This window comes from Teichococcus aestuarii (assembly GCF_003116135.1).
Classification (GTDB): Bacteria; Pseudomonadota; Alphaproteobacteria; order Acetobacterales; family Acetobacteraceae; genus Pseudoroseomonas; species Pseudoroseomonas aestuarii.
Map to the genome: position 1 here is coordinate 56,115 of NZ_PDOA01000013.1, position 47,943 is coordinate 104,057.

General features: G+C 69.3%; 42 protein-coding genes and 3 pseudogenes (1 of these 45 cut by a window edge). 15 read left to right on the forward strand and 30 right to left on the reverse strand.

Annotated elements, in window-relative coordinates; genetic code table 11:
• Positions 1 to 622: the 5' end (the start) of an efflux RND transporter permease subunit gene (locus CR165_RS17290; protein ID WP_109518191.1), read on the reverse strand. Its footprint begins 2,555 nt before the window's first position; the window shows 622 of its 3,177 coding nt (coding positions 1-622); the start codon lies at positions 620 to 622; its stop codon lies beyond the left edge, outside the window.
• A gap of 179 nt (positions 623 to 801) precedes the next feature.
• Positions 802 to 1,917 carry an efflux RND transporter periplasmic adaptor subunit gene (locus tag CR165_RS17295; RefSeq protein ID WP_109518192.1) on the reverse strand — a complete coding sequence of 372 codons (1,116 nt, stop codon included), beginning with the start codon at positions 1,915 to 1,917 and terminating at the stop codon, positions 802 to 804.
• 145 nt (positions 1,918 to 2,062) lie between these two features.
• On the opposite strand from CR165_RS17295, the gene CR165_RS17300 reads away from it, so the two are divergent.
• Complete coding sequence (locus CR165_RS17300; protein ID WP_245906526.1) at positions 2,063 to 2,686, forward strand: TetR/AcrR family transcriptional regulator; 624 nt, start codon at positions 2,063 to 2,065, stop codon at positions 2,684 to 2,686.
• A gap of 54 nt (positions 2,687 to 2,740) precedes the next feature.
• Here CR165_RS17300 and CR165_RS17305 read toward each other — a convergent pair whose 3' ends face one another.
• From CR165_RS17305 to hppD, 4 genes are all read right to left on the reverse strand, one after another.
• Entirely contained in the window at positions 2,741 to 3,721 is a 981-nt protein-coding gene (locus CR165_RS17305; RefSeq protein WP_109518194.1) for a Bug family tripartite tricarboxylate transporter substrate binding protein, read from the reverse strand.
• 33 nt (positions 3,722 to 3,754) lie between these two features.
• Complete coding sequence (fahA, locus tag CR165_RS17310; RefSeq protein WP_109518195.1) at positions 3,755 to 5,065, reverse strand: fumarylacetoacetase; 1,311 nt, start codon at positions 5,063 to 5,065, stop codon at positions 3,755 to 3,757.
• The gene (gene hmgA / locus CR165_RS17315; RefSeq protein WP_109518196.1) at positions 5,062 to 6,417 is read right to left on the reverse strand and encodes a homogentisate 1,2-dioxygenase; all 1,356 of its coding nucleotides are present in this window, start codon (positions 6,415 to 6,417) and stop codon (positions 5,062 to 5,064) included. The genes fahA and hmgA overlap by 4 nt, the downstream gene beginning before the upstream one ends.
• A gap of 207 nt (positions 6,418 to 6,624) precedes the next feature.
• Positions 6,625 to 7,758, reverse strand: coding sequence for a 4-hydroxyphenylpyruvate dioxygenase (hppD, locus tag CR165_RS17320; protein WP_109518197.1), 1,134 nt, complete (start codon positions 7,756 to 7,758; stop codon positions 6,625 to 6,627).
• Between the two features lie 119 nt (positions 7,759 to 7,877).
• Between hppD and CR165_RS17325 the strand changes: the two genes are divergently transcribed.
• Positions 7,878 to 8,369, forward strand: a complete 492-nt coding sequence (locus CR165_RS17325) for an Lrp/AsnC family transcriptional regulator (protein WP_245906528.1) — start codon at positions 7,878 to 7,880, stop codon at positions 8,367 to 8,369.
• Between the two features lie 63 nt (positions 8,370 to 8,432).
• Here the strand turns inward: CR165_RS17325 and CR165_RS17330 are convergent, their stop codons facing one another.
• Both CR165_RS17330 and CR165_RS17335 read right to left on the reverse strand, forming a co-directional pair.
• Complete coding sequence (locus tag CR165_RS17330; RefSeq protein ID WP_109518199.1) at positions 8,433 to 9,107, reverse strand: RES family NAD+ phosphorylase; 675 nt, start codon at positions 9,105 to 9,107, stop codon at positions 8,433 to 8,435.
• Positions 9,104 to 9,631: an antitoxin Xre/MbcA/ParS toxin-binding domain-containing protein gene (locus CR165_RS17335; RefSeq protein ID WP_109518200.1), complete on the reverse strand. Its 528-nt coding sequence runs from the start codon at positions 9,629 to 9,631 to the stop codon at positions 9,104 to 9,106. The genes CR165_RS17330 and CR165_RS17335 overlap by 4 nt, the downstream gene beginning before the upstream one ends.
• A 153-nt stretch (positions 9,632 to 9,784) precedes the next feature.
• On the opposite strand from CR165_RS17335, the gene CR165_RS17340 reads away from it, so the two are divergent.
• From CR165_RS17340 to CR165_RS17365, 6 genes are all read left to right on the forward strand, one after another.
• Positions 9,785 to 10,546: a FadR/GntR family transcriptional regulator gene (locus tag CR165_RS17340; protein ID WP_109518201.1), complete on the forward strand. Its 762-nt coding sequence runs from the start codon at positions 9,785 to 9,787 to the stop codon at positions 10,544 to 10,546.
• Positions 10,547 to 10,597: 51 nt separating this feature from the next.
• Positions 10,598 to 11,737 (forward strand): mandelate racemase/muconate lactonizing enzyme family protein, encoded by a 1,140-nt coding sequence (locus tag CR165_RS17345; RefSeq protein WP_109518202.1) that lies wholly within the window; start codon positions 10,598 to 10,600, stop codon positions 11,735 to 11,737.
• 3 nt (positions 11,738 to 11,740) lie between these two features.
• Positions 11,741 to 12,733 (forward strand): hydroxyacid dehydrogenase, encoded by a 993-nt coding sequence (locus tag CR165_RS17350; RefSeq protein ID WP_109518203.1) that lies wholly within the window; start codon positions 11,741 to 11,743, stop codon positions 12,731 to 12,733.
• Positions 12,730 to 13,905, forward strand: a complete 1,176-nt coding sequence (locus tag CR165_RS17355; RefSeq protein WP_109518204.1) for a mandelate racemase/muconate lactonizing enzyme family protein — start codon at positions 12,730 to 12,732, stop codon at positions 13,903 to 13,905. The genes CR165_RS17350 and CR165_RS17355 overlap by 4 nt, the downstream gene beginning before the upstream one ends.
• The gene (locus tag CR165_RS17360) at positions 13,902 to 15,041 is read left to right on the forward strand and encodes a mandelate racemase/muconate lactonizing enzyme family protein (protein WP_109518205.1); all 1,140 of its coding nucleotides are present in this window, start codon (positions 13,902 to 13,904) and stop codon (positions 15,039 to 15,041) included. Before CR165_RS17355 ends, CR165_RS17360 begins: the two co-directional genes overlap by 4 nt.
• Before the next feature lie 61 nt (positions 15,042 to 15,102).
• Positions 15,103 to 16,092 (forward strand): Bug family tripartite tricarboxylate transporter substrate binding protein, encoded by a 990-nt coding sequence (locus CR165_RS17365; RefSeq protein ID WP_109518206.1) that lies wholly within the window; start codon positions 15,103 to 15,105, stop codon positions 16,090 to 16,092.
• 90 nt (positions 16,093 to 16,182) lie between these two features.
• On the opposite strand, the gene hpxZ is transcribed toward CR165_RS17365, so the two are convergent.
• The 11 genes from hpxZ to CR165_RS17420 form a co-directional block, all read right to left on the reverse strand.
• A complete protein-coding gene (gene hpxZ, locus CR165_RS17370; protein WP_109518207.1) occupies positions 16,183 to 16,557 on the reverse strand; it encodes an oxalurate catabolism protein HpxZ in 375 nt (124 codons plus the stop codon).
• Between the two features lie 168 nt (positions 16,558 to 16,725).
• Positions 16,726 to 17,412 carry a tetratricopeptide repeat protein gene (locus CR165_RS17375; RefSeq protein WP_109518208.1) on the reverse strand — a complete coding sequence of 229 codons (687 nt, stop codon included), beginning with the start codon at positions 17,410 to 17,412 and terminating at the stop codon, positions 16,726 to 16,728.
• An 8-nt stretch (positions 17,413 to 17,420) separates the two neighbouring features.
• Positions 17,421 to 18,359 (reverse strand): type II secretion system F family protein, encoded by a 939-nt coding sequence (locus CR165_RS17380; protein WP_109518209.1) that lies wholly within the window; start codon positions 18,357 to 18,359, stop codon positions 17,421 to 17,423.
• A 5-nt stretch (positions 18,360 to 18,364) separates the two neighbouring features.
• Positions 18,365 to 19,315, reverse strand: coding sequence for a type II secretion system F family protein (locus CR165_RS17385; protein ID WP_146201933.1), 951 nt, complete (start codon positions 19,313 to 19,315; stop codon positions 18,365 to 18,367).
• Positions 19,315 to 20,661, reverse strand: coding sequence for a CpaF family protein (locus CR165_RS17390; RefSeq protein ID WP_109518239.1), 1,347 nt, complete (start codon positions 20,659 to 20,661; stop codon positions 19,315 to 19,317). Before CR165_RS17390 ends, CR165_RS17385 begins: the two co-directional genes overlap by 1 nt.
• Positions 20,658 to 21,884, reverse strand: coding sequence for an AAA family ATPase (locus tag CR165_RS17395; protein WP_109518211.1), 1,227 nt, complete (start codon positions 21,882 to 21,884; stop codon positions 20,658 to 20,660). Before CR165_RS17395 ends, CR165_RS17390 begins: the two co-directional genes overlap by 4 nt.
• Complete coding sequence (locus tag CR165_RS17400) at positions 21,871 to 22,137, reverse strand: hypothetical protein (protein WP_109518212.1); 267 nt, start codon at positions 22,135 to 22,137, stop codon at positions 21,871 to 21,873. Before CR165_RS17400 ends, CR165_RS17395 begins: the two co-directional genes overlap by 14 nt.
• 8 nt (positions 22,138 to 22,145) lie before the next feature.
• Complete coding sequence (locus tag CR165_RS17405; RefSeq protein WP_109518213.1) at positions 22,146 to 23,660, reverse strand: type II and III secretion system protein family protein; 1,515 nt, start codon at positions 23,658 to 23,660, stop codon at positions 22,146 to 22,148.
• A complete protein-coding gene (gene cpaB, locus CR165_RS17410; protein ID WP_109518214.1) occupies positions 23,657 to 24,505 on the reverse strand; it encodes a Flp pilus assembly protein CpaB in 849 nt (282 codons plus the stop codon). The genes CR165_RS17405 and cpaB overlap by 4 nt, the downstream gene beginning before the upstream one ends.
• 9 nt (positions 24,506 to 24,514) lie before the next feature.
• A complete protein-coding gene (locus CR165_RS17415; RefSeq protein WP_245906530.1) occupies positions 24,515 to 25,012 on the reverse strand; it encodes an A24 family peptidase in 498 nt (165 codons plus the stop codon).
• 90 nt (positions 25,013 to 25,102) lie between these two features.
• Positions 25,103 to 25,306, reverse strand: a complete 204-nt coding sequence (locus CR165_RS17420) for a Flp family type IVb pilin (protein WP_245906532.1) — start codon at positions 25,304 to 25,306, stop codon at positions 25,103 to 25,105.
• A gap of 174 nt (positions 25,307 to 25,480) precedes the next feature.
• Here CR165_RS17420 and CR165_RS17425 point away from each other — a divergent pair, with 174 nt between their 5' ends.
• From CR165_RS17425 to CR165_RS17440, 4 genes and pseudogenes are all read left to right on the forward strand, one after another.
• The gene (locus CR165_RS17425; protein WP_109518216.1) at positions 25,481 to 26,992 is read left to right on the forward strand and encodes a pilus assembly protein TadG-related protein; all 1,512 of its coding nucleotides are present in this window, start codon (positions 25,481 to 25,483) and stop codon (positions 26,990 to 26,992) included.
• Positions 26,989 to 27,435 (forward strand): TadE/TadG family type IV pilus assembly protein, encoded by a 447-nt coding sequence (locus CR165_RS17430; protein WP_109518217.1) that lies wholly within the window; start codon positions 26,989 to 26,991, stop codon positions 27,433 to 27,435. Before CR165_RS17425 ends, CR165_RS17430 begins: the two co-directional genes overlap by 4 nt.
• Positions 27,413 to 27,826 (forward strand): TadE/TadG family type IV pilus assembly protein, encoded by a 414-nt coding sequence (locus CR165_RS17435; RefSeq protein ID WP_109518218.1) that lies wholly within the window; start codon positions 27,413 to 27,415, stop codon positions 27,824 to 27,826. The genes CR165_RS17430 and CR165_RS17435 overlap by 23 nt, the downstream gene beginning before the upstream one ends.
• A 74-nt stretch (positions 27,827 to 27,900) precedes the next feature.
• Positions 27,901 to 28,236, forward strand: a pseudogene (locus tag CR165_RS17440) (integrase core domain-containing protein); the annotation flags it as partial.
• A gap of 15 nt (positions 28,237 to 28,251) precedes the next feature.
• On the opposite strand, the gene CR165_RS17445 reads toward CR165_RS17440, so the two are convergent.
• The 6 genes from CR165_RS17445 to CR165_RS17470 are packed head-to-tail and all read right to left on the reverse strand — an operon-like array spanning position 28,252 to position 39,152.
• Positions 28,252 to 31,293 carry a hybrid sensor histidine kinase/response regulator gene (locus CR165_RS17445; RefSeq protein ID WP_181378216.1) on the reverse strand — a complete coding sequence of 1,014 codons (3,042 nt, stop codon included), beginning with the start codon at positions 31,291 to 31,293 and terminating at the stop codon, positions 28,252 to 28,254.
• Positions 31,294 to 31,349: 56 nt separating this feature from the next.
• Positions 31,350 to 32,303, reverse strand: a complete 954-nt coding sequence (locus tag CR165_RS17450) for an ATP-binding response regulator (RefSeq protein WP_109518220.1) — start codon at positions 32,301 to 32,303, stop codon at positions 31,350 to 31,352.
• A 1-nt stretch (position 32,304) separates the two neighbouring features.
• Complete coding sequence (locus CR165_RS17455) at positions 32,305 to 33,639, reverse strand: HlyD family type I secretion periplasmic adaptor subunit (RefSeq protein WP_109518221.1); 1,335 nt, start codon at positions 33,637 to 33,639, stop codon at positions 32,305 to 32,307.
• Positions 33,636 to 35,873 (reverse strand): peptidase domain-containing ABC transporter, encoded by a 2,238-nt coding sequence (locus CR165_RS17460; protein WP_146201934.1) that lies wholly within the window; start codon positions 35,871 to 35,873, stop codon positions 33,636 to 33,638. Before CR165_RS17460 ends, CR165_RS17455 begins: the two co-directional genes overlap by 4 nt.
• On the reverse strand, positions 35,870 to 37,561 hold the full coding sequence (locus CR165_RS17465; RefSeq protein ID WP_109518223.1) for an ATP-binding cassette domain-containing protein: 1,692 nt from the start codon (positions 37,559 to 37,561) through the stop codon (positions 35,870 to 35,872). Before CR165_RS17465 ends, CR165_RS17460 begins: the two co-directional genes overlap by 4 nt.
• Positions 37,548 to 39,152, reverse strand: coding sequence for a hypothetical protein (locus CR165_RS17470; RefSeq protein WP_146201935.1), 1,605 nt, complete (start codon positions 39,150 to 39,152; stop codon positions 37,548 to 37,550). The genes CR165_RS17465 and CR165_RS17470 overlap by 14 nt, the downstream gene beginning before the upstream one ends.
• A 291-nt stretch (positions 39,153 to 39,443) precedes the next feature.
• Between CR165_RS17470 and CR165_RS17475 the strand changes: the two are divergent.
• The 3 genes and pseudogenes from CR165_RS17475 to CR165_RS17485 all read left to right on the forward strand — a co-directional run.
• Positions 39,444 to 40,176 (forward strand): annotated as a pseudogene (locus CR165_RS17475) (IS5 family transposase); the annotation flags it as partial.
• Between the two features lie 245 nt (positions 40,177 to 40,421).
• Positions 40,422 to 42,077: an alpha-glucosidase family protein gene (locus tag CR165_RS17480; protein ID WP_245906534.1), complete on the forward strand. Its 1,656-nt coding sequence runs from the start codon at positions 40,422 to 40,424 to the stop codon at positions 42,075 to 42,077.
• Complete coding sequence (locus tag CR165_RS17485) at positions 42,074 to 43,774, forward strand: alpha-amylase family glycosyl hydrolase (protein WP_109518225.1); 1,701 nt, start codon at positions 42,074 to 42,076, stop codon at positions 43,772 to 43,774. Before CR165_RS17480 ends, CR165_RS17485 begins: the two co-directional genes overlap by 4 nt.
• A gap of 193 nt (positions 43,775 to 43,967) precedes the next feature.
• Here the strand turns inward: CR165_RS17485 and CR165_RS17490 are convergent, their stop codons facing one another.
• The 5 genes and pseudogenes from CR165_RS17490 to CR165_RS17510 all read right to left on the reverse strand — a co-directional run.
• On the reverse strand, positions 43,968 to 44,387 hold the full coding sequence (locus CR165_RS17490) for a DUF6525 family protein (RefSeq protein ID WP_109518226.1): 420 nt from the start codon (positions 44,385 to 44,387) through the stop codon (positions 43,968 to 43,970).
• Positions 44,388 to 44,696: 309 nt separating this feature from the next.
• Positions 44,697 to 45,701, reverse strand: coding sequence for an aldo/keto reductase (locus CR165_RS17495; protein WP_181378217.1), 1,005 nt, complete (start codon positions 45,699 to 45,701; stop codon positions 44,697 to 44,699).
• A gap of 390 nt (positions 45,702 to 46,091) precedes the next feature.
• Positions 46,092 to 46,574, reverse strand: a complete 483-nt coding sequence (locus CR165_RS17500; protein WP_245906536.1) for a DUF1003 domain-containing protein — start codon at positions 46,572 to 46,574, stop codon at positions 46,092 to 46,094.
• Positions 46,575 to 47,005: 431 nt separating this feature from the next.
• On the reverse strand, positions 47,006 to 47,215 hold the full coding sequence (locus CR165_RS26140; protein WP_109518229.1) for a transposase: 210 nt from the start codon (positions 47,213 to 47,215) through the stop codon (positions 47,006 to 47,008).
• 620 nt (positions 47,216 to 47,835) lie between these two features.
• A pseudogene (locus CR165_RS17510) lies at positions 47,836 to 47,943 on the reverse strand (IS5-like element ISRso1 family transposase); the annotation flags it as partial.

Below are 47,943 nucleotides of genomic sequence, written 5' to 3' on the forward strand. Positions count from 1 at the left end.
CCACCACCTCGCCCGGCGTCAGGCCGCGCGCGGCGACGCGCGCCGGGTCGAGCCAGATGCGCATGGCGTAGTCGCGCGCGCCGAAGATCTGCACGTCGCCGATGCCCTCCAGCCGGGCCAGCCGGTCGCGCACGTTCAGCGTGGCGTAGTTGGAGACGTATTGCTGGTCGCGCGAGCCGTCGGGCGAGAGCATGTGCACGACCATCAGCAGGTCGGGCGAGGCCTTGCGCACCTGCAGGCCGAGGCGGCGCACCTCCTCGGGCAGTCGTGGCTCGGCGACCGCGACGCGGTTCTGCACCAGCACCTGGGCGGCGTCCACGTCGACCCCCTGGCGGAACACCACCGTCACCGTCAGCCGCCCGTCGCCGGTCGATTGCGAGGAGAGGTAGAGCATGCCGTCGGTGCCGTTGATCTCCTGCTCCAGCGGCGTGGCCACCGTGGCGGCGATGACCTCGGCCGAGGCGCCGGGATAGTTGGCGGTGACCGTCACCGTGGGCGGCGCGATCTCGGGATATTCGCTGATCGGCAGGCGGAAGGCGGCGATGGCCCCGATCAGCGTGATGGCGATCGAGATCACCGCGGCGAAGACCGGCCGCGCGATGAAGAAGCGGGCGAAGCGCATGGGGAATGTCCCAAACGAGGAATGGGGAAGGGCAGGGAGAAGGAATTCCCCGTGCGGGGCAGTGCCCCGCACCCCCTTCTTTTTTCTGTCAGGGCCGGCCTCCGTTGTCGGCCGGCGGCAGCCTGTCAGAAAAAAGAAGAGGGGGGCCGGGGGGAGAATTCATTCTCCCCCCGTCTTGGCTACCGTGCGGCCAGCCGAGCCGGTGCCACCTCCGCCGTGACCCTCGCCCCCGGCCGCGCCAGATGCTGCCCGGCGACGATCACCCGGTCCTCGGGCGAGAGGCCCTGGCGCACCACGCGCAGCCCGTCCACCACCGGCCCCAGCGTCACCGGCCGCGCCTGCACCGTGCCGTCCTGCGCCACGGTCAGCACCATGCGGCTGGCCTGGTCGGCGGCGATGGCGGCATCCGGGATCAGCAGCACCTCGCCCTCGCCGGCGCGCAGCCGCAGCCGGGCGAACAGGCCGGGCGCCAGCAGCAGGTCCGCGTTGGCGAGCTGGGCGCGGGCGCGCAGCGTGCCGGAGCGGCCTTCCAGCGCGCTGTCGATGAAGTCGAGCCTGCCTTCGCGCGCCCAGCCCGTCTCGTCGGCCAGCCGCAGCTGCACGGCGGGGCTGGCGCCCGGGCGCGTGACGCCCTGGCGCGCCAGCCGCAGGTAGTCGGCCTCGCTCATGTCGAACACGGCGTAGATGGGGTCGAGCGTCAGGATGGTGGTCAGCAGCGTGCCGCCGGCCTGCACGAGGTTGCCGGCATCCACGCGGCGGTCGGAGGCGCGGCCGGGCTGGGGGGCGCGCACCTCCGTCCAGCTCAGTTCCAGCTCGGCCTGCCGCAGCTGCGCCTGGGCGGCGGCGAGTTGCCCCTCGGCCTCGCGCTGGGCGGCGCGGCGGGTGTCGAGCTGCGCCTGCGGGGCGATGCGGTCGCGCACCAGCGGCGCCGTGCGGTCGATGTCCTGCCGCGCCAGGTCGAGCTTCGCCTGGGCGCGGGCGATCTCGGCCCGCGCCGCCTCGACGGCGATGGCGAAGGGCCGCTGGTCGATGGTGAACAGCAGGTCCCCCTCGCGGACGACCTGCCCATCGCGGAAATGCACCTTCTGCACCTGGCCCGAGATGCGCGGGCGCAGCTCGACGCGGGCCGAGGGCTCGAGCCGGGCGATGTGCTCGTCCCATTCGGTGACCTGGCGGCGGAGCGGCTCGGCGACGGTGACCGCGGGCGGGGCGGGCTGGGCGGCGGCCGCCAGCGGCAGGGCAAGCGCCAGAAGGCCCAGAGCCAGGGGATTGATCTTGCGGAAGGGGGAGGGCATCGCCTATCTCCTGTGTCGGGTGATACCGACCGGTTCGTCACGTATTGATACGAACCGGTCAGTATCATTGCAAGGGGGCATGCAAAGATGCTTTGCCCCGGGCGTTCTTCCCTCCGGTGGTGGGAATGGCGGCAAGGAGGTATCGGTGAGCGATTCGGCGACGACCAAGACCTGCGGTCTGCGCGATCCGCGCCCGGCGGCGAAGCGCGTGCTGGAGGCGGCGAAGGACCTGTTCTACCGGCAGGGAATCCGCGCCACGGGGGTGGAGGAGGTGTGCCGCGTCGCCGGCACCACCAAGATGAGCCTCTACCGCGCCTTCCCCTCGAAGGACGCGCTGGTCGAGGCGATCCTGCACGAGGATTGCGCCGCCGAGGAGCTGTGGTACGGCCCCGTGCTGCGCGGCGAGATGCCGGCGCCGGAGCGGCCGATGGCCTTCCTGCGCGCCGCCGCCGCCGCCCTGCGCAGCCCGGGCTTCCGCGGCTGCCCGATGGCGCTGGCGATCGTCGAGTTCCCCGATGCCTGCCACCCCGCCCGCAAGGTGGCCGACGCCCGCAAGCACACCATGCGCCAACTGCTGCGCGATCTCTGCGCCGGGGCCGGTGCCGCCGACCCGGCGGCGCTGGGGGATTCCATGCTGCTGCTGGTGGAGGGCGCCTTCGCCGCCGTTCCCTATCTGGGTGGCGAGGCGGCGGCACGGGCGCTGGAGCAGACGGGCGAGACGGTGCTGGCGGCCGGGCTGCCACAGGCGGCGGCCGCAGCGTCGGGTTGAGCGGGCCCGCCCCGCCACGCCCGCACGGCCCCGGCGCGGCCGGCCGGCCTCTCCTCAGTCGAGGGTGATGCCGAGGTCGCGGATCAGCGGCACCCAGCTGTCCCGCTCGGCGGCCCAGAGGGCGCGGAACGCCGCCGCGTCGCCCGGCAGCGGCTCCAGCCCGATGCCGCGCAGCCGGCTCTGCACCGCCTCCTCGCGCAGCGCGGCATCCAGCGCGGCGGCCAGGCGCTCCACCACCGCATCCGGCGTGCGCGCCGGCACCACCATCCCCTGCCAGGCGGCGGCCTGGAAGCCGCGCAGCCCGAGCGCCTCGGCCACGGTGGGCACGCCCGGCAGGTCCGGGTGCCGCTCCGCGCCGCACACGGCCAGCGGCCGGGCGCCCTTGCCGCGCAGGAAGTCGCCGCCGGAGGGAAGATCCAGGACCGAGGCCTCGAAACGCCCGGCCAGCAGGTCGTTCATGGCCGGGGCGAGCCCGCGATAGGGGATGTGCGTCAGCGTGATGCCGGTCTCCCGCGCCAGCCGGGCCATGGTCAGGTGGTGCGGCGAGCCGATGCCGGGTGAGCCGTAGTCGATGCCGCCCGGGTCGCGCCGTGCCGCCTCGACCAGCGCGGGGGCATCGCGCAGGCGGCTGTCCTGCTTCACCGCCAGCACGAGGGGGAAGCGCGCCATCAGCCCGACAGGGCGGAAATCCTTTTCCGGATCGTAGGGCAGGCGGCTAAACAGAGCGGGGTTGAAGACCAGCGTGCCATTGTCGGCGCTGAACAGGGTCAGGCCGTCCGGCGCCGCCTTGGCCGCGGCGTCGGCCCCGATATTGGTGGCGGCGCCGGGCCGGTTGTCGATCACCACGGGCTGGCCGAGCGCGCGGGAGAGGGCGGCGCCCAGCACCCGGGCCAGTGTGTCCGTGCCGCCGCCGGCGGGGTAGGCGACGATCCACCGCAGCGGCGCCGCCGGCCAGGCGGGCTGCGCGCCGGCAGCGCGGGCGAAGGGCAGCAGGCCCAGGGAAAGGCCCAGGCGGCGGCGGGTGAGCGAAGGCATGGGCGTTTCCTCTGGAATTGTTGCTGCTTGTGGTCAGGCGGGCAGGATGCGGGCGCGGCACTCCCCGAAGCCGATCGGCGCGGCGCCGGCGCGGCAGGCACGGGCCCGCAGGATGATCTCGTCGCCATCCTCCAGGAAGCGGCGCGTCTCGCCGCCGGGCAGCGCCACCGGAACCCGCCCGCCCTGCGTGCTCTCCAGCAGGCTGCCGAGGCCCTCCGCCTCCGGCGCTGAGAGGGTGCCGGTGCCGAGCAGGTCGCCCGGGTTCAGGTTGCAGCCATTGCTGGTATGGTGCGCCAGCATCTGCGCCACGGTCCAGTACATGTGCCGGCTGCCGGAGCGGGCGAGGCGGTGCGGCGGCAAGCCCTGCTCCCGCATCCGCGGCGTCAGGATCAGCACCTCCAGCGCGATGTCGAGGGCGCCGCCCGCCTGGTCCGCCGCGTCCAGCAGATGCGGCAGGGGGGCGGGGTCGCCCTCCGGGCGCGGCGGCTGCGACATGCGGAACGGCGCCAGCGCCTCCGGCGTCACCACCCAGGCGGAGATGGTGGTGCCGAAGCTCTTCGCCAGGAAGGGGCCGAGCGGCTGGTACTCCCAGGCCTGGATGTCGCGCGCCGACCAGTCGTTCAGCAGGCAGAAGCCGGCAATGTGGGCGCCGGCCCCGGAGACCGGCACCGGCGCGCCAAGCTCGTTGCCGGGGCCGACCCAGACGCCGAGCTCCAGCTCGTAGTCCAGCCGCTCGCACGGGGCGAAGCGGGGCGCGGCGGCGTCGGGCGCCTTCAGCTGGCCGCGCGGCCGCCGCACATCGGTGCCGGAGACGCGCACGGAGGAGGCGCGGCCGTGATAGCCGATCGGCACGTGGCGGTAGTTCGGCAGCAGCGGATTGTCGGGCCGGAAGACGCGCCCGACATTGGTGGCGTGGTGGATGCCGACATAGAAATCCGTGTAGTCGCCGATGCGCGCCGGCAGGTGCAGGGTGCAGTCCGCGGCATCGTGCAGGCAGGGCGCGGCGCGGGGCTGGTCGGCGCTGCCGGCGGCGAGGATCGCCGAGAGCCGCTGGCGCAGCGCCCGGCGCGGGCCGGCGCCGAGGGCGAGGAAGCCGTTCAGCGGCGCCGTGGCGGCGGCCGCGGCGGCGTCGCGCAGGGCGCCCTCGAATAGCCCGGCGCGCAGCGCGGCCGCGAGGTCCAGGATATGGCGGCCGATGGCGACGCCGCCGCGCGGCGCCGCTTCCCCTGGCGGCGCGAAGACGCCGAAGGGGAGGTTCTGGATCGGGAAATCGGCATGGCCGTCGGCGCCCGGCACCCAGCTGCGCAGCGCCGGGTCGTGCGTGGCATCGAGCGTCGCCGTCACGGGCGGGCCGGGTCGAAATGCCGGCGCAGCGCCTGGCCGTATCCGGCATAGTCCTGCTGGAACTGCGGCGCCTCGGCGGCGTAGCGGGTGACGCGCTGCGGGAAGCGCGTCTCGAACATGAAGGCCAGCGTGCCCTCCAGCTTGTGCGGCTTCAGCGCCACGCTGCTGGCGCCCTCGAAGGCGGCCATGTCGGGCCCGTGCGGCAGCATGGTGTTGTGCAGCGAGAAGCCGCCGGGGACGAAGCCGCCGCCGGTCTTGGCGTCGTAGACGCCGTGGATCAGGCCCATGAACTCGCTCATGACGTTCATGTGGTACCAGGGCGGGCGGAAGGTGTCCTCGGCCACCAGCCAGCGGTCGGGGAAGATGACGAAGTCGATGTTGGCGGTGCCCGGCGTCTCGGAGGGCGCGGTCAGCACGGTGAAGATCGACGGGTCCGCATGGTCGAACAGCACCGGCCCCACGGGCGAGTAGCGGCGCAAATCGTATTTGTAGGGCGCGTAGTTGCCGTGCCACGCCACCACGTCGAGCGGCGACTGGCCGATCGGCGCGCGCCAGAACCGGCCGCCCCACTTCACCGTCAGGGTGGAGGGCACCTCGCGGTCCTCATAGGCGGCGACGGGGGTGAGGAAGTCGCGCGGATTGGCCAGGCAGTTGGCGCCGATCGGGCCGCGCTCGGGCAGGGTGAAGGCGCCGCCATAGTTCTCGCAGAGATAGCCGCGCGCCGGCTGCTCCCCCGGCAGTTCCACCCGCAGCTTCACGCCGCGCGGGATGACGGCGATCTCGCCCGGCGCGATGTCGATGATGCCGAACTCCGTCCACAGCCGCAGCGCGCCCTGCTGCGGCACGAACAGCATCTCGGCGTCGGCGTTGTAGAAATACTCGTCCTGCATGGAGCGGGTGGCGAGATAGATGTGGGAGGCCATGCCGCATTGCGTCGCCGCGTCGCCCGCCGTGGTGATGGTGCGCACGCCTTCCAGGAAGGAGAGGCGCTCCGCCGGCAGCGGGATCGGGTCCCAGCGCAGCGGCGCCAGGGGCAGCTCGGTCTCGGCGCAGGGCGCGGTGCGCCACAGCCCCGCCTCGGCCGGTGCGAAGCGCCCCCAATGCGCCACGGTGGGGCGGATGCGGTAGAGCCAGGAGCGCTCGTTGCTGGCGCGCGGCGCCGTGAAGGGCGAGCCGCTGAGCTGCTCGGCATAGAGGCCATAGGCGCAGCGCTGCGGCGAGTTGCGGCCGATGGGCAGGGCGCCGGGCAGCGCCTCCGTCTCGAAGCCGTTGCCGAAGCCGGAGAGATAGGCGGTGCCGGCGCCGGCCGCAGCCTGGCCGGCCGCGCTGCCGGGGCGCGTGGACTGGTTCATGGTCGTTCCTCCTGCCTCCGGGGTCTTCCGCCTGCCGGGGCGCCTCGCCGTACCGGCCCGCCGGCCCGGGGAAGACGGCGCCGGGAAGACCCTATGGCGTCACGGATGCGATGGAAAGCCGGGCGATGAGCCCGGCCAGGGCCTGCCGGAGCGGCGCTGGAAGCCGCAGGCGCTGCGCGCGGATGCTCCGCCGCCCGCCACGGCGCCTCATTTCGCCGCCGCCGGCTCCCGCGCCGCGCCGATCACGCCGCGGCGGATCTGGTCCTCCTCGATGCTTTCGAAGAGCGCGCGGAAATTGCCCTCGCCGAAGCCGTCATCGCCCTTGCGCTCGATGAACTCGAAGAACACCGGCCCGATGACGTTGCCGGAGAAGATCTGCAGCAGCAGGCGGGCCTTCCTGTGCTCCACCACCCCCTCGCCATCGACGAGGATGCCGTTCCGCTTCAGCCGCGCGATGTCCTCGCCATGGCCGGGCAGGCGCGCATCGACGCGCTCGTAATAGGTGTCGGGCGGCGCGGGCATGAAGGCGAGGCCGGCGGCGCGCAGCCCCTCGATCGTGCCGTAGATGTCGCTGCAGCCGCAGGCGATGTGCTGGATGCCCTCGCCCTTGTAGGCGCGCAGATATTCCTCGATCTGGCTCTCCTCGTCCGCGCTCTCGTTCAGCGGGATGCGGATGCGTCCGTCCGGGCTGGTCAGCGCGCGGGAGAACAGGCCCGTGTACTCGCCCTTGATGTCGAAGTAGCGGATCTGCCGGAAGTTGAAGAGCCTGGCGTAGAACTCGTACCAGACGTCCATCCGGCCACGGTGGACGTTGTGGGTCAGGTGGTCGATGTAGAACAGCCCCGCCCCCCGGGGCGCCGGCTCGCGCTCGCCCAGCCATTCGAAGCCGCAATCGTCGTAGACCGAGCCGGCCGCGCCGTAGCGGTCGACGAAGTAGAGCAGGCTGCCGCCGATGCCCCGGATTGCCGGGATATCCAGCGCCAGGCCGCCCTCCGCCGGGTCGGCCGGCGCGGCGCCGAGCGCCAGGGCGCGGCGGTAGGCATGCTGCGCATCCACCACGCGGAAGCCCATGGAGGGCACGCTGGGTCCGTGCGCCGCGGCGAAGCGCGTGGCCTGGCTGCCCGGCTCCTCGTTCAGCAGGTAGTTGACGTCACCCTGGCGGTACAGCGTGACCGCCCTGTCCCGGTGCCGCGCGACGGGCGCGAAGCCCATCTGCCGGAACAGCGCGTGCAGCTTCTCCGGCTCGGGATGGGCGTACTCGACGAAGGCGAAGCCGTCCGTGCCCATCGGGTTGTGGTCGTCGATGGCGGGTGGCGGCGCGTCATGCGGAAAGGGGCCCATGGTACGTTTCTCTCCTCCGGTGCTTCTCCGGAGGCTAGCGCGGCGCCGGCACATGATGTGTGCGAAGCCGGCGCCGATGCGCCTTGCGGCGCATGGATAGCGCATGGAAAAGTCCTCCCATGCACGGAATTCCCACACTGGACGGGTTCGACCTGAAGCTGCTGATGGCGCTTCAGGAGGATGGGCGCCTGACCAACCAGCAGCTGGGCGAGCGGGTCGGGCTTTCCCCCTCGCAATGCTCGCGGCGCCGCTCGGCGCTGGAGGCGGCGGGGCTGATCGCCGGCTACCACGCCGCGCTGGATGAGGAGGCGCTGGGGCTGCGGGTGCTGGCCTTCATCCAGGTCACGCTGGCCGCGCACAATGCGGAGAATTCGCGGCTGTTCCGCATGCTGCTCGAGCGTGTGGAGGAGGTGCAGGAAGCCTACGCCATGACCGGCGACGCCGATTACCTGCTGAAGGCCATCGTGCCGGACCTGAAAGGCCTCTCCCGCCTGGTCAACGAGACGTTGCTGGCGCATGAGAGCGTCGCCCGGGTGCGCTCCTCCATCGTTCTGGAGCGACTGAAGCAGTCGGCGCGGCTGCCGCTGGCGTCCCTCTCCCCCCTGGGCTGAGCGGCGCCGCCCCGCGCGGGCGGCGGCCCGCAGGCGGGGAGGGGGCGGGCCGGGGTGCCGGCCCTACCGGCCGCTCATCCGGTGCAGCAGGATGCGGCGCGAGCCGGCCTCGACCGTCACCTTCCAGTGGTCCGCCTGCGCCACGCCCAGGATGTTCGCCGGCCGGTAGGCCACCACATTCACCCCGCCCGCATGGCGGAGGCTGTCGTAGAGGATGCCGTCGGCGGCCGAGGCGCGGACCTCCTCCCCCAGCACCTGCGAGGCGGCATGGCTGTCTGGGGCATAGATTTCGGCCCGCGCCGCCTGCTCGCCGCGGATGTCGAGATAGGCGCCGGCGAGGTCCGCCGTATAGGCGCGGTAGGCACGGCTGAGGGTGGCGGCGCCGGTGGCCACCGCCTCGCGCCGCAGATGGTGCGCCACCTCCGCCGCCGCGGTGGGCAGCGCGGCGGCGGCATACCAGGCGCCGAGGTCGGGGCCGTTGAACCGCGCGCCGGCGGGCGCGGCGTGCAGGAAGGCGGCCATGACGACGCTCGAATTCGGCCGCCCATAGACCCACTGGCTGCGCGGCAGGCGCAGGATGCGCTCCTGCACCAGCCGGTCATTGGTCCAGCCGGCCAGCTCCATCACCGCCTGCATGTCGGCGGCGGTGGCCACCGTGTCGAACAGGCCGATCGGCGGGAAGCGGGACGGGACCAGCCGGTGGGTCGGTGCCGGGGCCGGTGCGTGGCAGTCGCTCAAGAGATGACCAGATCCGCATCCGTGTAGGGGGTGAAGTCCCGGTCGGCGCCGTTCGGCTCCATGGAGAGGCCGCCGCGCGCCGCATCCAGGAAGCGGCGCACGGCCATCAGCCCGTCCTGCGTGCCGCTGGTCACCAGCTCCAGCGGCGGCCGGCCGCCGAAGAGGGTGGCGCTGTGCGGCCGGCGCAGCCAGGCGACGCCCTCCCGCTCGCTCTCATGCAACACCCCCAGCGCCTGGTGGATGCCGAGGACGGCCGAGATCCGCGCCAGCGTGTCCACGTCGAGCGTGAAGCTGCCGTGCTCGCGCGCGATCCTGGCCCAGCGATGGAAGGTGGAGCGGGCCGGGTAGCCCAGCACCAGCAGGCGCTGCGTCTCGTCCAGCCCCCAGAGATCGGCGATGGCCAGGAAGGTCCGCATGCCCGGCGCGCTGAGCCGCCGGCGGTTCTCCGGCGAGAAGCGGCTCCGGTCCAGGCGCTGCGGAGCGGGCGCCAGGGGCTGCGCGAGGGCGGCGGCAGGCTGGTGCATGGCGGCTCTCCCTGTCCAGATCGGCACAAAATCCATGTTGAGACAGCTTCGGCGATTTGCAAGGGCATTCCGCGCCTGTTCGGCTCTCCGCCCCGCCTGAGCCGGCGAGAGATTGTCTTGCGGAGGCAATCATATTGGTACTACCACTTTGGCATGACCAAAAGTGCCGAAGCCTCTGGCCCTCTTCACCTCACCTCCGCGCCGCCGCCCGATGAGCGGAGCGGCCTGCTGGGGCGCCTGCTGACCTTCATCGCCTACCACCGCCTTCAGCCCGGCGACCGGCTTCCGGCGGAGCGCGACCTCGCCGAGCGCTTCGGCGTCGGCCGCGGCGCGGTGCGGGAGGCGCTGGTGGTGCTGGAGACGCTGCGCATGGTGGAGCGCCGGCCGAATTCCGGCATCTACCTGCGCGCCGTGGAGAAGCAGGGCTCGATCGAGGCCATCGTGCTGCAGGCCGAGCTGGGCATCCCGCTCACCGGGGCCGAGGTGCGCGAGGTGGTGGAGCTGCGCCGCATCCTGGAGATGCAGGCCATGCGCCTCGCCGCCGAGCGGCGCCATGCGGAGGACATCGCGCGGCTCGACGCGATCCTGGCCACGGGCGAGGGCGCCGTCGCCGCCGGGGATGGCGCACGCTTGGCCGATTACGACGCCGCCTTCCACCTCGCCATGGTGGAGGCCACCGGCAACCACGTCTTCCTGCGCGTGGTGCACGCCTTCTACCTGATGTCCCGCAACCGCCGCCGCGCCTACTTCGCCGACGGGCAGCGCGCCCCCCTCTCGCACGCCCAGCACGTGGCGATGCGCGACGCCGTGGCGGCGGGCGACCCGGACCGTGCCGAGGCCGCCATGGGCAGCCACCTGCGCGGCGTCGAGAGCTACTGGCTGGAGCTGCTGGAGCGCCGCACGCGCGAGGAATGACGGCGGCCCGCGCCAAATGGCCGTGCCGTCCCTGGGAGGAAACAAGAACGCATGAAGATCACCGACGTGACCTGCCACGTCCTGCAATCCAAGGTGGAGCAGCCCTTCACCTCGGCGCGCGGCTGGCTCTACACCACCCGCGCCTCCTGCATCGTCGAGATCGCGACCGATGCGGGCATCACCGGCTGGGGCGAATGCTACGGCCCGGCGGCGGTGAACAAGACCATCATCGAGACGCAGTACCGCCAGCGGGTGATCGGCCGCGACCCCTTCGACGTCGAGGTGGTGTGGGAGGACCTCTACAACCGCATCAAGGATTATGGCCTGACCGGCATGACCATCGCCGCGCTGTCGGGCATCGACATCGCGCTGTGGGACATCATCGGCCGCGCCGTGGGCAAGCCCGTGCACAAGCTGATCGGCGGCGCGCACCGGACGGAGGTGCAGGCCTATGCCACCGGCCTCTACTTCATCGACATGGACCGGCTGGTGGAGGAGGCGGTCGAGGAGGCGGAGGAGTATGTCCAGCAGGGCTTCCGCGCCATCAAGATGAAGATCGGCCTCGGCGACCCGAAGCTCGACCTGCGGCGCGTCGCCGCGGTGCGGCAGGCCATCGGCCCCGACGTGAAGCTCGCGGTGGATGCCAACCACTGCTTCACCGTGCCGCAGGCCATCCGCCTCGGCCGCGCCATGGAGGAGCTGGACCTGCTGTGGTTCGAGGAGCCGATCAGCCCCGAGGACCATGACGGCTATGTGGAGGTGACGCGGGCGCTCGACATGGCGGTGGCCGGCGGCGAGAACGACTTCACCCGCTGGGGCTTCCGCGATGTCATCGCGCGCAAGGCGATGGACATCGTGCAGCCGGATGTCTGCGCCGCGGGCGGCATCAGCGAGTGCCGCAAGATCGCCGCCATGGCCTCGGCGCATGGGGTAGAATGCGTGCCGCACGCCTGGGGCTCGGCCATCGGCCTCGCCGCCACGGTGCAGTTCCTGGCAGCATTGCCGGACACGCCGCCCGCCTTCCGCCCGATGCCGCCGATGCTGGAATTCGAGCAGACGCCGAACCCGCTGCGCGACCACCTGGCGAAGAACCCCATCGTGCAGCAGCGCGGCATCGTGCGCGTGCCCGATGGCCCCGGCCTCGGCATCGAGGTCGATCGCGCGGTGCTCGCCCAGTACAAGGTGGCCTGAGCCATGCTCGTCGCCCTGACCGATCCGATCGACCCCGCCGGCGAGGCCGTGCTGCGGGAGGCCGGCCACGAGGTCGCGCTCGCCCCGCCCGGCGGGCTGGACGCCCTGCTGGCCCGCGCCGAGGCCGTGGTGGTGCGCCGCCAGCTCCCCGACGACCTCTGCGCCCGCGCGCCGCGCCTGCTGGCCGCCGTGCGGCAGGGGGTTGGCGTGGACATGATCCCGATCCCCGACTGCACGGCGCATGGCGTGCTGGTGGCCAATGTACCGGGCGCCAACGCCGATTCGGTCGCCGAGTTCGCCATCGGCCAGATGCTCGCCATCGCCCGCCACGCGGAGGCGATGCACGCCGCGCTGCTGTCGGAGGGCTGGGACAAGGCCCGCGCCCGCACCGCCAGCGCCTTCGAGCTGCGCGGCCGTACGCTCGGCATCGTCGGCGTCGGCGCGGTGGGGCGGCGGCTGGCCGAAATCGCCGGCACCGGCTTCCGCATGCGGGTGCTCGGCCACCGGCGCGACCGCGACGCGCTGCCGCCCGGCGTGGACTACGCCTCCCTGGAGACGCTCTTCGCCGAGAGCGACTTCATCGTGCTCGCCTGCCCGTTGACCGAGGCGACACGCGGCCTCGTCTCCGCCGCGCTGCTGGCGCGGATGCGGCCCGGCGCCTGGCTGCTGAACCTGGCGCGCGGCGCCGTGGTGCAGGAGGAGGCGCTGCTGGAGGCGCTGCGCGCGGGCCGCATCGGCGGCGCCGCGCTCGATGTCTATCCGGTGCAGCCGCTCGCGCCTGACCACAAGCTGCGCGCCCTGCCCAACGTGCTGCTGACGCCGCACGCGGCGGGCCTCAGCCGCGAGGCGGTGCTGCGCATGAGCACGGGCGCCGCCGAGGCGGTGGTGCAGATCCTGCGCGGCGGGCGGCCGCGCAGCCTCGTCAACCCCGAAGCCTGGGAGGCCTCGCGCGCGCGGCGCCGGAGCCTCGGCCATGCGGAGGCCGCCACGGCATGAAGATCTCCCGCGTACAGGCCACCTGGTGCCGCGTGCCGATCCCCGAGGAGCGGCGCTTCACCAGCGATTTCGGCCTCGTCTCCACCTTCGATTCCGTCATCGTGCGGATCGACACCGAATGCGGCCTGACCGGCTGGGGCGAGGCCAAGGCGGGGGTGGGCAGCGCCGCCGCCTGCGCCGGCCTCGCCGCCATCATCAACCTCGACTACGCGCCGCTGCTGCTGGGCCAGGACCCGCGCGACATCTCCCGCCTGTGGGACGTGATGTACAACACCCCGCGCGAGGGCTACGCCGTCGCCGGTGGCTACGCGCTGCCGCAGCTCGGCCGGCGCGGCCTCTCCATCGCCGCCATCGCCGGCGTCGACATCGCGCTGTGGGACATCCTCGGCAAGTCGCTGGGCGCGCCGGTCTGGCGGCTGCTCGGCGGGCGGCGGGCGGAGCGGATGCCGGCCTATGCCTCGGGCGGCTGGGCCGACGTCACGAAGATCGGCGCGCAGCTCAAGGGCTATTGCGACAAGGCCGGCTTCCGCGCCGTGAAGATGCGGGTCGGCGTCATGGATGGCTCGCCCGCCCGCTCCGCCGCCCGGGTGCGCGCGGCGCGGGAGGCGCTGGGGCCGGAGATCCGCCTGATGGCCGATGCGCACGGCACCTGGACGGTGGCCGAGGCGCGCGCCTTCTGCCGCATGGTCGAGGATTGCGACCTGTTCTGGTTCGAGGAGCCGTGCAGCGCCGACGACAAGGCCGGCACGGCGGAGGTGCGCCGCTGCTCCACCGTGCCGGTCAGCGCCGGCGAGAGCGAGTTCACCCGCCACGATTTCCGCGAGCTGGCGGAGCTGCGCGCGGTGGACGTGATGCAGCCCGACCTCGCCATTGCCGGCGGCATCACCGAGGGGCTGCGCATCGCCGGCATCGCCGCGGCCTACAACCTCCGCCTCGCGCCGCATCTCTGGTCCGGCGCGCCGGCCTTCGCCGCCGGACTGCACCTCGCCGCCACGCAGAGCGCCGGCTTCATCCTGGAATACTCGCTCGGCCACAACCCGATGCTGCACGAGCTGATCGAGGAGAGCTTTCCGGTGGAGGACGGGCATGTCGCCATCCCCGACCGGCCGGGGCTCGGCATCACCGTGCGGGAATCCTTCCTGCGCGAATACGGCCAGGGGAGCTGCCCATGAAGATCGCGAACATCGAGGCCTTCCCCACCTCCTTCCCGGTGCCGGAGGGGGCGGGCGTCTCGCTCGGCGTCGGCCGCGCCGTGAAGCGGGACGCGGTGGTGGTGAAGGTCACCACCGATGACGGGCTGGTGGGCTGGGGCGAGAGCCACCACGGCCGCGCCCACACCGCCGTCGCCGCCCTGTTGCAGACCACGCTGAAGCGGCTGGTGCTGGGCATGGAGGCCACCGACACGGTGGGCGTCTGGCAGAAGATCTATCGCGGCCAGCTCGCCAGCCACGGCATGGGAGCGGGCTGCGCGCTGGCCATGTCCGGGCTCGACATGGCGCTGTGGGACATCCGCGGCAAGGCGGCGGGGCTGCCGCTCTACAAGCTTCTGGGCGGTGCCGCGCGCGCGGTGCCGGCCTATGCCGGTGGCGTGGCGCTCGGCTACCAGCCGCCGGAGGAACTCGTGGCGGAGGCCGCGCCGCATCTGGAGGCCGGCTACCGCGCGGTGAAGCTGCGCATCGGCGACACCGTGGCGAAGGACATCGCCCGCATGGAGGCGGTGCGGACGGCGTTCGGCGACGGCATCGACATCCTGGCCGATGCCAACACCGCCTACAGCCTCGCCGATGTGCGGCGCGTGATGCCGGCGATGGACGACCTGCAGATGGGCTGGCTGGAGGAGCCCTTCCCGCCGCACGACCGGCACGACTACGCCGTGGCGCGCGGCTACGGCACCACGCCGCTGGCGGCGGGAGAGAATCATTTCACCCGCTTCGAGTTCGCGCCGCTGCTCGAGGATGGCGCCATCGGCATCTGGCAGCCGGACCTCTCGAAATGCGGCGGCATCACCGAGGCGCTGCGCATCGCCGCCATCGCCTCGGCGCACAAGATCGCGGTGCATCCGCACAGCTCGATGACCGGGCTGAACCAGGCGGCCAGCATCCACTTCCTCTGCGCCATCGACAATGCCGGCTACTTCGAGGCCGACGTCTCGCGCGGCAATTTGTTCCGGGATGCGCTGGTCAGCGAGCCCTGGCGCATCGGCGCGGATGGCTGCGTCCGCCCGCCCGAGGCCCCCGGCATCGGCCTCTCGGTCGATGAGGACTGGCTGCGGGCCCATCCCGCCATCGAGGGGCCCGGCTACGTGTGAAGCATTGATCCGGCGCGACCGCCCCGGCACGAGGGCGGCGCGCCCCCAACAGGAGGCGTCCATGACACAGAATTCCCGGCGGAGCCTGCTCCGCCGCCTCGCGCTCGCCGCGCTCGCGGCCTGCGCACCCCTCGCGGCCGGCGCGGCCGAGCCGGCCTTCCCGGCGCGCGAGATCCGGTTCCTCAACCCCTTCGCGCCGGGCGGGACCTCCGACCTCCTCGGCCGCATCCTGGCCGAGCAGCTCACCCGGCAGGTCGGCCAGAACGTGGTCGTGGAGAACAAGACCGGCGCCGGCGGCATCGTCGCCACCCAGGAGCTGGCGCGCAGCGCCCCGGATGGCCACACGATGCTGCTGGCCTCCATGGGCATCCTGACCATCACGCCACAGATGCAGGCCGTGCCCTACGACGTGCGCAAGGACCTGATCCCGGTCGCCAATGTCGCCTCGGTCTACAACATCCTGGTGACCGGGCCGCGCTCCCAGATCCGCTCCTGGCAGGACCTGGCGCGGATCGGCCGGGAGCGGCCGCGCGACCTGAGCTGCGCCACGGTGGGCGCCGGCTCCAGCCAGCAGCTCTCCTGCGTCCTGTTCTCCGCCCTCACCGGGGCGCAGCTCACCCAGGTGCCCTACCGGGGTGGCGCGCCGGCCATCCTCGACATCGCCAGCGGCCGTGTCGACGTGATGTTCGGCAACATGCCGGAATTCCTGGGGCAGATCCGCGATGGCGGGCTGCGCGCCGTGGCCTATGGCGCGCAATCGGCCTCTCCCCTGATGCCGGAGCTGCCGGTGATCTCGAAGGACGGGCTGCCGGGCTTCGTCATCCCCAGCTGGTTCGGCGTGGTGCTGCCGGGCGGCACGCCGCAGCCGATCGTGGACCGGTGGAACACGGAGCTGAACCGCGCCCTGGCCGCGCCGGAGGTGCAGCGCCGCTTCACCGAGAACGGGCTGGAACGCATCGGCGGCTCGCGCGACGACTTCCAGGGCCATATCGAGGCGGCCCGCGCGCGGTGGGGCGCCATCATCCGCGAGCACAACATCCGCCCGGACTGAACGGCCACCGCATCGCCGGGGGCAACGGGGGCCTGGGTGCGCCATCGCCCAGGCCCTGCGCCGCCCCCCGCACCGCGCCCGGCGCCGCCGTCACTCCAGGAAGGACACATGCGCGGCGACGACGCGCCAACCCTCCGGCATTCGCGCCCAGCTCTGGCTCTGCCGCCCGATGCGGGGATTGCCGGGGCGCTGGAATTCCGTGTTGGCCGTGGCGAAGTCGCGGCCATAGGTGGTGATGACGGTCCGGGCCAGCGTGCGCTCCAGCCCCTGGGAGGGGCGCGCGGCGCGGAAGGCGGCGATCGCCGCGTGGCCGTAGAGGTTCTCGGTGGCGCCGTAGCGCAGCGTATGCGGGCTGTTCCAGAAGCTCTCGTCCAGCGCCGCCACGTCGTTGCCCACCAGCGCCGCCTCGTAGCGCTGGAAGGCTGCCGTCACCTCGGCCACCACGTCCGGCATGTTGATGTCCATGAAGCCTGCTCCTGGGCTGTGCCTTGAGATCCGGCTGGGCCGGAGAGGGCCAGTCTGTCCTCCAGAGCCGGAGAGGAAAAGGCGGCCCGGCTGGCACCCCGGAAACCCATCGAGCCGTGGAATCGCGGCAGCATCAAAGCCCAAGAGGCTGGTTCATAGATCCTGGGCCTAGCGCAGCGCCGCCGCCAAGGCGTTCAGGTCCGGCTCTGCCGCTTCCTGCCCCGCCGCTGCACGGGCGATGGCATGGTTCTGCTGTACCCGCTCCGGCGCCCCGGGCCGATCCAGCCGTCCGAAAAGCGCCGCCGCCGTGTTGGCATCCCCCGCCAACAGGGTGGAGAGCGCCAAGTTGTTGGCCGCGGCGATATTCCCCGGCTCGATCGTCTGTACCGTCCGGTAGCTTTGCTGTGCCTCGACGTGCCGGCCCAGCAGGTCCAATGCCACGCCCTGGCCGTTGAGCGACAAGACATCCCCGGGCGCACGCGCCAGCAACTGGCGGTAGCTGGCCAGGGCTGCCTCAGCCTGCCCCAGAGCCAACTGCACCCGGGCGCCGGCTGCCAGCAGAACGGGATCCTGCGGATGGCGGCGGCTCGCTTCCTTCAGCACGTGCAGGGCCTGGTCCGGCTGGCCATACTCCAGCAGGGCATGGGCATAGCGTGCCTGCACCTCGGCCCGGTCCGGCGCCTGGGCCGCGGCGGCGGCATACAGGGAAAGCGCCACATCCTCCTGTCCTGCCTGCTCGGCGACCGCAGCCACCCGCATGCGCGTCGCCACCTCGTCGCGCCGAGCCGAACTGGCGCAGCCGGCGAGCAGCAACGGGCAGAAGAGCAGCAGCAGGCGGCTGATGGTGTGTGGCATGGCGGGACTTAGCCTCCGCTGAAATGAGAAATGATCCGGATGGCGGAGGGGCCGATCAGGACAATGAACAGGCAGGGCAGAATAAAGAGCACGAGCGGCAGAACCAGCAGGGCCGGCAGCCGCGCAGCACGCTCCTCCAGCTTGGTCATGCGCTCCTGCCGCATCTCGGCGGCCAGCACGCGCAGCGCCTGGGCCAGCGGCGTGCCATAGCGCAACGTCTGCGACAGGGTGGCGGAGAGACGCTGGAAGCTTTCCACGCCCGTACGCTCGCCCAGGCGCATCAACGCCTCCCGCCGGTCCGGCAACATGCGCAGCTCCTGGGTCAGCAGAGCCAGCTCCAGGGCGATGGTGGGGTTGGAGAATTCGAGCTCCCGCGCCACACGCTCCACCGCACTGTCCAGGCCAAGGCCGGATTCGGCGCAGACCACCAGCAGGTCCAGCGCATCCGGCAGGCCCCGCTCCAGGGCCGCGACATAGGGGCGGCGCAGCATGGCCACCACCCAGCCCGGCAGCAGGATACCCAGCACCAGGCCCGCGGCCGGCAGCATCCATTGCATCTGCCCCCCGGCGATGCGGCCGATGAACCAGCCCAGAGCCGGCAGCGCCAGCACCGCCACCAGCTTCACGCCCAGGAAGGTGGAAACGGCACGATGCGGGTTGAAGCCGGCCGCGCCCACGGCGCGCTCCAGCTCCGCGATATCCTTGGCCGAGAACAGCGCCGTCTGCCGCAGCAATTCGCCGAGGCGCTGCAAGGCCTTGCCCAGCGGATGCAGCGCGCTGGCGGCGCGGCGGCCATCGGGCGTGGCGGGGCGCGTCACCTGCCGGATACGTCTGGCATAGCCGCGCTCCCGCGCCTCGGCATGCAGCAGCAGCGTGGCGATGACGACGAGCAGCAGCGCGCCGCCGCCCGCGAGGCCCGCCAGGATCAGCGAGGAGGTGCCCGCCATGCCCCTCACTCGCTCGTATTTTTGCGGATGAGCCAGCGGATGGTCAGCAGGCCCATGCCCAGCAAGGTCAGGGCCGCCATCAGCAATGCCTGGCCGGAAGGGGTGGTGAAGAAAATCTCCAGATAGCCAGGCTGCAGGAAGGAAAGGCCAAGCCCGGCCAGGAAGGGCAGGATGGCGAGGATCAGCGCGGACATGCGTGCCTCCGCCGCCAGGGCACGGGCGCGGCTGCGCATGGCCACGCGCTTGCGCACCATGTCCGCCAGCGTATCCAGCGCCGCCGTCAGGCTGCCGCCGGTCTGCGCCTGCAGGCCGATCATGACGGAGAAGAAGGCGTATTCGGACAGCCGCGTGCGCTCGTAGAGGCTCCAGAGCGCCGTCTCGGCGGAACGCCCGATGGCGATCTCACCCACGACGCGTCCGAAAGCCTCCCGCGTGGGAGAGGGCATTTCCCGGGCGATGCTGCGCAGCGCCTCGGTCATCGGCAGCCCGGCGCGCACACCGCGGACGATGACGCCCAGCGCATCCGGCAACTGGCGGAACAACGCATTGGTGTAACGGCGGTGCTGCCAGAGGAAGATGCTGCGGATGGCCAGGACGCCGCTGGCGGCACCGGCCACGCCGCCGGGGCCCGTGCCCAGATAGGCCGAGGCCCGCCAGAAGCCCAGCAGCCCCACCGCCGCCCCCGCCGCCAGCACCACCATCCAGGGGATGGTGTGCTCGGCCGGGTTGTCCGGATGGTAGCTGACCAGGCGGAAGATGCGCCGCAGCATCGGGTTGCCGCCGCGTGGCGCCACGCGGATGCTGGGCATGCGCGGGACGGCCGTGGCCGACGGCGCGGCCACGGCCCGCGCGCCCTGCACGCGGGCCCGCATCCTGTCCTGCGCGCCGCTGCGCAGCAGCACCGTGGCGGCCGCGGCCCACAGAGCCACCGCCATCGCCAGGAGCAGCGCCGGCATCATTCCGGCAGCTCCTGCAACGCGTCCATCCAGCTGCGCTCCAGGCCGTAATAGCGCAGCTTCTCGGAAAAGCCGGGGCGCGTGCGCGGGCTGACATAGCGGCCGAGCAGCCGCCCATTCGCGTCCTCGCCCTCGAAATTGTAGGTGAACACCTCGTTCATGGTGATCACATCGCCTTCCAGCCCGCAGATCTCCGAGATCTGCGACACGCGGCGGACGCCGTCGCGCATGCGCTCCACCTGGATGATGAGATCGACGGCACTGGCGATCTGCGTGCGGATGGCGCGCGGCGGCAGCGACATGCTGCCCATCTGCACCATGTTCTCGATACGCGTCACCGCGTCGCGCGTGGTGTTGGCGTGCACGGTGCAGACCGAGCCGTCATGGCCGGTGTTCATGGCCTGCAGCATGTCGAACGCCTCCGAGCCGCGCACCTCGCCGACGATGATGCGGTCGGGGCGCATGCGCAGGGCGTTCTTCATCAGGTCGCGCTGCGTGATCTCGCCCTTGCCTTCGAGGTTCGGCGGGCGCGTCTCCAGCCGCACCACATGCGGCTGCTGGAGCTGCAGCTCGGCCGCGTCCTCGATGGTGACGATGCGCTCCTCGTGGTCGATCAGCCGGCTCAGCGCGTTCATCATCGTCGTCTTGCCGGAGCCGGTGCCGCCGGAGACGACGATGTTCAGGCGGCAGCGCGCGGCGATCTCCAGCACCCGCGCCACCTGCGGGATCATGCTGCCATTCGCCACCATCACCGAGAAGTCGATCTTCTTCTTGGAGAACTTGCGGATGGAAAGGCAGGGCCCGTCCAGCGCCAGCGGCGGGAACACGACGTTGACGCGGCTGCCATCGGCCAGGCGGCAATCCAGCAGGGGGCTGGATTCGTCGACACGGCGGCCCACCGCGGACGCCATCTTCTGCGCGATGTTCGCCACCTGCGCCGCGTCGCGGAAGCGCACATCGGAGAGGCGCATGCGGCCGCGCACCTCGATGAACACCCTGTCGGGGCCATTGACCATGATGTCGCTGATGCTGTCGTCCTGCAGCAGCGGCTCGAGCGGCCCGTAGCCGATCATGTCATGCGTCAGCTCCTCGGCCAGCCGCGCCTGCTCGCGCGCCGACAGCTCCAGCCGCTGGCGGTCGGCGACCTCGTGCACAAGGGCTTCCAGCTGGGCGCGCAGGGCCGGCGCCGGCAATTCGGCGGCGACGGTGGGATCGATGCGGTCCATCACCTGGCTGCGCAGGCGGAAGAGCGGCGCCTCGCGCGTGGCTTCCCGCGGCACGGCGCCGGGGGCGGGCTCGTTCGCGGGTGCGGGCGGCGCCTCGGCGCGGCGGCCGAAAGTCTTCATCGCCGCCACAGCCGCGCCAGCCGGCGCAGCCCTCCCTCCTCGGCGGCGGCGCCCGCGCCGGAGATCTCACGCGTCAGGGGCGTCAGGGCGCGGCGGAAGCCGGCGCTGTCATGCAAGGCGGGGCGGCCCAGATTCATGGCTTTCGGAACCTGACCAGGAAAATCGGGGATGAGGATGTCGGGCGCGCTCCCCAGCCCTTCCGCGACCAGGGCATTGCCGAGCCCGCCGCGCAGCCCCGCGCGGTTCAGCACCAGCAGGGGAGTGGCGCCACTGGCCAGGGCCGCGACCATGCGGCGGCCGGCCCCGGCGTCGCGGATGCTCGCGACATCCGGCCCCATCACCAGGATGCGGTGCCGCGCCAGGGCGATCACGCGCCGCTCCATCACGCCCGGCGGATGGGGCAGATCGACGACGATGGTGTTGAAACGGGAACGGAGAAGCTCCAGCAGCCGGGTGATGCCGGCCTCCGTGGGGGCGGGGCTGGATTCGAGGGCCTCGTCCGCCGCCACCACGCGGAAGCGGTCGGAGACCGGGATGGAGACGCGGTCGAGGAAAAGCGCATCCACACGGTCCGGCTCCTCGAGCGCCACGCGCAGGCCGGCGCCGGGGCGGGCGCCGAGCGAGAGCGCCGCGCTGCCGCCGCGCAGATGCAGGTCCAGCAGCGCGACATGGCCGCGCGTGGTCTCCGACAGGTGCAGCGCCAGGTTGGTGGCGATGGTGGTGGCGCCGACGCCGCCGCGCAGGCCGCTGACGGCGACGATCTGCCCGCCGCGTGGCGTGGCGGGGCCGTGGCTGCCGCCCGCGGAGAGCAGCTCCGCCAGCGGCGGGCCGAACAGGCGGCTGACATTGTCGCGGGTCAGCGGCTTGTAGATGTATTCCTCGACGCCGAGGTCGCGCGTGATGCCGCGGTAGAAGCTGAGGTCGTTGCGGTCGCCCACCACCAGCACGCGCACATCGGGGCTGCAGACCGTGGCCAGCCGGTCCAGCGCCTCGGCCGCGTCGTCGACGCCGGAGATGTCGACGATCAGCAGGCGCGGGGTTTCCTCCCGCTCCAGCGCGCGGGCGGCCGTGCGGACATTGCCGCGCCGCACCGGCACCGCATCCATCCATTCCGCCAGCCCGCCGCGCAGCGCCGCCTCGTCCGCCTCCTCCGCCAGGAAGGCGAGCAGGACGGGGCGCTCCGCCGCGCCGCCGGTGCCGCGCGCCGTCTCAGCGGCCGACACTGCCCGCTCCCGAGCCGCGGGGGTCCAGCAGCGGATAGGCCTTGCCCTGGCGCAGCCGCTGCACGGCGGCGGCGGCGGTGTCGGCATGGCTATCCGTGGCGCCGATGCCCCGGCGCTCATGCGCGGGGTCGGCCATCATGGCGCGCAGGTTCCGGTCGTTGACGCCGCCGGCCTGCCAGGTGCCAGGGCGGGCGACCGGGTCGGCGCAGCCGGCCAGCAGCAGGGCGGCCGCGAAACCCAGGGGCTTGAGCATGTCAGGGGCTACTCCAGCATGAAGCCGGCATTGGCCGGCCGGCGCAGCACCGGCGGCTGCGCGCCACGGGCGATCTGCCGCCGCTCCAGCACGCGCTCCAGATCCGTCGCCGGGCGGAAGCCGTCCGTCGGCGCCGCCAGCAGCGCGGGGTCGGAGACCGGGCGGACGACATAGGGGGTGACGATGATCACCAGCTCGCTCTCGCTGCGCTGGAACTGGTCGGAGCGGAAGAGCGGGCCGAGGATCGGCAGGTCGCTCAGCCCCGCCAGCCCCTGCTGCACCTGGCTGCTGTTGCGGGTCAGCAGGCCGGCGATGGCGAAGCTCTGGCCGCTGCCCAGCTCCACCGTCGTCTCGGCGCGGCGGACGGTGAGGGCCGGGATCTGCACGGAGCCGCCGACGATCGGCACGCTGATGGCGCCGTTCTGCGACAATTCGCTGACTTCCGGACGGATGCGCAGCGTCATCCGGTCCACCGACAGCACAGTGGGCACGAAGGAGAGGCTGACGCCGAAGGGCTTGAACTCCACCGAGATCTGCCCGGTGTCGCTGGCGGCGACCGGCAGCGGGAACTCGCCGCCCGCCAGGAAGCTGGCCGTCTCGCCGGACTGCGCCGTCAGGTTCGGCTCGGCGAGGATGGTGATCAGCTGGTCGGCCGCGAGCGCGTCGATCACGCCGTTGATGTCGAGGCGCGAGGTGCGGATGCCGCCGGCGATGCGCCCGGCGGCGGCCGCGCTGCTCAGGGCGCCGGCGCCGCTGGCCACCGCGCCGGCGACGCTGCTGGCCGAGGGACCGCTGCGCAGCCCGAAGGCGAAGCTGCCGACGGAGCCGAGCGCCTGCCAGTTCAGGCCCAGCTCCCGGGTGATCTGGCGGGAGATCTCGGCGATGCGGACCCGCACATTCACCTGCGTGCTGCCGCGCACCGCCAGGGCGTTCTCCACCGCCCGCTCCTTGCCGCCGAAGGCGGCGGCCAGGGCCAGGGCGCGGCTGGCCTCGGAGGGGCTGGCCACGCTGCCCTCCAGCACGATGGCCGAGGCGGTGACGCGGAGGCGCAGGCCCTGCAGGCCCGGCACCGCCTCCCGCAGGGCGGCTTCCAGAGCCGCCGCGTTCAGCGGCGCGGCGGCGGGGGTGGCGGGCGCCAGGGGTGTCAGCACCGCCGGGTTGCCGCCGGCCGGCGCGACACTCCCCCGCACGGCGATATCGTATTGCGCCACCAGCGAGCCATCCTCGGCCGTGGCGATCAGGGTGGTGCGCCCCTCCGCCACGCCCATGACGAAGAGGCGCGTGGGCGAGGTGGGCTGCACCCGGGCGATGCGCGGATCGGCGGCGATCACCGTGCTGGCCGGGCGCGGCAGGGTGAGAAGCTGGCCTGTGCCGGCCTCCAGCCGCGCGCTGCCCATCAGCGGCGCCGTCGGGCCGGCCGGCGCCACGGTCGGCAGCGCCGGCTGCACCGGCTGCGCCAGGGCCAACCCTGGCAGGAGCAGCAGGCCGGCCATGCCCAGCAGCCGGGGTGGGAAGCCGGTCATCGGAAGGTCAGGTCCTGTGCCTCGCCGCCCTGGATCACGCGCATGCGGGTGACTGCTCCCTGTTCGGTCTGTGAAAGCGCGCTGGAGACATCGGCGCCGAAGACGGCAGCCCGCGCCGCGGCGGGTTCGGCCACGGCCGCCTCCTCCATGGCGCGGACGGTGATGGCGAGCCGGCCCAGACGGCTGGCCACCGCCACCCGCTCGGCCTCCCGCGTGGAGACTTCCAGCGTCACGGTGCTCGCCACGCTGCGGGTGGCGGATTCGGCGCTGGCACCTTGCGTCATCTTCTGGTCCACGGCGATGACGCGGATATCCGTCAGCACCGTCTCCGCCACCACGCGGCGGTCGAGCGGGGCCTGGGAGGCGTCGAGCTCCTGGGTCAGGATCAGGTCCACCTGGTCGCCGGGCCAGATCAGCCCGGCGGCGCCGGTCACGGCGTCGACGCCCACGGAGATGGCGCGCCGGCCCGGGCGCAGCACGGCGGCGAGGAAGCCGCGGTCGCGCGGGCGCAGCACATCGGCGCGGGAGAGCGGCGCGCCGGCCTCGCGGTACTGGCGCAGCATGGCGCCCTGCAGCTCGGCGCGCTCTTCCGGCGTGTCGCGCAGCGCGTCGCCGGATGCGGCCTCGGGCGGCACCTCACGCACCACCCAGTCGCCTTCCTTCAGCAGCGATCCCGCCAGAAGAGGACGGGCCGCGACCAGCACGCGCAGGCGAGTGGGAGCCGGCGGTTCTGCGGCGGCGGCGGAGGCGGCCGCGATCGGCGCGGGCGGCTGCACCGCTCGCCAGGCAACCAGCCCGAGGCCGGCCGCTGTCAGGAGCAGGAGCAGGACGAGGAAGAGCCGCATCGTCGTGCCCTATATCCTGTGCAGGAGGACCGCCGCGCCGCCCAGGGCGATGGCCAGCCCATAAGGCAACGGTCCCCGCCGGCGGATGCGCCAGGCCTCGACATGGCAGAGGCGCGGCAGGATGCCGCCGGCCGTGGCGGGCCGCGCCAGATGCGCCGGCAGCAGCCAGGAGAGCGCCAGATAGACCAGGGCCAGAACCCCGCCGGCGAGCGCGGTGACCACCAGGAAGTCCCAGACCATGGCCGGGGCCATGCCGAGGGCGAGGGCCGACATCAGCTTCACGTCTCCGCCGCCCAGCGCGCCGCGCGCAAAGAGGAAGAGCAGGAGGGCGAAGAGCACGGCCGCCGTGAGAACCGAGAGGAGCGCCGCCTGGGGGCCCAGGGCCAGCCGGGCGGCGAGGCCGATCAGGGCCGCCAGGATGCTGACCGTGTCGGGAATGGTGCGCGTGGCGATGTCACGCCAGGCAGCGACGGCCAGGAGCGGGAGAAGACAGGCGAAGAGAAGCACCGCCAAATGTCTCCTGCAACCTCTTGGATAAAATGGCCAAGTCGTGGGTACGAGGCGGCGGGCGTGCCGCCGCCTCGCAGAACAAACTCTTTACGAGGGAGGCGTGCCGGTAATCGCCGTGTCAATCTTGCCCCCAAGTCCGGTCAGAAATGTCGAGACGTAATCGCCGAAGGTACCAACCGCAGTTGCGACAGCAACCACGAGCACTGCGGCAATCACGCCATATTCCAGGGCGGTGACCCCCTTGCGATCCGCTTTGAGAGCGGTGAGCAGATAAATCGCCTTACCCATCATGGGATTCGCTCCGTTATCGCACCGCAGCGGGAACAGGATGCCGCGCGACCATCGCGCGATCTCTTTCAATGACTGCCCGCATCGGTAGCAATCGGGAGGTAACATTTGCCTCTTCACAACCTCAAGAGGTATTTCAACGCTTGGTAAAAATCCTGCGAGAATGTTAAGGGGTGTGTGCTGAACATCACAACCCGTTGTGCGAGGCGCAAGCCTGAGCGCAACCCTGAGCAAATAGCGACCCAGCCTCCTTCCATCCTTGAGTGGTCCCGCGCTGTGCCCCTTCGCCTCCCCCTCCTGCTCTCCCGGCTCGGCAGTCCGGCTTCACGCCTGCGGCGGGACCGGCGGGGCGCCACGGTCGTGCTGTTCGCCGTCAGCGCCACGGCGCTGCTCGGTGCGGTCGCGCTGATCACGGATGGCGGGCTGCTCTATCTAACCCAGCGGCGCGTGCAGAGCGCGGCCGACGCGGCCGCCATCGCCGCCGCCTCGGCCGCCGGAACGCGCTCCAGCACCGCCGCCCTGGCGGCCGCGACCGAAGTCGCGACGCTCAACGGCTTCACCACGGATGCCGAAACCACGGTGCAGGCCCGCAATCCGCCTGACAGCGGCCCCTACATGAACAACGGCCAGGCCTATGAGGTGACGATCCGCCGCCGGCAGCCGATGGCACTCGCCGCCACCCTCTTCGGGATGGGCGATAGCGATGTCAGCGCGCGGGCCGTGGCCATGCTGAAAAGCCAGATGCAGGTCTGCCTGCTTGCCCTCAACGGCACCGCCAAGGTTTCCAGCTTCAGCAAGTTCGAGATGCGCGGCTGCGCCATCGGCGCCAATGCCACAGGCAGCAAGGCGGTGCAGATCGATCAAGCCGGCAGCTTCAGCGCCCAGGGCGTCGTGACAGCGGGATTGTGCGACGGCTGCACCAACACGAATGTGAAGCTGACCGATGGCTACCAGGAGCAGATGCCGCCGATCTCCAACCCCTATGCGCCGCTGGACAAGCTGACCCCGCCGGATCCGCCCTGCACCACCAGCTCCACGACCAGCTTCAATTCCACCATGCGTATTCCACGCTACGAGCAAAGCCAGACGGCCTTCTGCAACAAGGCCTATTTCGTGGAGAATGACGGCGTGGTCGTGCTGGACGCCGGGACCTACATCTTCCGCAATGCCTCGCTGACCTTCCGCAGCCTTTCGGAAGTGCGTTGCAATGGCTGCACCTTCATCCTGGTTGGCACCGGGGCGGGCACGACGGCGTCCTTCACCGCCGCCACTCTCAGCCAGTTCCTCTGCGACAACTGCAGCATCGTGCTGCTGGGCAGCCAGCCCGGGCAGGTGACGTTCAGCAGCATCTCCAAGGCCCGCCTCACCGCGCCCGCGACCAACACCTATGACCCCGCGCTGAACGGCATGATCATCATCCGCGCCAATGCCGGCCCCGCAGGCACTAGCAGCAACCCGACGCTGAACCTCAGCAATCTCAGCGCGATCGATCTGCTGGGCGGCATCTATGTGCCGAATGCCTTCACGCGCATCAGCAACATGTCCGCGCCGAACCCCAGCACCTGCCTTCCGGTGGTGGCCGGCACCCTGGAGGTGGGGCAGCTCAGCAACTTCCCCTTCGACGTCAGCGGCTGCCCGGGCCGCAATACCAAGGTGCCGCAGGTGATGGTGCCGAGGATGGTGGAATGAAGGCGATGCGCACCCGCCTCGCGGCCTGCCGCCGGGGCGTCTCGTTGACGGAGTTCGCGCTGATCGCCCCTGTCCTCTGCCTGCTGGTGATGGGCAGCTTCGATGTGGGGAACGCCATCCAGCAGAGCCTGCAACTGGAAGCGGCGGCTCGGGCCGGGGCGCAATATGCCTTCAGCCGCCCGGCCGACAGCGTGGGCATCACCGCCGCCATCCGCGCCAATCTTCCGGGCTGGAGCGATATCAGCGTGCCGGACCCGGCCATGGCCTGCCGCTGCGACGATGGCGCGACCGTGTCCTGCCATGGCGGTGCCTGCGCCATGGGTACGCCTGCCACCTATCTCTCGATCCGCGTCAGCCGGCCCTTCAGTGCCAGCACACCCCTGGCTGCCGCCGTCCTGCCGGCGCAAACCCTGACCGGCCATGTCGAACTCCGTCTTCGCTAGGCTCGGCCGGCGGGGCGCGCTCTCGCTCGAATTCGCCCTCGCCACCTTGCCCTTCATGCTGCTTTTCATGGGCGGTATCGAGATGTCGCGCTACGTCTACACGGTGCAGGCCGTGCACGCCTATGCCGATGCCGTGCTGCGCAGAACGCTGGTCTATGTGGGCGAGGACGCGCAGAAGCGCTGCTTGGCCGATCTCTCGGAGGTCGTCGCCCGCCCGGGTCTGCCCATGGGGCTGGAGCCGGAACAACTGCTGCAGGAGCGGCGAGGCTGCCAGCGCAATGGCAGCATCACCCTGGTCAGCATCGACATCAGCTACCGCTTCACCTTCGCCGTGAATGTCTTCGGCACCGGAGAGGCGCGCATCACCCGCGCGGCGCAGCAAAATCTCTAGCCAAATGCTCCCGGCAGGCGTTCTCCGCTTTAATGCTTGCTGATGATGGTGTCGATGAGTACGGGCCGGCGGGGAGGAAGATCCTCGCCATGCGCCGCCCGGCGCCGGGGCTGATCCATCATGCGGAGCGTGGCAGCCAATATTGCTCCGCTGGTCACTGAGCGGAGCTCCGAGAGCACGGCATCCTGATTTCGATGTCGGGCAAAGGGAATTGCTACGACAACGCCATGGTCGAGACGTTCTTCAAGGCGCTGAGGTCGGAACTCGTCTGGCGCACCATGTTTGAAACACATCAGGATGCCGAGCAGGCCATCGGCCGCCACATTGATGGTCTCTACAGCCCTGTCAGGCGCCACTCCGCGCCCGGCTTCACAAGCCCGGTCCAGTTCGAGAAGATGGCCGCCAGTTGATCCAGCGCCTCTCCGTCAAACCGGAGCAATTCCCTTACCGTCATCCATCAGTTTTTTGATGCCATCCGACGTCGCGGTGAAGACACGCTCCATATGATCACGAATAGCCTGCAGCTCCCTCATCTGTGCCTCTCCACCAAGGCGCGCGCGCTTTTCGAATTCTTCTGCCAGCAGGGCCAATGCACTGGCTCCTAGAATGCGGCTTGAACTCTTGATTGTATGAGCGGGCATAATTGCATCCTCCACTTGAGCCATGGCCAATGCCTTCTTGATGTCTTCGATGTAAGAGGAAGTGTCTTGCAAATAAAATGAAACAAGAGCCTCGAATTTTTTCATCGATGATTTTGTTTTCTGAAATTCCGCCAAGTCAATAACGGGAATCTTGGAACGCGGGAGAGGCGGTTGCTCTGCCGTAGGAGCGGCCATGACTGGCGCTGCCTTCGGCGCCGTAGCCGGAGCGGGATTCTCCGAAGAGCTTTTCAGCAGAGGCGCTTCCATAGTCACCGGAGACTGGGCCTTAGGGGCCGCTGAGGGCCGGAAGCTGGCAGTTGTTGTGCCTGGAAGCTCGGCTGCCAGATCCTGCTCCAATGACCCGGGCAGGGGTGCCTTGACTGTCGCCGTGGGCGAATGCGAGGGAATTTTGACCGCCGCCAGGACACGCTGCTTCTTCGCCGCGGTGGATGTGAAATCCTTCAGCGAGTCTAGAAGCATCTGCAGATCGACCGTGCTGATCGGCTTGCTCAAGAAGGCGTCCATGCCGGCTGCAAGGCATTTCTCACGATCACCCTTCAAGGCGTTTGCTGTCAAAGCAACGATCGGCACGCGGTGAATCTCGCCATCCGCCATCATGCGCCGAAGATGGCCGCTGGCCTCGTAGCCATCCATCACAGGCATCTGGCAGTCCATAAAGATCACGTCGAAACGGCCCTGCAACGCTGCCTCAATCGCCTTCTTGCCATTGGTCGCTCTGGCAACCTCGAAGCCCAAATCCCTGAGGATCTCTTCTCCGAACATCAGATTCACGTTGTTGTCGTCCAGGAGAAGCGCCTTGTATCCCTCGAACGGATGAGCAGGGGAGATGCTGGATGCACCGGCCATGTCCATTCCCTCTGCTTTGGAAATTCCGCTCTGCACGGCGCGTAGTATGGTCTCGTACAATGTGTGTGCGCTGAACGGCTTGATGACCACCTGGGAGAACGCAGCATAGCGTTTGTCGGCCTGCTGCGTACCGAGCACGATAGTCGGCGCGGCAGATAGGGCAGGAAACGCCTGCGCCAGGCGCCTGACTTCCAAAGCTTCCTCGATATGCGGGCCCTGGTCGATCACCAGCGCATCGAAGGGAGCATTTTCGGCCTGGGCCTGCAATGCCCGCTGCAATGTCACCGTGGGTTCGAACCAGACGCATTCGACGCCACGCACCTCAAGCCCTTTACCGATGATGCTCCTCAGCGGCGGGGCACCACAGATGATGGCCAGCCGCAATGCGGGCCCCTTTTCGATCGTGGCGGGCTGCAGTACCTGCACCGGCAGCCGAAAGGTGAAGGTCGATCCCTGGCCGATCGCACTGGTGACGCCGATGCGGCCGCCCATCAGCTCGCAAAGTTCGCGGCAGATGGAGAGGCCGAGCCCGGTTCCCCCATAAAGCCGGGTCGTGCTCGCCTCCGCCTGGGTGAAGCGGGAGAAGAGCTTGGCCATGCTTTGCTCCGAGATGCCGATACCGCTATCCCGGATCGAGACACGGATGAGCGCCTGGCCTGTCTTGTCATCATGAGATTCGACGGCCGCGGAAACGAAGATCTCACCCTGCTTCGTGAACTTGAGCGCGTTCGATATCAGATTCCCGATGATCTGGCGCAGGCGCGTCGGGTCCGCCTGGACGAATTCCGGCAGGTCGGGCTCGATGTCCAGCAGGAGGTCGAGCTCCTTGTCCTGCGCTCCCATAGCGTAGAAGCCGATAATGTCGCTGATCAGCCCAGGCAGATTGACCCGCACGGGGTCGATCGCCATCTGCCCGCTCTCGAGCTTGGAGATATCCAGGATGTCGTTGAGGATGGACAGAAGAACGCCGCCAGACGAGCGGATCTGTCGCACGTAACGAAGCTGTTGCTCGGAAAGCTCCGTCCGCGTCAGGAGTTCCGCCATGCCGAGAACCCCGTTGAGCGGCGTGCGGATCTCATGGCTCATATTGGCCAGGAAGGTCGATTTGGAGTCGTTGGCACTGTTCGCCTTGTCGAGTGCCGCCTGAAGCTCCGCCTCTGCTCGCCGGCGGTCTCTCATGTAATGCACCGAAAGCGCTACGGTGATCGCGCTGATCGCCAGAATGCCGGCGACCATGAAGGCGAGCTTTCCGAAACGCACCGTCCTGTCCCAGTTGGCGAGCACGATCTGGCTGTTGTGCGCCAGCCTTACCGCCTCCTGCGTGGCGTCCCCGGTCCAGTCCGCGGTGCCGCGGCCGGGCAGGAGGAACTCGGTTTGCACCTCGTCCACAGTAAGCCGCGCCGCGGTCAGGCTGCCTTCCCGGAAATCGGCGCTGAGCTCTTCGAGCATCTTGCGCACATCCACCGCCGCATAGACGATGAAGAAATCCCCAGAGCCTCCGCCCAAGCGCATGGCCTGCGCCAGCACGACCTCGTCGCCGTCCATGTTGGGGAACAGCGACGCGAAGGCTTGCGGCCGGATGGCCGTGATCAGCCCCTCATTCTGCAGCAGTTGCGCCGCGAGCCGCTGCGCCTCCACCGGATTGATATCCGGAAGCGTGCCCGGGTTGGTGAAGGAGCGCCGCTGACGCAAGGAATCGCCCCGTATCAGCCCGAGATCGATGATGTAAGGCGAGAGGCGCGACGCGACACGCAGCTTGGCCGCGACTTCCTCTTCCCGGCGCGCGGAGATGAAGGCCGCCAGGTCCTTCACCCGGACCAGAACGGTGTCGGCCTGCGCCATCACCAGGCGGCTCAGCATTCGTCTCTCGCCGAGGAATAGCCGGTTCTGCTCGCGGATGAAGGTCACCGAGTACCAGCCGACCAGCATCGCAGTGAGACCGCAGATCACCAGCATCATCGGGACCGTGCGAAGCTTTCCGGTCCGCCCGCGGCGCCACTCCGCCATCGCATGCCTTACCATTTGACATCTCGCTCCTGGGCGATGAAGCCGATCGCCTTGTTGCCGGTCTTGTCAAAGCTCAGCCGGTCGAAGGCGAAGTTCGCGGCGCGCGAGATGCCACGCCCGCAGCTGGCAGCGGCCCGGCTGGGATCCGCTGTCAGGTAGGGCCGCCAATCGAATCCGGGTCCATTGTCGGCGACGCTGATGTAGATGCCATCCTGGCGGCGGATCGCGGCCGCCTCCACCCAGCTTTCGGCGAAGCGCGCCTCCTGCGACCGCTCGGCCAGCGCCTGCTGCCATTGGCCCTGCATCATCAGGCGCGCCTTCTCCTGGAAGCCGAAGCGCAGGACGCCATGCTCAACCGCGTTCTGAACCAATTCGTAGATGCCCTGGATGGCGCGGTCCGGCGTGTCCTGCATGCTGGCCAGCATGCTCACCACCGGCTCCACCTCCTCCGGACGGCGCAGACGGAACTTCACCGCCTGCATGAAGCGGAAGGCCTGCTGGTGGCCGGCGAGATCGGCCCGCAGCTTGCGCTGCCGCGCCACCTCGCGAATGGCGGAGTTGACGACGGAGGCGACCACCTTCTCCACCGGCGGCTTGGTGAGATAGTAGAAGGCCCCCGCCTCGATGCCGGCGCTGACATCCTCGCTGTCGGCTGCGCCGGTGAGGATGATGACGGGCATGTGCCGGGTCTGCGGTTCGCGCTTCAGCCGCCGTGTCAGGCCCAGCCCGTCCATCACCGGCATGGTGCGGTCGGTCATCACGAGGTCTGCCATGCCGGGGTTCTCCCGCAGCAGCGCGAAGGCCTCAGCGCCATTGCCGGCGGTGTGCACGCGGTGGCCAAGCTGCTCCAGGCATTGCTCCATCGCCAGCAGGCTGGTGCGGTCGTCATCAACCAGCAGGATGTTCACGGCGCGGGCATCGGCGCCGGCGGGGCCAGGAGGCGTGGCGGATGCGGGCGGCATCTCAGCGCTCCTGGAAGGATGTGCTCAAGGCCCGGCGGATCGGGCTCAGCAGATAGGCCATGACCGTCTTGTCGCCGGTGATGATGTCGGCCGTGACGGCCATGCCAGGCGAGAGCAGGGCACCAGGCGCCAGGGGCAGGTGGTTCGAGGCCAGGTCCACCTGCACCTTGTAGTAGGCCATCCCGTCGCCGCTGAAGGAGGAGGGCGAGACGCGCGAGACGCGGCCCTCGATCCAGCCGAAGCGGGTGAAGTCATAGGCGGAGATCTTGACGTGCACCGGAAGCCCGGGCCGGACATGGCCGATCTGGGAGACGGGCAGCCGCGTCTCGGCATGCAGCATCTCGTCCAGCGGCACGATCACCGCCAGGGGCTGACCCGCGCCCGCCACACCACCGATTGTCGTCACTTCCAGCGACTTGACAATGCCGCGCACCGGCGAGCCCACCGTCAGGCGCTCCTGCCGCCTGAGCCGCTTCGCGACATCGCCCTCCAGCGCCATCACCGCCCGGCGCAACTCCTGGATGCGGGAGGCCAGGTCGGACCTGACGGAGGCCAGGGTGGCAATCTTGTTCTTCTGCGCCTCGGCCACGGCCTCCAGGGCGGTGCGGCGCTTCTCCAGCGCGACCTGGAGCTGGTTCTCTGCATCCTCGCGCTCCTTGCGCCGCTCGGAGTACTGCGTTCGTGTGGCGTAGCCTTGGTTGAACAAGGTGCCGATCCTCGCCTCCTGTTCCGCGGCGAAGGCGTGGTTGTTGCGCAGCCCGGCGATCTGAGTCTCCAGCGTCCTGAGTTGCAGCCTTGCCTGCTCGATCTGGCTGTCCAGTAGGGAAATCTGGCTTGCCTGCGCGTCACGCTGCGCCGCATGGGCCGCCGCTGTGGCCCGGACCGCGACATCCTCTCCGAAGGCCTGGAAGTCTGGCGCGCGGTCCTCCATCAGCGCCACGAGCCCCTCGATCTGTGCCAGCAGGTTGTGCCGCTGGAGCGTCATCACCTGCACGTCCTCGGTGGTGCCGCCATCGGTCAGGATGAAGATCGGCGCACCACGCTCCACGAGCTCGCCAGGCTGCACGAGGATCTGCTCGACCATGCCGCCTTCGAAATGCTGCACGACGCGCTCGAAGCCGGAGGGCACGATCGTGCCGCTGGCCTGGGAGACGTCGTGCACGCGTGCCGTCGCGGCCCAGCCGACAAAGGCCAGTACGCTGAGCGCCACCAGGACGCATATGCGGCGCAGCATGCGCTGCGGCACCTTCTCGTCGACCAGCAACGGATAGACCAGCTGCGCCTCATCCGAGGCAGGGAGGGGGCGGGGCGGCGGCGCTGGCGAGAGAGCGTTCATGCAGGCCCCTGCACCAGCGCCGCAGGCGTCGTCACCGCTGGCACCTTTCCGTAGCGCAGAACGACGACGCGCTCGGCCAGCGCCAGGAAGTCTGACCTGTGAGAGACGAACAGGACGGTCCGGCTGCGGCTTCTTTGCGTGATGATGTCCCTGATCACCCGGCCTACCTCGCCATCCAGCAAGCGGTTAGGCACCTCGTCTATCAAGAGGATATTACTTTCGGTTAAAAGCGCCTGTGCCACGGCGAACTTGAAGTGGAACTCCAGAGGGAAGGCCTTCGTCTCGTCGCAGCGGTGGTCGAGGCCATCCTCCAACTGCTCCACCGCCTCCGCCAGGCGGGCGGCCTGAAGCGCCAGACGCAGCTTGCCCTCCTCCGCAAGAGGATTGACGAAGAGCAGGTTGTCGCGCAGCGTGCCCGGAAACAGCCGCGGATGCTGCGGGACGTAGGCGATGCGGCGGCGCAGCTCGTCGGGCGGCAGCTGGCGCAGATCCACGCCATCGAGCCGCACGGCGCCAATCGTCAGGTCGCTCAGCCCCTGGACCAGCTTGAGCACGGTCGTCTTGCCGCTGCCATTGGCCCCGGTGATGCCGATACGGCTGCCAGGTGGTATCTCGAGGTCCAGGCCGACAAAGACGGGGCGCGTATCGGCGGCGCGGAAGCCGGTGTTGAGGAAGCTGATGCCACCCTGCAACGGGCGTGCCTGGCTGTACTGCCGCACCTCATCCCGCTCGGGCGGGATCTCCATCAGCCCATTCAGCTGGCCCAGGCTGTTCCGCAGTTGCTCGCAACGCTGCACCGAGAGGCAAAGCATGTGGGAGGGAACCATGGCGCGGCGGCCCAGGATGGTGCACGCAAGCAGCCCGCCGGTGCCAAGGGTGCCGGCCCAGACCGCCTCCGTCCCTGCCGCGAGCATCAGCATCGTCGCGGTGGTGAGGATGAAGGTCGAGATCGCATCCCCTGCCGCGCCGACCATGCGCAGATCGAGCTGCGCCACCTGCTGCCGCCGCACGCAGCCGATCATGCGGCCCGACCATTGGTGCTGCAGGCCGGCCTGGCGAATCACCTCCCGCTTCTGGAAGGTCTCGATGGTCATACGCTGCATCTCGGTGGACTCGTCGGCCGCGATCGAGGTCATCACCCGCGCCCGGCGCAGCAGCACCGAGAACAGCCAGAGATGCGCCAGGATACCGAGCAGCGGCACCACCACCACCCATCCCGCCACGGCGGCGAGCAGGCCGAGGGAGGCGGCGGTGATCGGTGCCTCGAGCAGCGCGATGAAGGCGGGGCCGGTGATGAAGTTGCGGACGTTCTCGAAGGTGCGCAGGCGAGCCACCTGGTCGGTTACCGAGGCCCGTTCGGAAATGGCGGGCCTGATCTTGAGGATGCGCTCGAAGGTCGCGCCGGCGACGAGGAACTCCAGCCGGTTGGCGATCCAGGCCAGCATCCGGCTGCGCTGCCCGACCAGCAGGCCCTCGATGAGCACGATGAGTGCCATGCCGAGCGCGAACATCGGCAGCGGCTCAAGCGAGCCCAGGCTGATCACGTGGTGGTAGATCTGAATGGTGAACAGCGGCAGCGCCGTGCTGACGCCGGCGATGGCCAGGCTGACCAGTATGAGGCCGCCGGCCAGCCAGCCGAACTTGGCCATAAGGGCACGAAACCAGCGGTGCCCGGTGTGGCTGCGCCGCGCCGCGGAGAGCGGGTGGGTATCGCCCTCGCGCGGGAAGCTCCAGAGGGTGCCGCGGCCGAGCTGGCGTGATGAGGCCAGCTCCTCCATCGCGCCGGAGGGCCAAAGCCGCCACATCCGGTTGCTGCCGGGCAGGCGCAGGATGACGGAGGCGCCTTCCCCGCCGCCATCGTGCAGCAGCGGCGCCTGCGGCTGCGCCGGCAGGCGGGCAAGCGGCGTGGCGCAGAAACCGAGATGCCCCATCGCGGCAATGATGCCATCCGCATCCATCGGCGCGGGTTCGGCCGGCAGGGCGGCGAGCAGCTGGCGCAGCGGAAAGTCCGTGCCGGCGGTCAGGCAGAGCGCGCAGAACAGCCGCTCGTCACCCTCATCGCCGCTGAGGCCATGCCGGCTTCGGCGCACCAGCGCCTGCAGTTGGGCAAGCCGGTTCAGCAGGCTCCGCAGCGCCGCACCGCCTTCCGTGTCGCCGTGCGGTGCCGTGCGGCTGGCCTGCTCCGGCGCGGCCGGCACTGCCCGGGCGGCATCCTGCCGGGGCGGTATGATCATACCCTGAGATCCCGGTATGAGATCCGCTCCGCCATGGCGAAGCCCTCGATGGGGCGCAGCCCGCCCTCTGACAGGAGGAAGCGCTTGTCGGCATAGCCGAGCAGGTTGGCGTCGTCCGAGACCAGGATGAAGGTGGCCTGCCCATGCACCTTGCCGATGAAGCGGCTGAGCTTGGCGTAGCCTTCCCGGTCCAGCGCGCGATCGGCATTGTCGAGGAGGATGAGCTTCGGCCGCGTGGCAAGCGCCCGCAGGATGGTCAGCTGCTGGCGCAGCCCGGGCGGAATGGCATCGGCCGCCGAGCCCATCAGCTGCGTGTCGAGCCCGTTCGGCAGCTCGTTGATGGCCGCGTCGATGCCGAGCAGCGCGGCCACTTCCATGGCCGCCTCCACGCTCACCTCGCCAAAGCGCGTGATGTTGTCGCGTATCGTGCCACGGAACAGGATCCCCTCCGATGACACATAGCCGACGCAGCGGTTGAGCAGAGGTTGGGGATATTCTGTCGGCGCCACGCCGTTCAGCGTGGCAGTGCCCTCGGCGGGCCGGTGCACGCCGGCGATGATCTGCAGCAGCGCGGAGTTGGCGCGCTCCGATGGGCCGGAGATGGCGACGATCTCCCCGGGTTGCAGCGTCAGGTTCACGTCCCGGAAAAGGCAGGTGCCATCGCTGGCATGGAAGGCTGCGCGGTTGAGCGAGACGCGGCCTTCATTGGTGACGCTCAGCTCATGCCGTGGGCTGGCGACCGGCTCCTGGCGGAGCAGCGCCACGATCTTCTGCTGCGCCGCGCCGATGTCCTTCATCTGCACGAAGAGGAAGATGGCCTGCTGCAGCGGCGCCATGACGCGGCCGCTGAGCAGGACCAGCGCCGAGACTCCTCCCATCGTCGTCTGGCCGTGCCCGACCGCGATGGCGCCGAGGGCCAGCGTCGCCGCGGTCAGCGACTGGCTGGCGACAGAGGCACTGTTGAGCAGCCGGCCCGTTACCAGCCCGAGCTGATGGTTGCGGCGGCTCATGGAGGACTGACCCGCCTCGAATCTGCGAAGGATGTTGTCCTCGATGCCCAGCGCCTTGATCAGGTGCATCGCGTCCAGCATGGTGAAGAGGAAATCGTAGCGGCTCTCGCCTTCCGCGGCGCTCTGGTCAACCAGACGCTTCATCCGCCGTGCGTCTAGCAGCGTGACGAGGCCAAAGATTGCAAGGCAGAGCAGCACGAACAGGCCAGTCATCCAGGAGATGGCAAGGATGGCGGCAAGGATGATCGGCAGGAAAAGCAGCTCGATCATGCTGACGACGATCTGCCCGTTGTATTTTTCCTTGAGCTGCTGGATGGCACCGAGATACTCGATGCTGCGCGAGGCGAGAAGGCGCCCTCCTGGCGGGTCGCTGGCGATGACATGCGTGAGCAGCCGGTGCGTGATCAAACCGGCGAAATTGGCTCCTGCACGATTCAGAACAGCTGCGCGAGCGAAGCGCAGCAATCCCTCGGCGGCACCAAGGCACACCACGCTGGCGACAAGGATCAACAGCGTGGGGCTGTATGGAGCGGGAATGAGGTGACCGAAGATCTGGGAAGCAGCAACTGGTATGGTCAGGCTGAGCACATTCAGTGCCAGTGTCACCAGAAGAAGCGTTAATACGGACTGCTTCCAGAATGCTGCTTCCCGAAGATATCCTGTGTCACCATCCGCCATAAAATGCTCCCGACAGGAATCCGCCGCCAATCTTCGCGGCCACTGCCGTTTGCGTACTGTTTATGGCGTCAACATTCGATGAAGGGGTGCCTGTACTGGGCGCTGTCGCGATGGCGAGGAGATCTGTCGCCTGACTCGGTGCCAGGATTGAGGGCGTATCCGTCAGGGCGGTCAACATCGCATCGGCGGACAAAGCAGATGTTCCGCTTGCTACATCGAAGAGGTCCAGGCTTGCCATTGCCTCAGGCGCGATTTCAGCGAGGTTGAACTCCGCCATCATTTCAGAACTGAGGGCGCCAAAGAGATCGGCGTCGAGCGCCAGGTCGGTGTCGCCCCCGGCCGCCGGGGCGCCGCCGGCGAGGACCCCGCCGAGATCGGCGGTGGCCGGCAGGTCGATATCGCCCAGCAGCGCCTCGACCGGGTCGAGCCCGACCGCGACCTCGAGCGGCGTGCCGCCCGGCAGGGTGGCGTCGAGCGCCAGGTCGGTGTCGCCCCCGGCCGCCGGGGCGCCGCCGGCGAGGACCCCACCGAGATCGGCGGTGACCGGCAGGTCGATATCGCCCAGCAGCGCCTCGACCGGGTCGAGCCCGACCGCGACCTCGAGCGGCGTGCCGCCGGGCAGGGTGGCGTCGAGCGCCAGATCGGTGTCGCCCCCGGCCGCCGGGGCGCCGCCGGCGAGGACCCCACCGAGATCGGCGGTGACCGGCAGGTCGATATCGCCCAGCAGCGCCTCGACCGGGTCGAGCCCGACCGCGACCTCGAGCGGCGTGCCACCGGGCAGGGTGGCGTCGAGCGCCAGATCGGTGTCGCCCCCGGCCGCCGGGGCGCCGCCGGCGAGGACCCCGCCGAGATCGGCGGTGGCCGGCAGGTCGATATCGCCCAGCAGCGCCTCGACCGGGTCGAGCCCGACCGCGACCTCGAGCGGCGTGCCGCCGGGCAGGGTGGCGTCGAGCGCCAGATCGGTGTCGCCTGAGGCGCTAGTGTCGGATGGGCCAGTAGCGGCGGGTGTACCGTCTTGTGTATCTTCGGCGGGCTGCGTTGCTCCTGCTGCCGCGTCAGGCACCGGCTGCGACCCAGTGTTTTCGGAATTGGTCAGGAGAGGGTCTGCCGGCCGCTCGTCTTCTGCCGCTTCGAGGGATGCTCTACCCGGCAGGACCGGCGCGGCAGCGCCTTCGGTAGCACGTGGGATGTCAGCAGGCGGCGAATTAGCGCCTGCCGCAGTGGCGGCCACGCTTTCGGCCTCGGGCGGCGGTATGCTCTCTTCGCGGCCTGAAAAGGGGTCTTTGTTGCCGGTCGAGCGTTGGTCCGGCACCACCTGCGTCGCCGGGTCAGCCGTGATGTTTTGCGTGTCAGGCGCAAAGCCTGCGCCTGCAGCGTCCCTGGAGGCAATATTGGCAAATGCTTGCGTATTGTCGTCCGCGCGGTTTGCAGACGATGTCTCGGCAATGCCGTCACGCTCGGTAATCTCTGCAAGCGCGGCCCCTTTTACATTAACTCCTTTGACGGCGCTCGAACCATCGAAGAGGTCCACAGCTTCATAGAGCTTTGTTTCAAGACTCTGGGAAGGCTGGGGATTCGTGATTGGCGGCATTTCTAAGATCCTCCCAAGACATCATTTTATGATCCAATATTTAACTTTTTACTAAATTCGGACGTTAATATTGGCTTTCAGATTCTGAAGAGAGGATTGCTGAGAGGCTGACTGCAACCTTAACTGGGATGACTGGGAGCCAAGTGAAAAACGTAATGGAGGCGGAATAGAAAAAATCTCGGCAGAGGCGATGGTGTGCTCGAAATCCTTGCCCAGCTCGGCTCAGGACTTATCAACGAGCCTCTCGCGCTTCGAGGCCGCTGTGCTTCCATGGTTGCCGGAGGTGCTGCGATGGCGGGCCTGTCGTGGCTCACGCAGGCGCAGATCCAGCGGGGTCGCACCCTGCTTCCCGATCTCGCACGGAGTGCCACGCGTGGATGACCCGCAGATCGTCAGCGGCATCATCCACGTCATCCGCAATGGCCTTCGCCGGCGCGATGCGCCTGCCGAGGATGGCTCGCACAAGACGCCGTGCAACCGCCGCCTCGTCCGCTGGAGGCGCAGGGGTGTCTTCAACCGTGTCTTCGGCGGGCTGGCCGGCCGCGAAGGGCAGCCGCATCCGCTGATGATCGACACCACTCACCTCAAGGCGCGCCGCACAGCCGCCAGCCTGCTCAAAAGCGGGCTTTCCCCATCCTGTCAGACAGCCTGAGCTCCAAGCCGCACGCCGCCCCTGATGGCCAAGGCCGCCCGCTCATCATGCTGCTTTCCGAAGGGCCGGATGAGCGACCACACGGGTGCCGCGCTGATGCTGGATGCCCTGCCGTCCGCCGGCGCCCTGATCGGCGACAAGAGCTATGACAGCGGTCGCTTCCACCAGGCCCCGGACGGTCGCGGCATCGAGCCTCGCATTCCATTGCGCCGCGGCCGCAAGCAGCGCATCGCGCATGACAGGACGCTCCACCGCATCGAGACCATGCTCAGCAAGTCAAGGACTGGCGCCGCATCGCCACGCTCCATGACCGCTGCGCTCACACCTTCCGCTACCTGCCTCGCCGCCGCCATCCTCCCTTGGATTGATGAGTCTCCTTCCTCCGCCCTGCAACCCTGCAGCGCCTCTGCCGTTCAGGCTCCGGGCGCCCACGCTGCCGCATTGGGTGGCGCTAGGGCCTGAGCGATGGCAACGGATGCGTCTGGTCGCGCCTCCATCCGCTCTGAAGTCCCCTGCCGCGGGCTGGCGCCGTCCGCCTGCGGATTTGTCCCTGGGCAGCTCCCTGGGCCGAGCTTCGGATGACGCCTCGGCGCGTCGTCCCCCCTTTCCCCCGGCGAATGCGTGTCGCCGCGCGCAAGGAGGACCTCATGTCGAAAACGACAACCGCTCCACCTTGGTGGCAAGGCGCGGTCATCTATCAGATCTATCCCCGCAGCTTTGGTGACACCACCGGCAACGGCATCGGTGACCTGAACGGCATCCGGCAGCATCTTGACCACCTCGCAGCACTTGGCGTCGATGCCATCTGGATCTCGCCTTTCGTCAAGTCACCGATGCGGGACTTTGGCTACGACGTGTCAGACTACCACTCGGTCGACCCGCTGTTCGGCACGCTGGACGACTTCGAGGCATTGCTGGCGGAAGCGCATGAGCGCGGCTTGAAGGTGCTGATGGATCAGGTGCTCAGCCATACCTCCAGCGAGCATCCATGGTTCCTGGAAAGCCGCGCCAGCCGCGACAACCCGCGCGCCGACTGGTATGTCTGGGCCGACCCGAAGCCAGACGGCTCGCCGCCCAACAATTGGCTTTCGGTGTTCGGCGGCTCCTCCTGGCAGTGGGAACCGCGGCGGGGCCAGTACTACCTGCACAACTTCCTGCGTGAACAGCCGGACCTCAACTACCACAACCCTGCGGTGCAGGAGGCGGTCCTCGAGGTTTGCCGCTACTGGCTGGAGATGGGGGTGGATGGCTTCCGCCTAGACGTCTGCGCCTTCTACTTCCATGACGCCCGGCTGCGCGACAACCCGGCCAACCCGGAGTGCCCGGTCGGCCGGCATTTCCTGTTCAACCCCTATTCCCTGCAGCGGCACGCACACGACATCGCACAGCCGGAAAACCTGGGCTTCCTGGAGAAGCTGCGCAAGCTGACCGATGCCTATCCGGAGCGCGTGCTGCTGGGCGAGTTGCACGAGAATGAGGGCGTGCGCCTGCACCAGGAGTACACCGCGCCGCACCGCCTGCAACTTGCCTATGGCTATTGGCTGCTTGGCGCGGACACGCTGGATGCCCCGACGATCCGCCGCACCGCGACCGATCTGGGCCATGAGATGGAATGCGGCTGGCCCTGCTGGGCGCTCGACAACCACGACTTCATCCGCTCACCGACACGGCTTGGCCCAGAGGCGGCCTCGGGCGAGCTCTCCCTGACCATCCTGGCGGCACTCGCATGCCTGCGCGGCGCGCTCTGCCTCTACCAGGGCAGCGAGCTGGGGCTACCTCAGGCAGAGATCCCGTATGAGCGGCTGATCGACCCGTACGGCATCGAGTTCTACCCTGCTTTTGAGGGGCGGGACGGCGCCCGCACACCAATGCCGTGGGATGCCAAGCAATCGCATTGCGGCTTCAGCGCCGCCGAACCCTGGCTGCCCATCCCCCCCGCCCATGTGGAGCGCGCGGCGGCGCAGCAGGCGGCGCTGCCGGGCTCCATTCTCAACAGAACGCGCCGCTTCCTGACCTGGCGGCGAGATCAGGCACCGCTGCGTGCGGGCGGCCTTCGCTTCATCGAGGTTCCGGACGGCATGCTCGCCTTCGAGCGCTGGCTGGGCGAGCACCGCATCCTCTGCGCCTTCAACCTGACCGCCGCGCCGCTGGAGGCAGAGCTGCCCGAGCCACTGCTCGGCATGCCGCTGGAAGGGCATGGCTTCGGCGGTGTCCGCGCCGCTGGCCGGCTCAGCCTGCCGCCCTATGGCGCCTATTTCGGAGGTCAGGCATGACGATGTCCACGACCCGGGAAACGGTGCTTGCCGAGTTTGCCAAGGCGCCGAAGCTGGAACCGCCGGTACGCGCCGAATGGTGGCGCGGCGCTGCCATCTACGAGGCCTATGTGCGCAGCTTCCGCGACACGAATGGAGATGGTGTCGGGGATTTGCGGGGCGTGCTGGAAAAGCTCGACCACATCGCCGGGCTGGGAGTGGACGCGCTGTGGCTTTCGCCCTTTTACCCGTCGCCGCAGAAGGATTTCGGATACGATGCGGTGGACTACCGCAACGTTGACCCCTCGGCCGGCACACTGGACGACTTCCTGGCTTTGCTGAAGGCGGCGCATGCGCGCGGCCTGAAGCTACTGATGGACTTCATTCCTGCCCACACTTCGGACGAACATCCCTGGTTCCAGGAAAGCCGCAGCTCGCGCGAGAATGCCCGTGCCGAGTGGTATGTCTGGGCCGATGCGGCGCCGGATGGCGGGCCACCGAACAACTGGCTCTCCTCCTTCGGCGGCGGCGCCTGGCAGTGGGAGCCGCGGCGCTCGCAGTACTACTATCATCCCTTCCTCGCCTGTCAGCCGGCGCTCAACCTGCGCAAGCCCGAGGCGCTGGAGGCGGTGATCCAGGACATGCGGTTCTGGCTCGACCTCGGCGTGGATGGCTTCCGGCTGGACGCGGTGCAGTGCCTGGCCTGCGATCCGGACTTGCGCAGCAATCCGCCAAGCCCGCGCAGCGGTTCACCCATCCTGCTCGGCGGTGGGCCGAACAACCCCTTCGGCCGCCAGATTCATCTCTTCGACCGTGATGTACCGGAGGCGCTGCCCATCATCCATGCGCTGCGCGCGGCGGTTGAATCCTACGACCCGCCGCGTGTGCTGATTGGCGAGCTGGCGGATGTGGATTCCTCACGCGCTGCCGAGAAGTACACAGCCGATGGCCAGGGATTCCACACCGTCTATGATTTCGACCTGATCAACACGCCGGCCGATGTGGCGAGCCTCGCCAGCCTGCTGCGACTGCGCGACGAGTATCTGCGCAGTGGCTGGCTCTACAACGTCTTCACCAACCACGACTCGCTGCGCGCCGTTTCCAACCTTGCCGCCTTTGCCTCGGACAAAGGCGAAACGGCGGCGGCAGCACGCATGCTGCTGTTCCTGCAGTTCACGTTGAAGGGTGGCGGTGCGTTGTTCCAGGGCGAGGAGCTGGGCCTGCCGCACCCCAAGCTGCCGCGCGAACAACTGCAGGACCCTTGGGGCTTGGCGCTGTGGCCAGATTTCCAGGGCCGCGACGGTGGCCGGACCCCGATGCCGTGGGAGGCCGAAGCGTCGCATGCCGGCTTCACCAGCGGCGACAGCCCGTGGCTGCCGGTGCCCGAGATCCATCGTCCGCTGGCGGTGGACCGGCAGGAGCAGGACCCTGATTCCACGCTGAACTTCCTGCGCCGCTTCCTCGCCTGGCGGCGCGGCCAGCCTATCCTGAAATGGGGCGGCGAGCATGTGCACGAGGCGCACACCGCGCCCTTGTTGGTTTACGACCGCTTCGACCAGAACACGGTGTTGCGCTGCATGATCAACTTCAGCATGGATGAGCGGCTCCTACCGCTGGAGGAAGGCTGGCGGTGTCTGCGGGCGCCTGGCTGTGTCACCCGTCTGGCCAGGCACGGGCTGCCCCTGCCGCCGCTAGGGTTCGCCATCTTGCGGGCATGACACCGCCTTCTGCTCCGGCTGAGCGTTACTGACTGAGATCTGCGGGTCATGATGTTGTGCCCGCTTCAGGCCGATGATTCCTGCTTGGCGCAATCAGGCGTCTGGTCGGAGAGGCCGTTGGGTGCGGCTCCGCTGGCTTCTTCGCCGTGTGCTGCGGGGTCGGCGAGCTTAACGGCCTGTTGGAGCCTCGCCCTCATCGCCGCCGGCGGCGGCCTGTTGGGTGCTTCTTCCCTGCCTTGGACTGCGTCTTCATCGGGGCGACGAGAAGGCGCTCCGCTGCGGGGATGCCATCCGTGCCAGCATAACGCTGCAGCGTCGCGCCGGCGGCAAGATGCGGATAGGCTTGAGCACCGCTGGGCCATGTTCTCGCAAAGGCGGCAACCTCGGCATGATCGTGCCTGCGGATGGCCTGGACGAGAAAGGACGCAGCCTGCGCCGGCCTCAGGCGCTGCTGCTGCAGCAGGTTGAGATGCCATTCGCGAGCGCGCAGGGGACACCAGTCGACCAAGGCTTCCTGCAAGGCGCGTCGCACCTCCAGCGGCAGCTCCTCATACGCCCGGTAGGGGTCACCCTTGAGCTTGCTGTAGGGCTTGGCCGCCATGCTGTTGTCCATGGGCCGCGTTCTACCGAAAGGCAGGTCCCTCGGAAACTGCGGTGCCATCCGCTGGATGCTGGGCACGTATGCCGCCGCGTTGGATGCGGTAGGGGTTCCGCCCGCGTGGCGGGTCGCCCCTAGAACTGTCCCCCGCCGCCCCGGCGCCTCTGCCTGGAAGCGGTCGTCACCAGTCCAGTGGCCCGGCAGCCAGGCGCGTCAGGCAATCGGCAGGCCGCATCGCAGTAGAGCCAGGAGAGGGCGCTGACCGGCGAAGCGGATGCCGCACGCGGCAAGAGGGAAGCCCGCCTGACGCCACTCTCTTCCGGCCTACCGGCTCTCGCCCGAAAGACCAGCGGTGAGTTCGGCCAAGCGCTGGAGCGCCGCCGGCGGCAACGGGCCTTTCAGCACGGCCTCGAGTGCGGCCTCGAACTCCTCCACACTGGCCATGCCGACCAGGACCGTTCCCACCGCGGGATGGCCAATCACAAAGCGAATGGCAGCTTCTGGCAAGGAGGCCGCGAAGCCCTCTGCCACCAGCGGCAGCAGCCGGGACGCCTGGCCCAGATCGTCCTCATAGGTTTGTCCCGAGCCCATCGGCTCCGGCGGGGGGCTGGCGACAGGATGGCGCTGCGCGGAACCGCTCAGGGCGCCTCCGGCCAGGACACGGATGCCAACCGCACCCATGCGCTTCTCCTGCATACGCTTAAGCAACTGCCGGTAATCCTGCGCCGGGTGGCCCGTGGGGAGGGCGGTGCCGGCCGAAGGGTTCAGCATGTTATAGATGACCTGGGCCCCGCCGAAGAAACCGGCGTCAACCACCTGGTGCAAGGCCTCGGTCTCCCCGACCGCCGTCCAGCCGGGCAGCCGCAGCTTGCCAGCCGCCTGGAGCGAGTGGAAGGCTGGCACCACCTCTTCCAGCACCTGGCGCAGGCTGAGTTTCTCGCCGCCGCCGTGCAGGGTGATCTCGTTATGGAGATAGAAGATGTCGGCTTGGTCCCGCTGCAGGCGCCGTAAGCTGCCCTCGAGGGATGCTGCCACGGCGGCGGCGATGTTCCCGAACTCGTCCGATCGCAGCCGGACCTTGGTGCCGACCAGGGCATTGCCAGCCTTGAGCCGCCGCAGGGCATTACCCAGGTTCTGTTCCGAGGCGCCGTTGCCGTACTGTACGGCGGTGTCGAAGTAGTTGATGCCAGCCTCAAGCGCACGGGCGATGGCGCGTTCCTGGTCCGCGACGGCACCGCGCACCATCAGGCCTCCAACCCCGCCGCAGCCAAAGCCGAGCAAGGATGTGGACAGGCCATCCGGCCCAAATCTGCGTGTCTCGACGGACATGGCTTCCTCCTGTGCACCATCTTGCTTGGGCCGGCCATGAGAGCGCCGAGCCATGGCGAAGCGTCCAACAGGACGCTTCCAGCCGCAAGCTCATCTCTGGGTCAGATCTAGAGATCGCCGATCAGATCGCGGCGGCCGCAGTGAGTGTGGCAACCGTCGTTCCCCCTCCGCTCATTGATGGCGCGGTTCAAAGGTTATGAGGCATACGGGCTGCAGGAGTGGCTGCTACCGCCTCATGTTGCCGCATCTTCTATCCGGCTCCGCAGGCCATGTTGCGGCACCTGCCGTTCGCAGCCCGGCAGGCTCGCTGGTCGAGGCTCATCATCTTCCGGATGGCCGCCGAAGGCCCTCCTCATCGCGTGGCGAACACCCCTCTTCCGTCCCGGCCATTCAGTCTTTCCGTTGCCGCGCCTCGATCTCGTCCAGCACGGCTTCTGGCGCGATGTCCTGCTGCACCTCCTTCAGTTCCGGGTCGGCCTGAGTGCGGATGTCCATGCGCCTGGCGATCTCGGCCACGAGTTCCGATAGCTTGGTCAGTTCATGCTCCGCCAACAGGCTGATCTGAAGGTCCAGATCGGCCCGCTTGTCGGCTGCGGCGGCCATGCGGTTCTGGCTGATGAGCACAAAGGTGGAGAGAAAAATGGCCTCGACCGAAGCCTCCATCGCCAGCACCACGAAGGACGGGTCGAATTTGGGCACGCCCGGCACCAGGCCAAGATTGACCAGGATCCAGGTGCCGTAGAAGGCCAGGTGGATGTAGACGAACGTCATGCTGCCGGTGAAACGGGTGATGGCCCCGGCAACCCGCTCCTCCCGGCTCGCCGATGCGGCCTCCTGGCGGCGCCGATCCTCCAGGACCTGGATGTTGCGCATGAGAGAAGTATTGAGGCCGACCGGCCTTGGCGGCGGCACCGTCGGTGTTGGTCCTGGCATTTCACGGGGGTCCTTCTTCGGAATCGCGCTGGGATGTCAGAAGAACCGGCGAGGAACCCTCCGGTTGGTAATTCTGTCCATCGCCGGCGAATTCGGCGCATGCAGGGCGGAGAATCCTCCCCGCGAGCTTGCGCCCTCGCTGCCTGGCAGAGGGCCTGCAAGCGCGCACGCCACTCGGATGGCGGAGGACCAAGGCACCTTCACCCATATGCCCGCCGCCGAAGAACACCGGATCACGCGCGCATATCTCGTGGTTCAGGGGCTCCGCCCCGGAGGCCCGCCTCGCCCGGTTCAACAGGGCCATGGTTCCGCAGTGGCCATGGGTCGGCTCGGCATCAGCAAACCAGCTCGCGTAGGCGGCCTTTACCTCGTCATCCGCCCGCTGCCTTGCCGCCCTCGGCCATGCGCCGCCTCCAATCCAACAGCAGGCTGGGCGGAACCCCGTGCATCCGGGCCACGGCCAAGGCCGTCATGTCTGGCTCCATGGCGCCCTCAACCAGCCGGAGCTTCTGATCGGCATTGTGGCAGCATCGGCGCTCACGGCCGGTGAGGATTTGGACGCGAGGCGGGTCCATCGGCATAAGCGCGCGCCTAAGCACAGACTGAGGTCCTCGCCGCTATGCGCGGTGTCAGGTCGAACTGGGGCCAGTCCAACAGGACAGAAGATCTCGAAATCGACCACGGCCGGGAGGCGCTCCAGCGGATCGCCGGCTGCGGAAGGGCTGCATACCGCTCATCCGGGTCGAAGAGGCCGAGTTGCCCCGCCATTGCCACTGCCTCCGCTGACCAAGGCCAGTGAATCAGCCCGGCGCCCCAGCCGCGAGGTTGTCTGAGGCGTCCGAATGGCTGACACGGAACAGGGCCAATGATCCCCGCGAAATCTTGGTTGTCTCACCCGATCTCCATGCGGCCATTCATGCCAGCAATGGGGCCTCGGGCTGGCCCACTCCGGCCCTGGTCATCAGCGGGCAGAGGCTGCCTCCCAAGCTCAACCGCCATCTTCGGGCGCGGTGAGCGATGGAATGTCCATTTGGGAAATGCACCGTCAGTTTACAAAGGTCAGTAGATCCTGCCAGCCGATCATCCAACTCGGCCGGCTGTGCCGTTGAATGAGAGGCACTTCAGTCTTTCAGTCCATTGTGGATCAAACGGAAGAAGGTACTGAACAATGCATCACGCCTCAGTGCCCGTTTGAGAATGGTCATGGGTGGGCGATGCGCCTGATGAGGAGCGCGCCCATGCCGACGTGGATCATGGCTTCGGAGACGTCGCAGCGGCGCTCGTAGTCGCGAACCAGGCGGCGCCAACG

Excerpts from the sequence above, each read along its gene's own strand:
- CR165_RS17295 (WP_109518192.1), bottom strand. The coding sequence starts at position 1,917 with ATGCCCTCCCCCTTCCGCAAGATCAATCCCCTGGCTCTGGGCCTTCTG.
- CR165_RS17335 (WP_109518200.1), bottom strand. The coding sequence starts at position 9,631 with ATGCACCAGCCTGCCGCCGCCCTCGCGCAGCCCCTGGCGCCCGCTCCG.
- CR165_RS17435 (WP_109518218.1), top strand. The coding sequence starts at position 27,413 with ATGTCGAACTCCGTCTTCGCTAGGCTCGGCCGGCGGGGCGCGCTCTCG.
- CR165_RS17500 (WP_245906536.1), bottom strand. The coding sequence starts at position 46,574 with ATGCGCAACATCCAGGTCCTGGAGGATCGGCGCCGCCAGGAGGCCGCA.
- CR165_RS17380 (WP_109518209.1), bottom strand. The coding sequence starts at position 18,359 with ATGGCGGGCACCTCCTCGCTGATCCTGGCGGGCCTCGCGGGCGGCGGC.
- CR165_RS17375 (WP_109518208.1), bottom strand. The coding sequence starts at position 17,412 with ATGCCACACACCATCAGCCGCCTGCTGCTGCTCTTCTGCCCGTTGCTG.
- CR165_RS17455 (WP_109518221.1), bottom strand. The coding sequence starts at position 33,639 with ATGAACGCTCTCTCGCCAGCGCCGCCGCCCCGCCCCCTCCCTGCCTCG.
- CR165_RS17345 (WP_109518202.1), top strand. The coding sequence starts at position 10,598 with ATGAAGATCACCGACGTGACCTGCCACGTCCTGCAATCCAAGGTGGAG.
- CR165_RS17390 (WP_109518239.1), bottom strand. The coding sequence starts at position 20,661 with ATGAAGACTTTCGGCCGCCGCGCCGAGGCGCCGCCCGCACCCGCGAAC.
- CR165_RS17350 (WP_109518203.1), top strand. The coding sequence starts at position 11,741 with ATGCTCGTCGCCCTGACCGATCCGATCGACCCCGCCGGCGAGGCCGTG.
- CR165_RS17360 (WP_109518205.1), top strand. The coding sequence starts at position 13,902 with ATGAAGATCGCGAACATCGAGGCCTTCCCCACCTCCTTCCCGGTGCCG.
- CR165_RS17485 (WP_109518225.1), top strand. The coding sequence starts at position 42,074 with ATGACGATGTCCACGACCCGGGAAACGGTGCTTGCCGAGTTTGCCAAG.
- CR165_RS17445 (WP_181378216.1), bottom strand. The coding sequence starts at position 31,293 with ATGATGCTGGTGATCTGCGGTCTCACTGCGATGCTGGTCGGCTGGTAC.
- CR165_RS17420 (WP_245906532.1), bottom strand. The coding sequence starts at position 25,306 with ATGATGGGTAAGGCGATTTATCTGCTCACCGCTCTCAAAGCGGATCGC.
- CR165_RS17450 (WP_109518220.1), bottom strand. The coding sequence starts at position 32,303 with ATGCCGCCCGCATCCGCCACGCCTCCTGGCCCCGCCGGCGCCGATGCC.
- CR165_RS17460 (WP_146201934.1), bottom strand. The coding sequence starts at position 35,873 with ATGATCATACCGCCCCGGCAGGATGCCGCCCGGGCAGTGCCGGCCGCG.
- CR165_RS26140 (WP_109518229.1), bottom strand. The coding sequence starts at position 47,215 with ATGCCGATGGACCCGCCTCGCGTCCAAATCCTCACCGGCCGTGAGCGC.
- CR165_RS17400 (WP_109518212.1), bottom strand. The coding sequence starts at position 22,137 with ATGCTCAAGCCCCTGGGTTTCGCGGCCGCCCTGCTGCTGGCCGGCTGC.
- CR165_RS17470 (WP_146201935.1), bottom strand. The coding sequence starts at position 39,152 with ATGCCGCCAATCACGAATCCCCAGCCTTCCCAGAGTCTTGAAACAAAG.
- CR165_RS17385 (WP_146201933.1), bottom strand. The coding sequence starts at position 19,315 with ATGCCGGCGCTGCTCCTGGCGATGGCGGTGGCTCTGTGGGCCGCGGCC.
- cpaB (WP_109518214.1), bottom strand. The coding sequence starts at position 24,505 with ATGCGGCTCTTCCTCGTCCTGCTCCTGCTCCTGACAGCGGCCGGCCTC.
- CR165_RS17480 (WP_245906534.1), top strand. The coding sequence starts at position 40,422 with ATGCGTGTCGCCGCGCGCAAGGAGGACCTCATGTCGAAAACGACAACC.
- CR165_RS17340 (WP_109518201.1), top strand. The coding sequence starts at position 9,785 with ATGACCAAAAGTGCCGAAGCCTCTGGCCCTCTTCACCTCACCTCCGCG.
- CR165_RS17305 (WP_109518194.1), bottom strand. The coding sequence starts at position 3,721 with ATGCCTTCGCTCACCCGCCGCCGCCTGGGCCTTTCCCTGGGCCTGCTG.
- CR165_RS17355 (WP_109518204.1), top strand. The coding sequence starts at position 12,730 with ATGAAGATCTCCCGCGTACAGGCCACCTGGTGCCGCGTGCCGATCCCC.
- CR165_RS17495 (WP_181378217.1), bottom strand. The coding sequence starts at position 45,701 with ATGTCCGTCGAGACACGCAGATTTGGGCCGGATGGCCTGTCCACATCC.
- CR165_RS17430 (WP_109518217.1), top strand. The coding sequence starts at position 26,989 with ATGAAGGCGATGCGCACCCGCCTCGCGGCCTGCCGCCGGGGCGTCTCG.
- CR165_RS17325 (WP_245906528.1), top strand. The coding sequence starts at position 7,878 with ATGCACGGAATTCCCACACTGGACGGGTTCGACCTGAAGCTGCTGATG.
- hppD (WP_109518197.1), bottom strand. The coding sequence starts at position 7,758 with ATGGGCCCCTTTCCGCATGACGCGCCGCCACCCGCCATCGACGACCAC.
- hpxZ (WP_109518207.1), bottom strand. The coding sequence starts at position 16,557 with ATGGACATCAACATGCCGGACGTGGTGGCCGAGGTGACGGCAGCCTTC.
- CR165_RS17490 (WP_109518226.1), bottom strand. The coding sequence starts at position 44,387 with ATGGACAACAGCATGGCGGCCAAGCCCTACAGCAAGCTCAAGGGTGAC.
- CR165_RS17405 (WP_109518213.1), bottom strand. The coding sequence starts at position 23,660 with ATGACCGGCTTCCCACCCCGGCTGCTGGGCATGGCCGGCCTGCTGCTC.
- CR165_RS17465 (WP_109518223.1), bottom strand. The coding sequence starts at position 37,561 with ATGGCGGATGGTGACACAGGATATCTTCGGGAAGCAGCATTCTGGAAG.
- CR165_RS17365 (WP_109518206.1), top strand. The coding sequence starts at position 15,103 with ATGACACAGAATTCCCGGCGGAGCCTGCTCCGCCGCCTCGCGCTCGCC.
- hmgA (WP_109518196.1), bottom strand. The coding sequence starts at position 6,417 with ATGAACCAGTCCACGCGCCCCGGCAGCGCGGCCGGCCAGGCTGCGGCC.